The sequence below is a fragment of the Kitasatospora sp. NPDC101155 genome (genome assembly GCF_044768305.1).
Taxonomy (GTDB): Bacteria; Actinomycetota; Actinomycetes; order Streptomycetales; family Streptomycetaceae; genus Kitasatospora.
The window spans coordinates 1-55,253 of record NZ_JBIWPN010000044.1 but is presented as its reverse complement, the minus strand read 5'-3'; the positions used below and the strand labels follow the sequence as shown (position 1 = coordinate 55,253).

Sequence of the window (55,253 nt, the reverse complement as noted above, 5' to 3'; positions counted from 1 at the left end):
CGCGCCTGGGGAGTCGCCCGCCACATCCCGTCCTGGGGGGTACGGCGGACCGCCCCCGCGCCCCGGGGTATGGCCAGCTGCACCTCCGGAACTGAATTGCGGGTCATTGAGCCGCACCCACCCCGACTGATGGGCTTGAGAGTATGAACGCCACGGACTTTGCTGTTGAACTCCGCTCGGTTCGCCGGACCTATCGGCGCGGACCCGAACCGGTCATAGGCCTGGACGAGGTGAGTGTCGGCTTCCCCTTCGGCACCTTCACCGCCGTCATGGGCCCCTCCGGTTCCGGCAAGTCGACCCTGCTGCGCTCGGCCGCCGGCCTGGAGGCGATCGACCAGGGCGAGGTGCGGGTCGACGGCACCGTCCTCGGCGGACTGCGCGACAACGAGCTGACGGTGCTGCGCCGGGAGAAGATCGGCTTCGTCTTCCAGTCCTTCAACCTGCTGCCCGCCCTGACCGCGGCCCAGAACGTGGCGCTCCCGTCCAAGCTGTCGGGCCGTCACCCCTCGCCGTCCGAGGTCACCGCCGCTCTGGCCGCCGTCGGCCTCGCCGACCGGGCCGGACACCGGCCGGGCGAGCTCTCCGGCGGCCAGCAGCAGCGCGTCGCCATCGCCCGGGCGCTGATCAGCCGCCCGGCCGTGCTGCTGGCCGACGAACCGACCGGTGCGCTGGACACCAAGAGCGGCCGCGAGGTCCTCGCTCTGCTGCGCAGCATGGCCGACGACCCCAGCCGGGCCGTGGTCATGGTCACCCACGACCCGGTCGCCGCCTCCTACGCCGACCGCGTCGTCTTCCTCCGGGACGGTCGGCTGGCAGGCTCCCTGGAGCGGCCCACCGCCGAGCAGGTCGCCGCCCGGATGACCGCGCTGGAGGCCGTGGCATGCTGAGCCTCGCCCTCGCCACCATCAGGCTTCGCTGGGCCTCGTTCGTCGGCAGCTTCGTCGCGCTGGCCTGCGGCGTCGCCCTGATGGCGACCTCCATCCTGGTCATCAGCGCCACCTCCGACGTCCCCGACCAGGGCCGCCAGCGCTTCTCCCAGGCCCCGGTCCTGGTGACCGCCAACCGGACCCTCGACTTCAAGGACGCCAACGGCGACACCCAGCCGACCCCGATCGCCACCCAGCAGAGCCTGTCGGCCGAGCTGATCGCCGCCGTGGCCAGGACCGGCCGTACGGTCGAGGACCACACCTTCTACGCCCAGCTCGCGGACGGCCCGCACGACCAGGTCGGACGCGCCTGGTCCAGCGCCGCCCTGGGCGGCTACCGGCTCACCGCCGGCACGGCCCCCGCCGCCGCCGACCAGATCGTCATCGGCGGCGCCAGCCCCGACCAGGTCGGCCGACACGTCCAGTTCGTCACCGCCGACGGCCTGCACAGCGCGACCGTCTCCGGGGTCACCGAGACGGAGCCGTTCGAACACGCCGTCTTCTTCACCGACGCGCAGGCCGCCCGGTACTGCCCCGCCGTCGGCGTGCTGGCCGCCTTCGGCCCCGCCGACGCGGTGCGCCAGGCCGTGGCCGGCGCCGGCGGCGCCAGCGCCGCCCGGGTGCTGACCGGCTCCGAGCGCAGCCAGCTGGACCCGCACCACATCGACGTCGCCGGCCAGCTGGACAACGTGCAGACCCCGCTGGGCCTGTCCGCCGCGGTCTCCGGTGGCACCGCCGTGTTCGTGGTCGCCGGCACCTTCGCGCTGTCGATCGCCCAGCGCCGCCGCGAGCTCGCACTGCTGCGGCTGATCGGCGCCACTCGTAAGCAGCTGCGCACCCTGGTCAACCGGGAGGCCCTGGTGGTCGGCGTGCTGGCCTCCGTCGCCGGGTGCGTGCTCGGTGCGGCCGGGGCGCCACTGGCCGGCCAGTGGCTGATCGACCACGACATGGTCCCGGCCGACTTCACCGTCCCGATCAGCTGCTGGGGGCTACTCGTCGCGGCCCTGATCGGACTGCTGACCGCGATGAGCGGCGTGGTGCTCTCCTCGCTCAAGGCCGGCCTGGTCAGCCCCGGCGAGGCGCTGACGGAGGCCGACGTCGAGCGGTGCTCGCGGGGCGCGCTGGCGTTCCGCTGGGTCAGCGGCCTGCTCGTGCTGGGCGGCGGCGTCGGGGCGCTCGTGGTGGTGGCCCGGAGCTGGCCCGACGCCGCGGCCAACGCGGCGGACTCGCTCGGGCTGTTGCTGGCCGTCGTCGGCGGCTGCGTGCTGCTGGCGGGCGTGCTGGCCGGCCCGGCGATCCGGCTGCTGACGGTGCTGCCCGGCCTCTCGGCCCGGCTGCGCGGCCGTCCCGCCGAGGACGGCGGCGGCATCGTCTGGGCCACGGCCCGGCAGAGCTCGCTGACGGCCTTCCGGCGCACCGCCGCCACCACCACCCCGGTGGTGCTGGTCATCGCCTTCGCCGGCTGCCTGCTCGGCAGCATCGACACCATCAACCGCTCGAAGGTCACCGAGGTCCGCAACCAGCTGGCCGCCGCCGACTTCGTCGTCACCCCGGCCGGCACGCCCGGACTGAGCCAGACCGTGGTGGACCGGGTCCGGGCCGTCCCCGGCGTGCAGAGTCTGGTGATCACCCCGACCTCGGTGATGGCCGACCTGGACGGCGTGTCCCTGGTGTCCTACTCCGCCGCGACGGCGGACGCCACCGCGCTGGCCGAGGTCGACCGGCTCCCGGTCGTCTCGGGCTCGCTCGCCGACCTCGGCCCCGACTCGATCGTGCTCAGCCGCACCTGGCCCGGCTCGCCGCAGGCCGGGCAGCAGGTCTCGGTGTGGCTGGCCGACGGCACCCCCCGGACCCTGCGGGTCGCCGCCGTCCTCGGCACCGGCGCCGAGACCACCCAGGCCTGGGTGACCGCGCACAACGCCGTCACCAGCGGCGTCGGCGGCCCGGCCCTGGTGAGCCAGATCCACCTGCGACTGCTGCCCGGCACCGACCGGCAGCAGGCCGCCACCGCCCTGCAGACGGCCGTGCACGGGCTGGGCGCCCGGCTCGCCACCCCGGAGGAGATCTGGTCGACAACCACCGACAGCAACGAGAAGGCCTCCTGGAACGCGCTGCTGATGATCCTCGGCCTGGCGATCTGCTACGCGGCCATCGCCCTCGCCAACTCGCTGGTCATGACGGTCACCGACCGCAAGCGGGAGCTGTCCCTGCTGCGCCTGGCCGGCGCCACCAAGGCCCAGGTACTGCGCACCGTCGCCATCGAGACCTTGATGTGCGTGGCGGCCGGCACCGTCCTCGGCGTGCTCGGCACGGCCATCAGCATCGGCGGTTCCTGGGCGGCCCTGACCAACCTGGTCGGCCCGACGCCCGCCGTCGTGCCCTGGGGCGTGATGGGCGCACTCGCCGCCTGCTGCGCGGCCATCGCGCTCACGGCGGCCGTGCTGCCGGCCGCGCTCGCCCTGCGCGGCCGGGACGGCCAGAACATCCTGCGCGGGGCCGCCGGTTCGGCCTGACCAGCTGAGCTCTTACGGCCTCAAGTGCCGGGAACTCCACGGGAGTTCCCGGCACTTTCGGTTTCCGGCGGGGCGGCGGGCAGGCCGGCCCGGCGACGTACAGGGCGGTCGTAGCGAGGCTGCGCACACTGGCCGGGAATCCCATCCCCGCGAACTCGGGGAGCGTCATGGCTGAGCAGATCGTCGACGAGCAGACCTACCTGGTGGTGCTCAACGACGAGGTGCAGTACTCGATCTGGTGGGCGGACCGCGCCCTGCCGGACGGCTGGCAGGCCGGGGGCACCAGCGGCACCAAGCAGGAGTGCCTCACCCGCATCGGCGAGGTGTGGACCGACATGCGCCCGCTGAGCCTGCGCGACCGCATGGCCGCGGCCGCCGCCAACCGAACCCACCGCCCTCTCGTCCGGGGCGGCCCCTCGCCGGCTGACGGCGACGGCGGCCGCTCCCACCGCGGTCGCGGTGGTGGTCGGTGACGTCGAGTTGACGTACGGGCAGGCGGCGGGGCGGGCCGCGCGGTTCGCGGGTCTGCTGCGGGCGTGCGGGGTCGGGCCGGAGAGCGCGTCGAGTAGCAGGTCACAGCCGTCGAGGTGTTCGAACAGGTGAGAGGTGAAGACGTATCCCTTCTCCACCCGGAGGCCCCCGGAGATCCGTCGCTCGCGCTCCTGTTCGCGGCGGTGCTTCCAGCGGTGGTCGCACTCACCCCCGTGGGTACGCCATCCTGGTGCTCCCGGTCGGCTTCAGCAGGATATGGCCGTCCTCGTCTGTGGTGAGGTGTCCCCATCGGTAAGAAGAGCGGATCGGTGCTGGCCGCATGGCTGCGCGGTCTCGACGCGGCCGAGTTGGAGCGGGTCCTGGCGGCGCGTCCGGACGCCGCGTCGGCTCCGGAACCGCGGTCGGTCGGTGAACTGGCGGACCGTCTTCAGCGCCCGGCGTCGGTGGCGCTGGCGTTGCCCCGGCTCGCGCTGCCGTGTCTACAGGTGGCGGAGGCCGTCGCCGCACTGGCGGCCGCGTCGCGGGACGATCTGGCTGGCCTTCTGGACGCGACGCACGGTGAGCGCGCCCACCAATTGGCCGCCGTCCTGGAGGCGCTGGCCGATCGCGCTCTGGTGTGGCCGGACGGCGACGGTCTGCTGCACATGGCGGCGCCGCTGCGGAACGCGTGGAGCTCGCCCCTCGGGCTCGACGCACCGCTCCTGCACCTGCTCGCGGGCGCGAACTCCGACGAACTGGGCCGCATTCTGGCGAAACTCGGCGTCAAACCCGCCGCCGGCAGAAAGGAGATGAGGCTGGCGGCGCTGGTCGACCATCACGGCGATCCGGCCCGGGTCGCCGCGTTGGTGGCCAAGGCGCCCGCAGCCACCCGGAAGCTCCTTGAGCGGCGGGCACGTGAGGCTCCGGAGCGACCGGGCTTCATCATGTTCGGGGGTGCGCAGGCCGACTCCACGCCCGGCGAACAATGGGCGGTGGAACGGGGGCTGCTGATCCGGGACCGGCACCGGTACGGTCCGGCCCGCATGCCCGCGGAGGTGGCACTCGCACTGCGCGGCCCCGACTGGCACGTCCCGTTCACCCCCGTCCCACCCGACGTGCGGTCGGTGCCCGCCACCGTCTCGGACATCGAACAGGAAGCCGCGGCCGCCGCGATGGCGTTCGCCGCCCACGCCGTGTCCGTCCTCGGGGTGTGCGCCGCCGCTCCACCGGCCCGGCTCAAGGCCGGCGGGATCGGCGCCCGCGAGCTGTCCCGGATCGGCAAAGCGGCGCAGTGCGACGAGATCGTCGTGCGCCTCACCCTGGAGACGGCGAGCGCCGCCGGGCTGCTGGCCCGGGACGGCGACAGGGTCGCGGCGACCGCCTCCTACGACACCTGGTCCGAGCAGGAACCGGCCGACCAACTCTCCGCGCTGCTCCGGGCCTGGTGGGCGCTCCCACTGACCCCCGGCGGGAGCCGCGACGAGGACGGGAAGGCCCTGCCCGCGCTCGCCGGGGCACCGCCCTGCGCAGGCTGCGTCCAGGCCCGGCACGGGCTCCTCGCAGCCGCGGCGCAGCTCCCGGCCGGCGAAGGCGCGGCGAACCCGGCGGATCTGGGGGCGCTGCTCGTCTGGCTCCGCCCGCTCGTCGACGAACTCCCGCAGGATGCCACGCCGTTCGCCACCCTGATCCGGGAGGCGGAACTGCTCGGCGCACTCGCTCTCGGGGCCGTGTCCCCGATCGGGGCCGCCCTGCTCGCCGACGACGCCGAAGCGCTGACCGACGCCTGCCGACGGTTGCTGCCCGCCGCCAGTGTCACCGCCCGCTTCGGCAGCGACCTCACGGCCGTGGTCTCAGGCACACCGTCCGCGTACCTCCTCGCACTGCTGGACTCCGCCGCGGACCGGGAGAGCGCCGGCGCGGCGTCCGTATGGCGCTTCAGCCCCGGAAGCGTCCGCCGCGCCCTCGACGCGGGCCTCACGCCCGACGCCCTCACGGCCGACCTGGCCGCCGTCGCCGTCGAACCGCTCCCGCAACCGCTCTCCTACCTGATCCACGACACCGCGCGCAGCCACGGCCGGGTGCGCGTCGTCGCCGCGGCCTGTGTGATCCACGGCCAGGAACCCGCCCTCCTCGCCGAACTGGCCGCCCACCGCAAGCTCGCCCCACTCGGCCTCCGGCAGCTGGCACCGACGGTGCTGATCAGCCGGACCCCGCCGGACAGGACACTCGCGGCACTGCGCGCCGCCGGCTACGCACCCATCGCCGAGAAGCCCGACGGGACCGTACGGATCGAACGGGCCCAGCACCACCGCGCGGCAAGCCCGGTCCCGCCACCGCGCCTGCCCGGCGGCAGGTCCCGCGGCCGGCAGACGGCCGCTCGCACCGCGAACGCGGGAACACCCGTCGACCTGCCCGCCCTCGCCGCCCGACTCCGGGGCGCCCCGCAGGACGTCCCGGAGCCCGACCCGTACGACGGCCGCCCCTACGACAGCGACACCGAGGAGATCATCGCCGGGTACGCGCGCAACCTGACCTTCACCGACGTCCGCCAGCTGGCCCACGCCGTCGACGAGAGGCAGGCCATCACGATCGAATACGTCGCCACCTCGGGCAACACCACCGTCCGCACCCTCAGCCGGCTCGAACTGGACGCCCCCTACCTCCACGCCTGGTGCCACCTGCGGGACGACGAGCGCGTGTTCACCCTCTCCCGCATCCACGGGGTGATGCCCGAGTAGCCCGAGGTTCTGGGCGCAGACTCCCGCTTCCTTCGTCCCGCCGTCGAGTGATCACCGTTGAGAAAAGACCTCAGTGGCTGCGCTGATCGAGTACCTGCAATGGCCGCATCATTTCATTGTCCTCATGATCAATGATGTGACAGTGCCAGACGTACCGTCCCGCAATGCCAAAGCGAAGCTTGACGCGGGTGATATGACCTGGCAATGCGATCACGGTGTCCTTGTATCCGCCTTCCCCCGGTTGCGGGGGAGACGATGCGCCGCCCGTGATCGCTTGGCGGTCGAGGACCTGGAATCCGATCTGATGGATGTGGATAGGGTGCGCGTCGGGGGTGAAGTTGTACAGTTCCCAGATTTCGGTGTCGTCCTTCACCGGTGTCTCGGTGACCTGGTCCGACCACAGGAGCGGGGTGGCTGAACCACTTGGCGTAACTGTGCCGAGTGTGTCCATCGTGGGCGCGCCGGTGAAGTATGCGGAGTCCTCCTCGTTGAGCGACAGCTTTCGGACCGTCCGGCTCTCGGGAAGCACCGGGATCGGAGGGAGAACGATCTGTGACGGCGGGACACTGGTGTCGGTGGAGGCAAGGGAAACGACAGTGAATTTCATGACCTGCCCCGTGGTCGTGATATTCGCCGGCGTGAAGTCGGTGACCGGTGCGCCGCCGCCGTACGCCTCGTCCGGGCCTTCATTGATCAAGTAGAGCCCGGTGCCGACCGGAGTGCCGGTGAAGTCGACCACCACGTCGGCGCGCTCCGCGGGGGCCAAGAGGAGTTGATCCGACTGGACCGGGGCCGGCAGGAATCCCTGGTCGTTTCCGATCTGCCAGAAGGGCAATGCGGGGCTGACGGGGCGGGGGGCTGTGGCGTCAGCCACGATCTTCAGGATGAGAGTACGGGCGTTGCTCGCGTTGAGGATGCGCAGGCGGTACCGCCGCGGTTCCACGTCGAGTACCGGCCAGGTGTTCCCGTTGACGACCATCGTGGTGCCGAAGAACTCCGGGTTCCAGATGGGCGGAACATCGGTAGAGGGGATCCATGGGCCGTCCGGCGGGGTGTCCCCGAAGTATCCGCGACTGCTGGGGAAGAACAGCGACCCGTCCGCTTTGAAGGACTTGTCCTGAACCACCAGGGGGATTTCGTACGGGTGGGCGCCGTGGGTACCGTCTCGCCCCGGTGCCGGCCCGGGAAGTACTCCCGAGGGGAGATCGGCAGGTCCGCCTCGCAGCAGGTAGAAACCGGCAAGGCCCGCGTAGACATTCACCCGGGTCATGCCCAGAGTGTGATCGTGGTACCAGAGAGTTGTGGGACGCTGATCATTGCTGTACGCGAACGTTGCCGACCCGGGGCGCCAGCGGACGCCGTAACGGTCACGGAACTGCTCGGCGAACCGATCGTAATAGGTGCCTACGCGAGCAAAGTCACGAGGAATATCACGAGATGCCGGCAGGTACCAGGCTTCGGGGTATCCGTCACTCTCTTCCCGGCTGAACCCACCGTGCAGATGGGTCACGATGGGCACAGGTCCCGTGTACGGCCCGGGGGTGGTCGAGAAGGTCGGCCGAGAATCACGTCCGGCGCTTCCGCCAGGAGGGTTTGCCCAATGCAACGTGGGGTCCACCGCGCATAGATGGGGCAGATAGAAGCCGCGTGGGGTGACGAGGTCGTTGACCCATGTCACGGAGATCGGCCGATCCACACGGGCTTCGATGGTCAGGCCCGGCGTATGAAAGGACTGCTGGTGGCCCACGGCTCCGTAACCCCAGACCGTGGTGGCCGGCATCCCGATCGGCAGAATTTGCTGTCGGAACTGGCGGATCGCGATGTGGTAGGAATCCCGGCCCGCGCTGGGCATTTTATCGAGAAGAAATAGCGGCGTTCTGTACTTGGGTACGGATGACGGATCGAGCGCGTCTCCCGATGGCCGTGAAGGATGCGGGTGGGGCCGACCGTGTCGAAGAGCACCCGCCCCGGGTGGAGACCCGGATGGAGAATCGACTGCGTAGGCATGCCCGTCCGCAAGCACGCCGGCGAAACCTACGGCACCGACTGCCGCAACCGTGGTTCTGAGCAGCCCGCGTCGACTCGGCAGAAAACTCTCGGCGATATCAGCGGCCTGCGAATTCTTCAGAGGATCGGCATCCTTGATCACGCTCGAATGATATGCGCACGACATGGAGCACGGCGTTATTTCCGCCGGCCGACATGCCACGCCCCTTAAAGTTCGATCATTGGACTATTACTGCAACGGCAGATTTTCCTTCCAGTGAGCGGTGCCGATCGCCCTGCTTCATGGAGCGATCGGCACCGCTTGCAGAAGGGTCGGGCTGGATCCAGCGCTGGCATCTTGCCGTCTGCAACGCGTCTACTGGAGTTATTTGTGTTCAGCCTGCCGGACTGTCATGGTGTGCACCATGAAGATCACGATCACGGTGGAGAACCCGACCCCCGAGGCGCTCGAGAAGCTGCTCGCCCTCGCAGCCATGCCGGCCGCGGTCGTGACCTCGGTGCCCGACGACCGCTGGACTCCGGAGCGAGCCCGCTCGTACTACGACCGCCTCCCGCCGCGCGCCCAGCAGATCCTGCTCCAGGTCGTCGAGGGCGAAGGTGAGTGCGCCGCAGACGAGTTGAAGGCAGACGGCCGGAACCTCCGAGGCTCCACCGGCGCCTTCCGGCGTGTGCTCACCGAGGGCAAGCGCACCGGCCTCTGGCCGGAGGCCCTGTCCGTACCGCTGGTGTCCCACATCGTCGGAGGACAACTCAAGAAGCTCGAAATGCCGGGACGTGGCACGGAGCAGTACGCACTTCCGGTCTTCCGGGACGGACTGGGCGGCCTGCGGAGCAGTCGCTGACCTTTGGTCGAGCCGGGTCAGGAGACGTGGACGGCCAGCCCGCACAGACCCGATCCGTTCTCGGCGGCCGTGCGCCACACCCGCAACGGGCCGTCAAGGACGCACTCGCCTTCGGGCGAGTAGTGCAGCCAGTCCTGGGCGTCCGCAGCGGAGCGTTCGTCCTCGGTGAAGGTGAGGGCTCGCTCCACACGCGGCAGGGTCTGGCGGACCTGGGCGGAGCTGAGGTTCCGCAGAGCCTGGTTCCTCCCGCTCATCGGCGCCCGGCTGGATGTCGGACCGCTGAATCGCATCAACAGCCGGCAGCCTGGTCGGCCGTCGAGCTGACCCCGGGCTGACACCGACAAGAAGCTCCGACGGGGCGTCCACCGCTCCGTCCAGGCCCTCGAACGCGACATCCGCGCCTGGGGCGCCGACTGGAACGACACCCCAAGGCCCTACGTCTGGACCAAGACCGCCGACCAGATCCTCGAACCCCTCGCCGGAAACTGCCGACGGATCAAGGACTCAGGACACCTGGCACCGGCCGGATGCCAGCAGTGCCACGGCGGGAAGGTCGATCAAGCCGTCCTCCGCCACTTGCTCGGCCGCCAACCGGTCGTACACGGACTTGATCCGGGTGAACATCGCGGGCGTCTGCCCGGTCACCACCAGGCCGATGTTGGCCACCCCGCCGGCCGGCCCGGACCACCAGACCTCCGGGTCCTCCCGATGCGTCCAGGCAAGCTCACCGCTGGTCACCTCGCCCCACCCTGCCTGCTCCAGGAGCCCACGGAGGACCTCGGCGGTTCGGGCGAAGTTCACCGGAAGGGTCGGGTACACCGGGCGCTCCACACCGGCCTCGTTCAGTGCCAGGTTGAGCAGGGACATCGCCTCATTGCCGGTGTCGTGCCAGATCGTCACCGCGAGCCGGCCACCCGGACGGACCACCCGGCGCAGCTCGATCAGCGCCGCCCACGGGTCCTCCACGTGGTTGACCACGAAGTTGGCCACCACGGCGTCGAACGAGCTGTCCGAGAAGGGGAGCTCGGGAAGCACCGCGTGCCGGACCTCCGCCCCGGGGGCGTTCGCGGCCGCCATCGCCACCATGCTCGGCTCGGCGTCCACGGCCACGACCCCGGCGCCCCGGACCAGTGCCGCCGCCGCGACCGTGCCCGGCCCGGTGCCAATGTCCAGCACTCGCGTCCCGGCGCCGACCTCGGCCGCGTCCAGCAGGGCCTCGGCCGTCGCTCCGCACAGGGCCGCGAAGCTCCCTCGGACCCGACACGACCCCAGTGAGTGGTGCTGAGACGCAACCTCTGGCCCGAAATCACAACAGCGAGTCGCCACCGACCGGCTACGCGCGTCGAACCGAGGGAACCCTTCCGACTCAGTTCACGTCATCGACCTCAGAGAAGATGCAGTAGTTGCACTCGGGGGGAGTGGCCGTTGATGGACTTCAAGGCGCGCATGGGGAAGCTGGGCAACCGGTCGCGGGTGGCCCTCGCCGTAGCGGTCGCCGTCGTGGCGGCGACCGCCTGGGGGGTTCCGACGGTCACCGGGTCGATTCCCGCCCCCCATCAGAACGCCGCACATGGGCGGGACGCGACCGCCGACGGCCACAGCGGCCAGGACGGCGCCCAGGGCAACGGCGGCGGCACGCAGCAGGGGGGCGTACCGGACGGCATAGCTCACGCCTCCGAGGCCGGAGGCAACGCCGTCAACATCACCATCGACGACGGCCCCGACCCCGTCTGGACCCCGAAGGTCCTTGACGTGCTCAAGCGGTACGGCGTGAAGGCGACGTTCTGCATGATCGGACCGCAGGCCAAGGCCCACCCCGACCTGGTCAAGCAGGTCGTCGCGGGTGGCCACCGGCTCTGCGATCACACCGTGGACCACGACACGTCCATGGACAAGAAGCCCGTCGCCTACCAGGAGAAGGAGATCCTGGACGCGAAGAAGATGATCGAGGAGGCCGCGGGCGGCGGCGCCAACGTGCTGTACTACCGGGCTCCCGGTGGCTCGTTCACCCCCGACAGCCGGCGCATCGCCGCCGCGAACGGCATGCGTCCGCTCGGTTGGAACGTCGACTCGAAGGACTTCACCAGGCCCGGCACGGCTGCCATCGTCGACACGGTCAAGAAGGAGATCGGCAACGGACCGACCGTCCTGTTCCACGACGGCGGCGGCGACCGTCAGCAGACCGTCGACGCCCTCGGCCAGGTGCTCGGCTGGCTGAAGGAGCAGGGCCGCCTCACCGGCTTCCCGGTCCAGACCACCCCGTGACACATCGTCCGACGGCGAACGGCCGGCGGGTACCGGGAACAACGCAAGCCGGTCATGTCGAACCATCGCAACGGTCCGGCGAAGGCAAGCCGCCGGGTGGCCCACGCCGAAAGCCACCGACCGGGCCGGTCGTGCCCCTCGGGACACCCGGCGCGCCGCCGCCCAGGCGCTCGCCCTCGACGAGCTGCTCCGCGAACTCGGCACGCCCCTCGACAGCGTGGTGCACCTGCGCCTTTCCGCGCAGGAGGTCGAGCGCCGCGTCCGCCACCGGGCGGCCCGCGCCAGGCCGCGGACGGCTGCGTATCGGCCGCAGTCCCACGACCACACGCGGTGATCCACATCAGCCCCGATCTGCCGCGGACAAGGCATCGGCGATCAAGCGAGTGGCGAAGCTGGGGTCGTCGCTGCCGGACACCCGGTTGACGTGCTCCGCGAGCAGGACGGCCATGGCCTCCAGGGGATTCATCTCCGCGGCAGTCCAATCCCCGTACTGCGCGCGCCACAGGTTCGGGCTCAGACCGGTGCCCGCCGCAATGAGCAGGCCGGCCATGGTGGGGATGACCTCGGGACGGAAGGTCTTGGGCATCATGCGCATCGTGGCCACCAGGGTGGGCACCACATACTCGATGACGTCCTCGTCGTGCTGCTCGAACGCCGTCCGCAGCCAGTTCATGTACATGTAGATGAGCGTGCACGCGCCGTCCACGAGCGCGGTGAGCCCGGCAGCACCCATGGAGGCGGTGAACTGCTCGACCATCCGCTGCTGTTCGGGGCTCGCCCCACTCCTGCTGTCGTGGATGGCCTTGAGTCGGGAGTCGATCATCATGAGCGCTGCGCTCACGTCGCCGGCGGGAGCGAATTGGGGGTCACAGGGCGATGACATGGGACTCCTCCTCAAGTGGCTACAGAAAGTGGCGTGGCACGTTCGCAGGGTAGTCCGCTGATCGGGCGGCGCCAGGCGAATCTGATGGAAAGCCATGCGGTACCTCCTCGCCATGACCATGGAGATCCTCGCGGACGCCTGGCGCGCCATGCCGGTCCCCGCCGGCCGGTGCTGACCGGGGGACACCAGCAGGACGCAGGCAGGAACGTGGACGAACGCCGACGAGCACGGAAGTACCCTCCTCGGCGGTGAGGTGTCTCCTCGTGGGCAGGGGCCGGCGTTCCCGTCAGGCGGGACGGGGAGGACCACTGCGTGTTCGTCGCACGATGCCCCTACCGCGGTTGACCCCCCGTAGGTGCGGGTCCCCGGTTCCCGGCCGCCAAGTGGGCAGCGAGGGCGAGGGAGTCCAGCTCGAACTGATCGTAGAAGGCGGCGGCTATCCATACCGGCCGGGAGGAGATTAGGTGGCGAATGCGATTCCGATGACCCCAATTTCTTGGTGCCTGCCCCAGTTCTGATGCGAATCCGCCGACCGGCCTTCCTGCCTTCGGACGAGCCCGCGTCGCACATTCGGTCCAAACGTGCGTGCCCGAAAGGGGTCAGCGGCGGACCCGACGGACGCTGGGGCGCCAGGTGGGGGGAATCGCCAACTGAGACGGAGAAGCCGTGACCGAGCCGGACTACTACCAGTTCCACTCCTCCCACGGGCACCACGCCCCGCTCCATGTCGTCTGGATGCCGCTCGGACCGGGCGGCCTGAGCTCCTTCGAGTACGCCGACTCGACGAGGTCCCACACGTTCCGGGGTAAGGACGTGAGCGTGGTCGAAAGCCCGCTCGGCCGTGTGGTGAGCGTGACGATCGAGACAACGATCGACCGCGGATCGACGTCGTTCTCCGTGCTGGTTCCGTCGGTCAACCTGAACGGGCACAGTGCGACGGTGAGCACCGTCGGCATCACCACCGTGCACCGGATCGGGATCGGGCCCATGACCGGGCAACTCGACGTGTACTCCGAGACCCCGCTCATCGGCACAGCCGAGAGCCGCATCATCCCCCTCGACGAGCGGGCCGGCGCCGACGCCGCTCTTGCGTGACCGTGCCCACCAGGACACCGCCGCCCCCGCCGCCTTCTGGATGGCGGCGGGGGCGGGTGTAGGAGGGCACCGAGCCGGATCCGGGGGTGCCGCAGGAGGAACCGGTGCTGTCGGGGCGGAGCGCGATGTTCGCGCTGGTCCTGGACGAGTACGGGCGGCCGGTCGAGGGCACGTCGGTGGTCTCCGCGTAGGACGTCCGTCGCCGACGGTCCCGCCAACCGTCGGCGACCCTTCGGACAGAAACGTGACGAGACGAGGCACGGCGAACCGGTCCGGACCGTCCACCCGCACTGACGAGATCGAGTAGCAGGTCGGGCCGGTCTGAGTATCCGTACTCAGGCCGGCCCGACCGTGGCTGCAAGAGCATGGGGCATGCGCCGAGCGGCGACCCCGCGGACCGGCATCACCGCCGTCGTCTCCGCCGTCCACCTCGTCGGCTCACCGCGCAGCAGCTCCAGGACGAGGTCACCGCGCGCATCCGCCGTCAGCCACGGCAGCCCGCTTCGTTAGAGTTTCACGCCGTCACACTCACTTACACGGGGATTCCTTCATGCGTACCACCTTCCTGCTGCGTGCGGCCGTGCCGACGACCGCGGCGCTCGCCCTGATGCTGACCGCCTGCGGGCCGGACCAGAGCGGCGGCGACGCCGCCGGCACCGGGCCGTCATCGGCCCCCGCCAGCGCGGGCGCGTCCTCCAGCCCCGGCGCCGACTTCGGCGGCCGGACGGACGGGACCAGCACGAGTGCGCCGACCATCACGGCTTCCACCTCAGTTCCCACCCAGGCCGGATCGAGTCCGAGCGCCGCCGGCGTCGGCTTCCCGGGCGCACTGGCTGTAGGCGCCAAGGCTCAGGGCACCTACACCGACCACGAGAAGGGCGACATCTCGGTCGACATCGCCATGACAGGTGTGGTCAAGGGCGACAGCGCCGACCTGGCCAAGTTCTTGAAGCCGGAGGACCTGGCCGGGAAGACGCCGTACTACGTGAACGTCACCTACACCCACACCGGTGGCAACGGGATCTTCGAGCCCTACTTCAACCTGCAACTGCGGGCGATGGTCAGCGACACCGACCAGGCACGCAAGGTCGACCTGCTCAGCGCCTTCCCGAAGTGCGAGAGCGACGTCCCGCAGGGCGGCAAGGACTTCGTCAAGGGCCAGAGCGAGCACGAGTGCGCGATCTACCTGGCGCCGGCTGACAAGCCGCTGACGTACCTGCTGTGGATCGACAAGAGCGGCAAGCCGCTCGCCTGGAAGGCCGGCTGACGACACCGCTGGCGTTGCGCGCCCGAGCCGACCCCGTGCCATGTGTCCGCCGCCGGAAGGGAACAGGAGAGGCCCGAGGGACTTTCAGGCGGTAGAAAGCCTGGTGCCCTCCCCACCTGGTCAGTGGGGAGGGCACCGAGGTCGTGTCAGCTGCTGGTCGTCAGCAGACGGTTGGCCAGCGCGTCCGCGAGCCGGTACGCCTCGTCGGCTGAGAGGGTGCGGCAGATGGCGTCTGCCAGCTCCTCCACGTTGTGCCAGTCGACGCTACCGAGCCCCACCTGCGGGGTGGCCGTCGGCTGCTCGTCCGACGGGGCCACGGCCCGCTGCTCCGGCATCGGGAGGTGCTCGGAATTTTCCGCGGAAAATCGGTCGGCACTCGGAGCGGGCTCAGGGCTCGGAAGCGGGCTGCGGGGAGCGGGTTCCGAAACGGTGGCGGCGGGAACCGGTGGCTCCGTCGGTGACGGCACCGCCTCGGCAGCCGGCCGAGCCACGGGCGCAGCGGGCTGCTGCACCGCTGCCGGCTGCGGAGCCGGTGCGGCAACAGGCGCCTTGGCCGCGGCCTTGGCCTCCCCCCTGGCCGCGCGCTTGGCTGCGGCGGCGTCGGCGTCGGCCTGGAGCAGCTGCTCCAGCTCCGACGTCTGCTCGGCCAGGGACATCTCCTCGATGCCCTTCACCGAACCCAGGCGGCGCGCGACGTTGATGGAGACACCGTCCTCGCCGCGTGCCTTGGCCCGCACCTGGCGCTGCAGCTCCGGGTGGAGCTTCAGCAGGTTCTTGCGGTGCGAGATCCAGCTCTGGGACCAACCCTCCGCCTCGGCCGCCTCCTTGGCGGTCGGGTACTGCGCGACGATGAGCAGGACCGCGTTGGCCTCCTCGATCGGGTCGAAGTCCTTGCGAGCCATGTTCTCGTCGAGCGCAGCCCGCAGCAGGGTCGCCTTGGACTCCGCCACCGAGTCGTCGACGACGACCAGCAGCTGCTCGCGCCCGTACAGCTGCGCGGCGGCCCGCCGGCGGTTGCCGTTGACGATGACCACGTCCTGCGCTCCCGCACCCAGCGCCTGCCGGTCCTCCGGCCAGAGCCGGAGATAGGCGGCAGGGGTGACGGCGAGGCAGCTCTGCAGCTGGCGGTCCTTGATGCTCGCCAGGTCCGAGAGGTCGCCCAGTTCGTCACGCGGGTTACGCGGGTTGGGCAGGCAGTTGGCGGTGGGGACCCACCGGGCCGGGGTGTCGTTGGAGCTCTCCACACCCGGGGCGTCGACGACCGGGTCGGCGGCCATCGAGGCGAAGGAGACACGACGGCCCGCCATCAGCGACCCCCGTACCCGAGCTCGAGCGACAGGCGGAAGAAGTCCTCGCGGGCCCGGTAGGCGGTACCGCTCTCCTTGTACTGGGTGACGACCGTTCCCTCGGCCACCGCCCGGGAGTGGATCTTGTACCGGCGCAGGACGGTCTTGGCGCGGGGCCATCCCCTCGCGGCGATGTACGCCTCGGTGTCCTCCAGGTCGGCACGGCCGTCCCGGGGGTCCCAGTTGTTGACGACGACCCGGTAGGGGATGTCCATCGGCTCGATGACCTTCTGGATCGTACGGGCCGTCGGGTCGAAGCACAGCGGCTCGGTGATCATCGGGACCAGGACGTCGTCCGCGATCTCCAGCGCCCGACGCAGGATTTCCTCGTCGGCCAGGGTGCCGGGCGTGTCGATGAAGATGTGTTCGTACTCGTCCTTCGCGCCGAGGACGTCGAAGGTGCACGCGGCGAGGTTGACCGTGGTAGTGGTCTTGCCGACGCCGCCCTTCTGGTTGGCGATGACGTGGATCTTCGCGCCGGTGTTCTTGAGGTGCACCAGCTGCTCGGCCTGGTCGTGCGCCGCCATGAAGTCGAAGGGCAGGTTGTCTCCCACCCGCTCGGCCCAGACGACCGCGGACCCCTGGGGGTCGGTGGACACGACAAGCACAGATGGCTTCATGATGTTCCGTTCTCTCCGTGGGCTTCCCGGGCGGTTCGCCCGGTACTGCGGATGCCCGCCGCTCAAAGCCATGGGCGGCGGACTGGAACAGCATTCCAGATGATCGACTCGGAGCCTGACTCGACCCGCGTGTGATGGAGCACAATGGCGGGCTCGCGGGGGCTGGGTTTTCGAGGAACCCCGACTGTTCGTCTGGCCGCCTGCCCGGCTTTCGGTTTCCCGGGTGTGGTGATGTCGGGGCCGCGGAGGGGGGAACGGAATGTGCGAGGTGATTGCTGGAGATTGCGGCCTGAGCGGCGAAGTTCCTGGGAAGCCGGCTGATTCTTTTGGGGTGGGGAGTTCTCGGCGTGCAGAGCTTGAGGCCTTCGCCGCCCTGAGGCGAGGGGGCGTGGCGCGATGTCCGGTGTGGCTCGACGGCTCATCAGGTCGGCGGCATTGGAGGCGGTGCGGGCCAGGGAGGCCTCGCGGGCGGCGTCGGCCGGGGCGGTGTCGACGGCCATGATGATGCGCCCGCCGGCCAGGACGATGCCCAGCGGGGCCGAACCCGGCGGCCTCCAGCTCGTCAGGCGCGCGGGCAGCACCCCGGTGGGCACCGCCCTCGGCTCGCCGTGGCGCGGCGCGAAGATCGTGTTGGGCGCGAAGATCGTGTTGTAGGCGGGGTGGCTGCCGCGCTCGCCGATGCCGGTCACCTTCAGGGCGTGCTGGACGAAGCGGTGCCGGCCCCCGCCGATCGCGGAAGCCGGTGCAGGCAGCCAGTCGCGCTGCGGTCGTGGCTGTCGTGGGGCGGCGGAGCCACTGTTCGGCCACGGTGGACCGGTGCCGGGTCCGGGCCGAGCGGGTTCGGTGGCGGGAGAGCGTGCTCTGCCGGGCCGACCTCTAAGATTGATTAGTAATCATTATCTAATCTTTGCAAGATTTGATGCCTGTTTTGCTATGATTGGCCTCGTGACTCTCTATGGGGCGGATCTTGAGCGGGTCGAGAAGGAGCTCCGCGCGGCGGAGCGGGAGTGGGGCCTGCTGGGAGTACGGATCGAGGGCCTGAAGGCGCAGCGGGAGGCCTTGCGGAAGCTCGTCGAAGCGTCGGTGGTGCCGGAGGTGGAGGTCCAGGACCTGACGAAGGCGGACGCCATGGTGAAGATCCTGCAGGCGTCGGAGAAGCCGATGACGCTGGGGGAGATCGCGGAGGCGATGACGGCGGCGGGCAAGAAGACGAACAGCAACGGCGCGTCGGTGTACATCGACGGCCTGCTGAAGGCCGGTCGGGTGGTGCGGGTCCAGCGCGGCCGGTACCGCGCGGCCTGACGCCGTCCGTCCACTGTGGGAGAGAGGGGAGAAGCGCAGATGCCCGGTACCTCGCCAGGAGCCTCCGAGGCGGTCGAGGCGCTGCTCGGCGCCGGTCCGCGCCGCGCCGTGCCGCTGCCCGAGCCCGCCGAGCGGGCCTGGCTGCGCACCGAGTACGGCCTGACGAAGGCGGAGACCGCGAAGGCCCTCGGTGTCAGCGCCAGCACGTTCACCGCGTGGGAGACCGGCCAGCGTGACCCACAGGGCGAGCCCCGTGCCGCCTACGCCAAACTTCTCGACGGCATGGCCGCCAGGCTGCTCCAGGCTTCGCCCGCGCCGCAGCCGGCCGTCCCGGCCGCCGTGCCTGATCCGCCGGTGGTGTTCGGCGACGACGCGGTTGTGGAGCTGGACCGTACGGCGGCCGGGGAGCTGGCCGTTGATCAGCCCGCGCCGTGTGTGCGGTGCGGGAGGCCGACGCCGTACCGCTCGCAGGGCCGCCCGGTGCACGTGGGCGGCTGGTGCACGCCCGCCCCGGCCGGGCAGTCGGCGGCCGCCGTCCCGGTCGCGGAGCAGCCCGCCCCGCAGGCCCCGGCCGAGTCGGCTGCTTCGGTCGCTTCGGTCGCTGCGCCCCGTCAGGCCGCCCCCGCCCCCGCGGCCTCGCCGGCTGTGGCCCGGCGCAGTGCGCCTTCCCGCCCTGCCGCCGGCGCGGTGTCGCGGACGCGGAAGGGGGCGGCGAGGAAGCCGGCCGCCGAGGCGGGTCCGGCCGACTGGGAGGCAGTTGCGGCGGCGCGGTTCCCGGCGGGTCCGCTGGCGGTGCTGGACATCGCCAAGGACGGGAAGGCGCTGGTCGCCTACCTCGCCGACGGCACGGTGGCGCCGACCGCCCCGGCCGGCCGCGCCCTGGCGGACGTCGTGGAATGGGCGCTGGAGGTGAAGCTGGGCTCGCCGCGGCTGCACCGGCACGGCAAGGACGGCGACGCCCTGGTCGTCATCTCCGACGCCGCGCTCACGGAGCTCGGTCTGCCGCCGATGGGCCGGGACGAGAAGCGCGACTTCGTCCAGCGCCTCGGCCAGCTGCCCAAGACCCACAAGGCCGTCAAGCAGGTCGAGAGGGCCGGCTGGCTGCTCACCCAGCGCGGCCTCGGCCCGTGGGCGCGGGTCTTCCGCACACCGGAGGACGGCAAGCGCCAGTGTGTTCAGCTGTGCATCCCCGCCTGGGGCGCCCTCGCCTCCGGCGGCTGGCAGATCCCGGAGGGCCTCGGCGCCGCCGACCTCGCCCGCCTGCTCGGCACCTACGCCACCCGCGTCCTCACCCCGCGCGGCTCCACCGCCGTCTCCGGCCTGGAACTCGTCACCGCGCTACGCCCGCCGACCCGCGCGGCGCGTACCGAGAGCGGCTGGACGTCCGGGCCGGTGGAGGGCTCCCGGCCCAAGGACGCGTTCGACCCGGCGCCGCCGGAGGTGCCGGACGTGCACCCGCTCGCCCAGGGCCGCGGCCCTGGGGAGGAGCTGGCGACCGAGGCGTGGGACTGGTTCCGCGAGCTCACCGACCAGGAGGCCGCAGCGCCGTTCGCGGTCGGCCTCGATGTGAACATGGCCTTCCTCGCGGCCGCCGGCCGCCTGACCCTGCCGCTGTCCGAGCCGGTGCACGAGCTGAACCCCGTCTTCGACAAGAAGCTGCCCGGCTCCTGGCTGGCCGACCTCTCCCACGTCGACACGGACTCGCTGCTCCCGTCGCCTTTCACCGCGGACGGCTCCCGGCCGACGGGCCCGGCCTGGTACTCCACGGTGAAACTGGCCTACGCCCTGGAGCTCGGCGCCCAGGTCCAGCCGCTGGAGGGCTGGCTGCGCCACGAGCACGGCCCCTACCTCGACCCGTGGCACAAGCGGCTCCGCCAGGCGTACCTGGACACCATGGCAGCCCTCGGCGTCCCGCTCGACCTGGCCGACACCGACCCGCTCGCCTTCCTCGACGCCATGGCCGCCATCAAGACCACCGGCGACCCGGCCGAGCTCGCGGTGCTCACCGCCATCAAGCAGACCGCCAAGGGCACCATCGGCAAGTTCCGCGAGCGCCCGCGCGGCCACGGCTACCGGCCCGGCGAGCGCTGGCCCGCGCTGGACCGGCCGACCTGGGACCCGCTGATGCGCGCCCTGGTCATCGACACCGCCACCGTCAACATGCACCGCAAGCTCCGCAAGATGGCCGCCGACACCGGCCTGCACGCCATCGCCGTCCTCTCCGACTGCGCCGTCTTCGCCGCCCCCGGCCCCGGCGCCCTGGACATCCTCACCAAACCCGGCGGCACCCTCACCACCTCGCTGCGCCTGGGCGTCAGCCCCGGCCTGGTGAAGTTCGAGGGCAGCAGGCCGATGGCGGAGGTCCTGGAGCTGATCGCGGACGAGGCCAACCCCGCCCGCCACATCAAGACCGGCGGCCTGGTGTCCGCCGACGAGTAGGAGCTCGCCCGCACGGCCCGCCGGCACCCGGCCGGCGGGTCGCCCACCGCACCACTGGACGCCGCCCCTGACCAGGGGCGGCAGGAAGGACCCGATGCCCCATGAGCCGGGAGATCGACGAGGGCCTGGAGCGCGCCGAGCGCACCCGCCCCATCCCGGTCCACCTGAACACCCGGGTGCGCTTCCTGTGGGAGAAGGTCGCCAAGAACGACACCAGGCGCCTCGCCCGGGCCGCCGGCGTCTCGGTGCGCACCGCCCAGCGCTGGGTCCACGCTCTCAAGGCCGTGGCAGCAGGGGAACTGACCGGCGACATCCCCATGACCCGGGCCAACGCCGTCAAGATCGAGCGGGCGGTGCGCGCCGCCTGGCAGCCGCGGGTGAAGCAGCGGGTGCGCCGCGACGCCGAGAAGCGCGGCTTCATGCTGCACATCAGCGGTACGTTCGGCTTCAGCGCCGCCGCGGGTTCGACCGACGACCCCCGCCCCCGCGTCATCACCCAGAAGATGCCCGGCGACGTCGCCCGGGCCCTGTACGCGGCCCGTGATGCCGGGGCCGCCCAGGCCGAGCAGGAACGCATCCTCGCCCAGGCCCTTGGCGAGCACTACTTCAAGGACGGCGGGCGCCGCGCCGGCGGTCTCGACGTCGCACTCAACGACATCGCCTGGATGGATCTGGAGCTGTAGCCCGCCCGACGGACCCGCGCCGCGTCAACCTCCCCGGCCGGCCCCGGACCGGTACAGGCCCGACCCGACGCTTCCCGGCCGCCACACACGCGCCGACACCCGGCACGTCGCCGGTGCTGGTCCTGGACGAACGGGGCGGCGTCCTCGGTCCTGTTCGGGCAGGCCACCGTCCTCGGCCGGTGTGCCTTCAGCGGTCCGCCGGCTCCCGCGCCGGGCAGATCTGCAGGTCCGCCCCGCGTGATCGGCGCCGGGACTATCCGGCAGGGGTGAGCGTGAAGGCCACCTTGTTGTGGAGGTGGCCGTTGACCTGGAGCTGGATGGCATGGGCACCCGGGTAGTAACGGCGTGTGCTGATGGGGCGGAAGGAGTGGCTGCGCACCAGTTCGGTCGTCTCGCCGGGGGGCAGGGTGCGCCTGGTGAGGTTGAAGACCTTCGGGGTCTGCTTGCCGCTGGCCTTCATGTGGTGGACGACGTAGTCGATGGCCAGGGTGACCGGCTTGTCCGAGATGTTCGAGGCGGGGCGGCGCGTGCTACGTCGCCACCCACCACCTGGAGGGCGATTTCCCAGGTGGGGTCGTGGACTTGCACTACCGCTTCACCCTCGGCGACGGCCTCAGCGAGGACCTTCGCATCGAACCCTGACCCACGCGAACTGCCGGCGCGTCAACGTCACCTGCGACCTCTACCCGCGGCGCGGTCGAGGTGCGGGCGGCGGCGGCCCTACGCCGTGCCCAGCGCGGTGCGCAGCACGCCGACGGCCTGGGCGATGGCGGCTTTGGCTGCGTGGGTGTCGTGGAGGGCGTTGAGCATGACGAAGTCGTGGATGATGCCCTGGTAGCGGACGGCGGTGACGGGCACGCCCGCCTGACGGAGTTTGGCGGCGTACGCCTCGCCCTCGTCGCGCAGGACGTCGGCCTCGGCGGTGATGACCAGGGCCGGGGGCAGGCCGGCGAGCTGCTCGGTGGTGGCCCGCAGCGGGGAAGCGGTGATCTCGGCTCGCTGGGCGGGGTCGGTCGTGTACTGGTCCCAGAACCACTGCATGCCGTCGCGGCGCAGGAAGTAACCGGTGGCGAACTGGTGGTAGGAGCCGGTGTCGAAGGCGGCGTCGGTGACCGGGTAGAACAGCACCTGATGCACCAGCGGGACGTCGCCGCGTTCCTTGGCCATCAGCGTCAGCGCGATGCTCATGTTGCCGCCCACGGAGTCGCCGGACACCGCGATCCGACTCCCGTCCAAACCCTTGCCCGCGCTGTCGGTGACGACCCAGCGCGCGACCGCGTAGTTCTGCTCGATCGCGACGGGGTAGCGCGCCTCGGGCGACAGGTCGTACTCCGGGAAGACCACGGCGACGTTCGCGCCGACGGCCAGGTCGCGCACCAGGCGGTCGTGGGTGTGGGCGTTGCCGAACACCCAGCCCGCGCCGTGGATGTAGACGATCACCGGCAGTGGTCCGGTCGCGCCGACCGGTTTGACGATGCGGGCCTTGACCGAGCCGGTCGGGCCGCCCTGGACCGTGATCCACTCCTCGTCCACCGGCGGCTTGGAGATCTCGCTCGACTGGACCTCGTCGACCGCCTTGCGCCCCTCGGCGGGCGCGAGGTCGAACAGGTACGGAGGGTTCGCGGTCGCCGCGGCGAAGTCCGCCGCGGCCTTCTCCAGCACAGGGGTGACGGGCGTGTCGGCGGGCATGTCGTGACTCTCCGGGTCTGCGGTGCGGAAAGGCCCGGGCCAGGGCCACGCGCCTATTCACCCACCACGCCCAGGAGCCCGCTACCTGAGCGCGCCACGCAGGGACCACGGTTTCAGCCGGGCGATTTCGAACCCGCCCGCGACCAGATGGTCCGGGCGGGCCCGCTCGTCGCTCATCCTGTTCGCCGGGGCTCGGTGCCCTTCTTGTGATGGGCGGGCCGGGCGTACGCCTCGCCGGTGACGAGGACTCTGCCCACCTCGTGGCGATGGGCGGGCCGCTGGTTCTTCGAGCTGCGCGGCCGTCTTGGCGAGCGGGACGAGGTGTTCCATGAGGCCGTCGGTGGCGATGGAGAGGAACTCCTCGTTGTCGAGCGGGCCTTGGCCGGCCGCCGGTGCAGGCGGAGCAACTCGTTGAGGGATACCAGGACCTTGACCTACTCATCGGGGTACTCCTTCGATCGCCCGGGGTGTGGTTGACCCACAAGGTGGGCACCGCGCGGGGGCGGACTCCCACCGCCGGAAGGACGCCCCGAGACGGGCTGTCATGGGGGATCTGTAGACCGACTACATGGGTACGTACCAGTCCAACTGCTCCGGCTACGGTCAGACCTGGGCTGCCGACGTCACCGTCTCGTCCGGGTCGGCCGCCGGTACCACGGCTGACTACAACGACTTCTTCGTGTACGGGTCCGATGCGACGGCCCCCTATGCCTGGGCCGGTACCACCTACCCGACCCTGGACGCCTTCCGGTCCGCCGTGGCCCAGGGCGCCCACGACACGAACGACACCAAGCAGGCGACCTCGACCGGCCTGAGGCCGAACGAGTCGTCCAACGTCGACATCCAGCCCCAGGTGGGTTCCGCCGCGATCGGCTCGGCCAACCCGGCGGCGCCCGGGGCGCTGGGCTCGGACTTCTTCGGGACCAGCCCCCACAGCAGCCGGGGGGCCGAGGAGTTCGACTCCAACCCCGGCCTGGCCGTGGCGCTGACCGGCACGGACAACACCGCCTACAGCGTGCACATCGGCATCAACGTCACCAGCGACGTGCAGACGCTCACCTATGACATCGCCTGGGGTGACGGCACCACCACCCACGCCACCGGCCGCCCCGACAGCCCGCCCCAGAGCCCGCACACCTATCCGCAACTCGGCACCTACACGGCGAAGGCCACCGTCACCGACCAGTTCGGCAACGCGGTGGCCAACAGCATCACCGTCACCACGGCCGGTTCGGAGTACGTGGCGTTCGGTCCGACGCGTCTGCTGGACAGTAGGGACGGCAGTGGGACGCCGAAGGTCGGGGGGTACTCGACGACCCGGGTGCAGGTGGCGGGTGCGAACGGCATTCCGGCGGGTGCGACGGCCGCGGTGCTGAACGTCACGGTGACGGACACCACCGGTGCCGGGCACGTGACGGTGTACGGGGACGGCTCGTCCCCGGTGCCGACCACGTCGAACGTCAACTACGTGGCAGGGCAGACGGTTCCGAACATGGTGGTGGCGCCGGTCGGGGTCGGTGGGTACGTGGATCTGGGGAACTACGGCGCTCCGCTGGACCTGGTGGTGGACATCACCGGTTACTTCGTGAGGTCGTCGGCCGCCGGGTACACGCCGCTGTCGCCCTCGCGTCTGGTGGACACCCGCTACGGCACGGGTGCGCCGCAGTCGCCAGTCGGCGCCGGGCAGTCGCTGCCGGTGCAGATCGCCGGTGCGGCGGGCGGTCAGCTGCCCGCCTCGGGCATCACGGCCGTGGCGCTGAACGTCACCGTGACCAACCCGGGTTCCGCCGGTCACCTGACGGTGTACCCGGGTGGCCAGCAGGCGCCGAACGCGTCGAACCTGAACTTCACGGCGGGGCAGACGGTCGCCAACTCGGTGGTGGTTCCGGTCGGTCCGGACGGTACGGTCCAGGTGCTGAACGCGGCCTGGGGCTCGTCGGACGTGATCGTGGACGTGGTGGGCTACTACGGCCAGGGCAGCAGGAGCGCCTATCTGCCGGTTGCGCCGACGCGCCTGCTGGACACCCGTGACACCACCAAGTGGCAGTACGGCCCGGTCAACCCCTGGAACTACGTCTACATGCCGGTTTCCGGACAGCCCGGCATCACCGCGTTCGCGCTGAACGCGACGATGACCGACACCACGTCGGACGGTCACCTGAGCGTCGCCCCCGACCCGAACACCCTGACCCAGTACGCGCAGAACACGGCCGCACCGCTGTCGCCGCCGTCGGTGTCCTCGCTGAACTGGACGGCCGGCGGGACGGTTCCGAACCTGGTCCAGGCGCCGACGGGTGCCAACGGCATCATCGATTTCTGGAACGCGGCCGACGGCACCAGCAACTTGATCGTCGACATGTTCGGCTTCTACCAGAACGACTGACAGCTGACCGGCCGAGGCCCCGCCGACACAGGGCGGGGCCTCGGCCGGTCGCGTGACGCACAGGTCATGAGTCGGGTGGAGCGATCGAGGGCGGCCTCGGTCGCTTCGGAGTATTCACGTGCACGGGGGATTGGCGGCATGATGATCTCGGAGCGCACCGGGGAAACCGCCCCGCTGCGCGTGGAACCAGCCCAGAACACCCGGCGGCTCCGCGCCCGGAACAGCGAGGAGCCCCGTGCCCGACGAACTCACCGGCGCCGCCGCACCGATCATCCGGCTACGGCCGGACTTCCGCCCCACGGCATTCCTTTCCCGAACCGACAAGTCCATGCTCATCGCGGGGGACTGCGAGGACGGACCGGCCGTCGCGAAGCTGCTGACCACCCGAGAACCACTCTGGGCCGAGAAGTTCAGCGCGGAGATCAAGGCCTACCGGACCTTCGCCGAGACACCTCCGCCAGTGCCGGTCCCCGACCTCATCGCCGTGGACGACCGGCACCACGTGCTGGTCATCGAGCACGTCCGAGGTCATTCGCCCGCCCCGGGCCGCGACCGGTTCCCACCACAGGCGCTGGACCCCGCACACGTCACCGCCATGCTGACGGCCATGACCGACCTCGGCCGATGGAGTCCCCCCGCAGGGGCGTTCACCCGCACCCTCGACTACCTCGCACGCCTGGACCGCGACCACCGCCAGGGCCTGACCACCCCGCAGGAACACCAGGCCCTGACCGACCTGTTCCACCGGGCCGGCACCGTCCTCGTACCAGGCCACGGAGACCCCCTGCCGACCAACTTCGTAGTCAGGCCGGACGGACGGGTCACAGTGATCGACTGGGAGCACGCGGGACACTACCTCCCCGGACACGACCTGGCGGTGCTCTGGATCGTCCTGGCAGCCACCCCGGAGGCCCGTCCACAGATTGAGGAACTCGTGGCCGCCGGACCCCCGTCCGTCCGCGCCGCCTTCACTCTGAACCGGGCCATGCTGCTCGTACGAGAACTCCGCAACCACCGCGCGGTGCCCCCGTCCACGTGGAGGGACGAACGGGTGGCGGCAATCGAACGTGACTGGCACGACGTGCGCGCACCGGCGCAGGCCGGGTGACAACGGACTGACCCGGCATCACAGAGGGCCGGTGGACCGTACCACCGGCCCTCTTGGCGGAGCTGCGCACCGCCTGGGCCCGGATCTGAGAAGAGCGCCAGATCTCCGCCGCGTCGCCCGACGGCGTCTTCGTCACCTTGGAGATGGACACCCCGGGCGTGAGCTTGCAGGCCTTCCTGGACGGCGTCCAGTTCGCGGGCACCGAGGTGTACGGCAAGAACCCCGCCGTCCCGGGCCAGAAGGTGGACACCTACACGCGCCAGCTGAACGTGGCACCCCCGACCACGGACGACCCGTACTGGTCGCACTGACGACCGGCCCGGCCAGAACCGAAATCCCGCTCGGTCCTTGCGGACCGAGCCCCGCCCGGTCCTTGCGCGCGAGGGGATCCGCGGCGACGCGCCGCGGGCGGTGCGGCGGGCCGGCCGTGGCGGCCGCCAGCATGGGGGCGTGAAGAGTGTCCTGCCGTGTTTCGTCGCCCTGGTGCTGGCCGTGGCCCCGGCCGGCATGGCGGCTCGGCCCGCCCGGGCCGAGGCTGTCGGAGACTGGGCGGTGCTCGCGCCCGGAGTCGCGTACCGGGAACTGACGGTGCGCACTGCCCACGGTGGTGCGAGGGTTGTTGGCGCTGACGTGTGCGCGATTTCACCACCGATGCCGGAGGCCGCCACCGTCCTGGCCCGCGAACGGCCCGCGAACGCAGGCGAGGTCCGGCACCCTGGTGGGTACCGGACCTCGCCCGACAGTGGAGCGCCAGGCCCGGGTTGCACGGACTCTCCCTACTGAAAGTAGGACGTGCTCTGGTAGCACCGCTGACGCCTGACGAGGAATCATCTCCCTCGCGACGAGAAGAATATTAGCAGGTCAGCGGACCATGACCGAAGTCGGACCAGCCGGCCCGCTGCGCCCGAACCCACCGGCCGAGCGTCTCGCCCTCGAACGCCGTGTCCAGCGGCAGGCCGGGCCGGTCCACCCAGCCGTCCGGCTCCAGCCACCACTGCCGGCCACCGCGTAGGAGCGCTGCCGGGTGATCGGCCGGCTCACGGTGCCCCCTTCTCAGTCGACGCAGGGCACTCCGTTCCCGGTCGGGGCTCCACCCGTACCCTCGCTGGCCAGGATCTCCTTGGCCTTCCCCGGCTCCGCCGTCAGCGCCGCCCCCTTCCACTGCACCGGCAGAGTCGAGGCCGCCGCCTGCCCCCGCGCGAGCGCGGGCACCTGGCGGACGAAGTCCACCGGGCTCCACCCCTTGTCGACCACCAGGTCGTCCTTCAACGCGTCGTACAGTGCTCCCAGCTTCCCGGCGTCCCCCATCACCCCGCCGTCACGCAGCTTCTGCAGCACGCCCGCGAGGAACGCCTGCGCGCGCCGGGTCCGCCCCAGGTCCGATCCGTCGCCCACTCCGTGCCGTTGCCGGACGAAGGCCAGCGCCTGCGCGGGCCCGAGCTCCGACCGCCCGGCAGGCAGCCTCGCTCCGCTCGACACGTCGTCCACCGCGTGGTTCAGACAGACCGGCACCCCACCGACCGCCTGCGCGACCCGGTAGAACCCGGTCATCGAAACCTCCGCGAAGTGGTCGACCGGCACCCCCGTCAGCTCCTGTACCGACCGGAGCAGTGCGGCCCGCCCGGCCTCCCGTCCCCGCCAGCGCAGTTCGGCTCCGGAGACCCCCTGGCCCGGCAGCCGAGTCAGTTCCGCGGCCTCGGCCTGCGTGTAGACCTGGTTGATACTCATCTGCTTGCCACCCGCGTCGACCAGCACGTCCCGGGGAATCGACAGCTGACGCACCGCCCCCCCGCCGGCCGGGATGTGCACCAGAACCATGGTGTCCGCGACGTCCACGTCGGCGGCCCCGGCGTGGAGTTCCCCGCGGCGCAGGTCGGCGGGCGCCGGCCGCCCCTGGGCGTCGGTCGTGGACCGCAGCCCGATCAGGAGGATGGTCACTCCGTGGTCGAGCGGCGCCGGCGCGCCCGCCGAGGAGGCGGCGGCCAGCGCCCCCGAGGTCCGCCCCGGCAGCGCGGACGGGACGGTCAGCGCGCTCGCCCCCGCCGCGACGGCCAGCGTCAGCCCGCCGGCCAGCAGCGCCGTGCGCCGCCGTCCCCGCCTGCGCCGCCGTCCGGTCTCAAGTCCACCGTCCACCAGCCGGGCGGCCCCGTCCGCTTGGAGGTCGGCGCCGGCCCGTCCGAAGACCGCGCTCAACCGCATCTCGAACTCCTCGTCCCCGCCGGTCACTTCACTACTCCACTCACCGAAGATCCGTCCACGACAACCGACCCGTCCCGCTCGCTCACGGCGCCACCAACTCCGCCAGGTCCGCCCCCAGCAGGGACCGCAGCCGGGCCAGCGCCCGGGTGCACCTGGTCCGAACAGCCGACGAACTGTCCTTGAGGATCACCGCGGTCTCCTCCACGCTGCGGTCCTCCCAGTACCGGAGCACCACCACCGCCCTGTCCCGCGGCGGCAGCTGGGCCAGCGCATCGACCAGCGCCAGCCGCAGCGCCGCGTCCCGCTCGTGCGCCGACAACTCCGGCAGCACCTGGCTGGGCCGCTCGGTACTGCTGCGCCTGCGCCGGTGCGTCAGGAACGCCCGGACCAGCACCGTCTGCGCGTACCCCGCCGCGTTGTCGATCCTGCCGGCCCAACTCGGCCGGTACAGCCGGTGCCACTGCGCGTACATCTGGCCCAGGGTCTCCTGCACCAGGTCCTCGGCCAGGTGTGCGTCGCCTCCGGTCAGGAAGTACGCCGACCGGTAGAGCGGCCCGGAGCGGGCCGTCGCGAACGCGACGAACTCCTCCTCCATGGCCGCCCGCCGTCGAGCTTTTCCCACTGCCCTCTCCCGTCCCCTCGTGATATCCGCCCTATGACGTCCCGAGGGCACCAGGATGTTTCAAAGAATTTTCGACGGACCGTGAAGTCCCCCCGACCGGCACCCGGGGCGCGCCGGAACAGCAGCCGGCCCGAAGCCCAGCGGCGAAGCCTCGTCGGTTGGTGTGCTGTGACCGAGGTCGGTGTCGTGGTCGCGGGCGAGTCGCTGCCCCGTGGAGGCGTCAAAGACACCGTGACCGTTGCTGGAGACGACCATCAGGAGGTCGTTTCCGCTGGCGGGGTCGGCCCCGAAGTCGACTCCGGGTAGTCCGCCGATGGGCGTTCGCCGCGCGAAGACGGGCTGCCAAGGGTGTGGTGCTGGGACGACGGGGGGCAGCGAGGATACGATCCCTCAGCTGCTGCTGGTCTTCGGAGAGCGTCGCGTCCTCAGGACGGATGTCCCAGGCTCGGCCGGGGCAGCTTTCTGGTGGTTCAGAATCAGCTTGTCGTGGACCGGGGGCTGCGGTCATTCGTCGATGCGTTGAAGGATGTGCGTGAAGTCGCCGGTCTCGACCAGGCCGACGAGGACCTGGGTCATCTTGCTGATGCCGGCGTCGCGGACGATGAGGCCGTCCGAGCACGAGAAGTAGGCGCCGCCGAGGGCCTCCCCGGTCGCCGCCCACCGCTCCATGACGGTCTCCACCTGAGCGAGGGTGATGACGGTCGCACTCCACCGGGTTCCGTCGTTGAGGTCCACGAAGACGTCGATGTTGTCCACCGATTCCAAGTCCTCGCCGGCGTTCGGCAGGAACGCCGCCTCGAAGTGCTCCGTGCGGACCCTGTACCAGGGCCCGTCCCATCTGCCCGCTTGTTCGTTGTGGCTCACCGGGCGAGTGTGCCGGGCTGATCCTCCGGCCTCAACTGCCGTGTTCTGGCTCGCGCGTGGATGGGCGGGTACTCCCCAGCGGCTTCGGCGCAAACTCAACTGGACGACGTGACCGGGGACCACATGCCGAGCCACTGCTCGGCGCCCCAGGCCTCGAACCGCTCTACCTCGGTGAACCCCAGCTTCGCCGCGAGACGCATCGAGCCAACGTTGGCGGTCTGGGTGGTGAGCACCACCGGCTCGCCGGGGAGCGCGCCGGCGAGCCAGCCGAGTGCCGCCGCGCACGCCTCGGCGGCGTACCCGAATCCCCACGCCCGCGGCAGGAAAAGGTAGCCGAGATCGGCCTTCCCCGCGGCAGCAGGGCGACGGTGCCCGGTTGCTCTCCTGAGCAGGATCTGGCCGATCATCGACCCGTCGAGATCAACGACGAAGCTCCCGGGCCACCGCTCGGGTGCGCCGGACATCTCGTGCTCAAGCTCGTCACGCGGCCGGGGGCCGCCGAGGTAGGTGTGCACCTCCGGCGACGCCAGCAGCTCGATGAACGCCGCACGGTCCCGGGTCTCGGGCTCACGGAGCACGAGCCTCTCGGTCCTGATCGGCTCAGGAGGCCAAGTCACAGGTCCCAGATCTTCCATCCGCGCACGCTAACAGGTGGTCAACCCAATCGAACGGGAAACGTTCAGCTCCACCTGGAACCGAACCCCAAACAGTCCCTGGATCCCGAGGTCACCGCCACGACCACGTGACGGCCCGCACCGACCGTGCGGGCCGTGCTCCGCGATCACGGCCGTCGGAGGCCGGCCGCGCGCGGGGGTTCACCTGATTCTGCCGATGGATGAGGCGTCGAAGACCAGCCCCGCGTTCCGCATCGCGTGTTGCATGTGCGGCAAGCCGAGCCCCAGCGCGGGGATCTCTGTCCCCGCGATGACGACCGACATCCGCCGTGCTGCGGGAACCAGAACCTGGGGGCGGCGCCGGCCGAGGAGATCGGCGCCCACGGGGCGGGCGGCCGGGCCCGTTACGGCCCGGCCGGACCGGATCCGTCACGCTGGTATTGGGCGGGGGGCCTCCCGTGACGTCACAGGCCCCCCGGTCAGAACATTGCCCCGTTGGCGCGCACCGTCTGCCCGGAGACCCAGTCCGCCTCCTCGCTGACCAGCCAGCCCACCACCGGGGCGATGTCGCCGGGCCGGCCGAGCCGGCCGCGCGGGCTGTGGTTCGCTGCGGCGGCCATCGACTCCGGGGTCTCGGCCCCCCGGTAGAACGAGGTGTCCACCGGCCCGGGTGCCACCGCGTTGACCGTGATGCCGCGCGAACCCAGCTCCTTGGCCGCGGCCAGGACCATCCGCTCCACCGCCGCCTTGCTGCCCGAGTAGAGCCCGTACGGGCCGGTCATCACCGAGGTCAGCGTGGTGGAGAAGACCACGCACCGGCCGTTGTCCGCCAGCGAGCGCGCCGCCGCCCGCAGGGTGTAGAACGCGCTGCGCGTGTTCAGATCGATCACCCGGTCGAACTCCTCGTCGGTGACTTCGGCCAGCGGCTTCTTCAGCACCATGCCGGGCAGGTGCACCACGATGTCGAGCCGCCCGTGCCGCTCCAGCACGCCGGCGAAGAGCGTGCCGACGTCCGCCGACACGGTGGCGTCGGAGCGCACCGCCTCGGCCGTCACCTCGTGCTTGCGCAGCGCCGCGACGGTCTGCTCGGCCGCCTGCGCGTCACCGGCATAGCTGATCACCACGGTGGCCCCGCGCGCCGCGAGCACCTCGGCGCAGGCAGCCCCCTGGTTCCGGCTGCCGCCCACCACGATCGCGACTTTGCCGACGAGATCGCGAACTGCTTTCCCTGACATGGACGTTCCCCCAATTAGTTGATCTCGCAGTCGAACTGACGCACGATCATATAGGCGTTCTCCCGCTTTCGCGCGAGTGGTATCGGCGGTCGAGATCACACTGCCCCTTGGGGATCCGGCCGTCCCGCGCGGACGCCGCCCGCACGACCGGCCGAGCAGCGCCCCGCGACACGCTGGAGGACGCCGCCCGGCCCGCCCGCCGACGGCGGCCGCTGGGGAGCTCGTTCGGGACGCTCTGCTGGCTGCCGGCCTTGCCGGTGCCGACAAATCATCCGCCCAGGGCACAGCCTTGATCGCCGGTCTCCGGCCATGCCCGCGCCGCATCGTCACGTCGTGCGTGCGCAGCAGCCAGCAGGACTTCCGCCGCCTCGGTGCGGACGTACAGCACGTACCGGCCGCTGCGGTGGGCGTCGACCAGGCCGGCGGAGCGGAGGGCGGTCAGGTGCTGGGAGACTCCGCCGGCGGTGATCCCGGTGCGGCGGGCCAGGTCGATGGTTGAGGCGGGTGTGTCGAGTTCGGCCAGCAGGCGGGCCCTGGAGCGGCCGACGACCGCTGCCAGGGCCTGTGGGAGGGTGGACCGCCGTTCCCACAGCGTGGCCACCCCGCGCGGCGGATAGCGCAGGGTGGGTTGCCAGTTCGGGCCGATGACGGAGAAGACCCGGGGCCAGACGAACACCGATGGCACGAGCAGGAGGCCACGCCCGCCGAGTTGCCGACTGCCGCGGGCGTAGTGGTGCCCGACGTACAGGGTGTCCTCGTCCCAGGTCACGCCGGACCCCAGATCGCCCAGCAGCTGATCCGCTCCGTGCTCGGCGAACAGCCTGGCCCGGTGCAGCACGTCACCCTCCAGGAGCGAGCGCATCCGGGGCCAGTACGGCGCGAGCGCGATCTCCCAGTACGACTCGATGACGTCGGCGAGTTCGGCGAGACCGCGGCACGGATCGCTGCGCAGCCGATCGATCCGCTCGGAACACGGCGCGCGTGGACCGCTGAGGCCGGAGCGGACCTGCTCGGACGGCGTGGCGCGCAGCACGGCCAGCTCAATTCCCAGATCGGCGACCGAGGTTGTCGGTGGCGGCGCGACGAAGACCGGGATCGACCGGGGCGGTTGCGGGACCAGATCGGCGAGCAGGCGCCAGTCCAGCCCCGAGGCAGCCAGCCGGCGCCCGACCTCGTCGCTCCACGGGCGGTGCAGCGGGTTCTCGGCCGGATGCTTCAACACCCTGACACTGGCCACCACCTCCCACAGCGGCGACAGGGCGAACCGGGTGCGGGCCAGGTCGCGGACGGAGAACGCCAGGTCCAGCACGATGCACCCTTCTACGGCGGAAGACCCCGCGGCCAACGGCTCAGGATTCAGTACAGCCTAAATTCCTCGCCCGCCGGCCGGTGCGGCGGGAACCTCACTCCATGACCAGCACTGATCTCGCCCGCCGGCCGGACACGGCCGATGCCACGCCCGAGCCGCATCCTTCGGCCCTGCGCAACCCGGGCTTTCGCCTTCTCATCGGCGCCACCGCGGTGAGCAAGCTCGGCACCGCGGTGAGTTCCCTGGCGATACCGCTGACCGCCGTCCTGGCCCTGCACAGCTCCGCCGGACAGGTCGGCCTGCTGGCGATGCTGAGCACCCTCGCCTTCCTGCTGATCGGCCTGCCCGCCGGAGCCTGGGTGGACCGGATCCGCAAGCGGCCCGTGATGATCACCGCCGACCTGGTCAGGGCCGCGCTCCTCGGGTCGGTGCCGGCCGCTTGGTCGCTCGACTGCCTGACGATCCAACAGCTCTACCTGGTGGTCCTGCTGACGGGCGCGGCCACGGTCTTCTTCGACGTGGCCGCACTGAGCCAACTGCCCGACCTGGTCGGCCGCGACCAGCTCACCCAGGCCAACACCCACCTGGTGACGGTGGACGCCCTCACCCAGATCGGCGGGCGCAGCGCGGGCGGCTTCCTGGTGGCCCTGCTGTCCGCTCCGACGGCGATCGTGGTCGACGCCGCCAGCTACCTGTGGTCGGCGATCCTCCTGCTGCGCATCCGCCGCTCGGAGCCGCGCCCGCAGGACCGGCGCGAAGCATGCCTCAGCGGCGAGATCCGCGAGGGCCTGCGCTTCGTGCTCGGCCACCCGATCCTGCGGGCGATCGCGCTCGCCGGAGCACTGACGAACCTGTCCATCCAGCTGTGCCAGACCATGCTGCCCGTGCTGTTCGCCCATGAACTCGGCCTCTCCAACGGCGTCATCGGCCTGTACTTCGCAGTCGGTGGCCTCGGCGTGTTCATCGGCTCGCAGTCGGCCCGATGGCTGGCCCACCGGTTCGGCGCCGGGCGAGTGCTGTGGCTGATGGGCCTGGCCGTCGCACCGTTCGGCGTCCTGCTGGCGCTGGCCGATCGCGGACCGGCCCTCTGGTTCGCCGGGGCGGCCTGGCTGATCACCACGTGCAAGGTCGGCATCGACAACGTGATCAAGGTCAGCTTCCGCCAGAGCGTGACACCGGACCACTTGCTCGGCCGGATGAACGCCACCATGCGAGTCCTACTGACCGGCTCACTCGCCATCGGCGCCGCCCTGGCCGGCCTACTGGGCGAACTCGCCTCCATCCGAACCGCCCTGTGGCTCGGTGCCGCCGGGCTCGCCACGGTCTGGGTACCGATCTTCTTCTCACCACTGCGCACCCAACACGAACTGCCCGGCCCCGGCGCTCCGCGGTGAACCGATGACCACGACGAAGCGCCGCCCCCAGGCCGATCCGTACGGCGCTCCGACTGTGGGCCAGTCCGTGACCGAGTTCTCGGACGCGCCCTGACACAGGCGGACGTGGCCGCGGGGCAGTGAGTGGACACGGCGGTGGCATCGGGGACAACTCCGTCGGGTCAGCGGGTGAGGTCGCCACCGGCACCGGCGTGATGCACCGGCTGATCGAAGAGATCCAGGCCCGCTGACGCCTGGAGGCCGCCGTCCGCAGCTGCCGGATCAGGTGGTCGAGGCCTTGCTGACACACGGCAGTAGCGATTCGGCAGTGCTCCTGAACGGAACCCGGGTCTCCCCGACGATGCGCCGCCGGATCGCCGAGCATCCCGACCCGACGCCGCCGGACGCGCCGCTGACCAGCAGCGTCTGCCCGGGCCGCACGCCGACCTCCAGTTGCAGGACCTCGGAACCGACAAGACCTCGGCCGGCGGGCTGGTTCCTCGGCGGGATGGAGCTATCTGAGCCGGTCTCCGGTCGCAGGCCCGTCCCTGTGGCGGCCACACAGCGTTCAACGGAATTGAGGAGCATGCCCGGTCCCGCTCGGCGGGCGAGCGGGGCCGGGTTCCTTTGCGGCCGCCGATGGCCGGGCAGGCATCTCAGGCTTCGATGTTCTCCAGGTCGTCGAGCAGGCTCGGGCGCGTCGGCTCCCAGCCGAGGGCGGTGCGAGTGTGACCGCTGGATGCGGGCTGGTCGGTCACGAAGATGGGGCCGAGGGGACCGAAACTCTGCTGCGGCACCGGCCTGACCGGAAGGTGAAGCCGCCGCCCGATGACCGCGGCGATGTCGCGTACCGCATCACCTTCGTCGGCGACGGCGTGCCACGAGCTTCCGGCCGGCGCCTTCTCCAACGCGAGCCGGAACAGGACGGCGGTGTCGAGCGCGTGGACGGCAGGCCAGCGCTGCGCGCCGTCCCCGGGGTAGCCGGCGACGCCGGAGCGGCGGGCGATGTCGGTGAGCAGCCCGGCGAACCCGCCCTGGCCCTGGTTGTGGACGGTGCGCGGCAGCCGTACCGCCGAGCTGCGCACGCCGTGTGAGGCGAGTGCCAGTGCGCGGTTCACCGACCGGCTGCGTCCGCCGACGGGCCCGTCCATTGGCAACGGGTCTTCCTCGGTCGATGCGCGTCCTGCCACGTGGGGCGTGCCGGACACGGTGACGAGCGGCCGATCCGTGCCGACGAGGGTGTCACCGAGCGTCGCGAGCGCGGCGCCTTCTTCGGCGACGCCACGCGCGAGTGCGTCGGGTGAGCTGAAGTCGTTGCTGAAGGCGAGGTGGATGACGCCGTCTGCCTGCTCCGCGCCGGTTCGCAGCACGTCGAGGTCGGTGAGACCCCCGCGGACCACGTCGGCGCCGGCGGCCCGGGCGCGGGCCACGGAGGCATCGGAGCGAGCGAGAGCGGTGACGGAATGGCCCGCGGTGAGTAGTTCGGCGACGACGGCGGAGCCGATCAGGCCGGTTCCGCCGGTGATGAAGACGCGCATGGCAGCTCCAGGAGAGTGATGCGACATGTGTCCCATCACCGTACACCGTGATGCGACAGCTGTCGCATCATCTAGGATGGTCGTATGCCGAGATGGAAGCCGGATGCGAGGCAGCGCCTGGTCGTGGCGGCGCTCAACCTGTTCGCCGAGCAGGGTTATGACGACACGACGGTCACGCAGATCGCTGAGCGCGCCGGGCTCACCCGGAGCACCTTCTTCCGCCACTTCGCGGACAAGCGGGAGATCCTCACCGCGGGACAGACGACGCTCAGCCGCCTGCTGGCCGAGGGCATCGAGGCCGCCCCCGCGGACGCGACACCGCTGACAGCCGTCGCGGCCGGCCTGGAGCGTGCATCGGGCGAGATGACGTCGTTCAATCGCGAGCTCAGCCCGCTGTTGCACGCGGCGATCGAGGCGAACGAGGAGCTGCAGAGGCGTGATGCGCTGAAGAGCATCGGCATGGCTGCGGCGATGGTCGAGGCGTTGAGGCGACGGGATGTCCCGGAACCCGCGGCGCAGGTGGCCGCCGAACTCGGCGTGCTCGCGTTCAGGCTCGGGTACACCCGGTGGGCCGACCCCAGCCGCGACGAGGACCCCGGCGAGCTGGCGACCCTCACGCGAGCCGCATTCGACGAGCTCCGCGCGGCAGCCGCGGAGCTTCGCTAGTGCTCTGACCGCACAGGTTCGCCGGGTTGACGGTGGTCGCGGTGGGATGTGCGCTGACGTCCGATCCGACTACTGGGGGGTGCTGTGGTGGCCGAGCCTGTACCGAGCGCGCCAAGCTCTGGCACACCGCGTTCCCGCCGTCCGATACAACGCATGGTCTCGGTCGTCTCCCAGGAGAGAAGGATCCTCGACTACGGCTTCCCGGCGGGGTGCTGGCCAGAGCGTCTTCCGGGGTCGCGGCGGCGCCGTCCGGGGTGGTGGCACTCTCACCGTGATCCGTGCCGACGGCAACCGGCAGACGTCCGCCGCGGTGAATCAGCGGAGGTGGAACACGCTCGGCTCCGCCGGTAAGCCGCAATCCCCGTCCACTTGGTGGCGCGCTTGCGCGTCCGTACCGCGTGGCGATGTACGGCTGACGGACCGAGTAGGAAATCGGTGGAGTCGGACCCACAGCGGAGCGGTCGGCAGCCCCGCTGACCGTGCGGCGCGGCGACAGCCCTGAGGAACACCTCGCAGAGGCAAGGGGTCAGTTGACCGGCAGTTCGTTGTTCTCCCGTCGGGAGGCTGTGCCGAGCAATGTACGTGCGACGTCTTCCAGGGATCCGAGCAGCGGGTTGGGGTCGTCAGTGCGCGTGACGAGTACGACCTCGCAGGGATCGATGTCGATGACAGGCACCAGGGCGATGTCCTCGCGCACAGCAGCGCGTCGATCGCCGGCAGGGAAGATCGCGACACAGTGGCCGGTGGCGATGAGTTCCAGCTTGTCCTCGTAGCTGTCGTCGATTGCGGGCGGGGGTGGTGCCGGGCGGTCGCCGACCGGCTTGGGCGTGCTCCAGACAACCGGAGTGCTGGCGCAGGTCGCCAGTTCCTCGTCCGACAGAGCCCGCAGGCTGACGGGTTTCTCGTTCGCCAGATGATGACTCGCCGACGTGACGAGTACCCGCGACTCCTCATGGAGCTTGGTCACCCGGAAGCCGTCCGTGGGCAAGGGCAGGGGTCCGTATGCGACGAGGGCGTCGACCCGCCCCTCGGCGAGGGCGTCCGCGTCCCGCCAGTCGAGGTGCCGGGTGCGGACCTGGCCGTCGGGGTGCCGGCGGCGCAGTTCCTGCACACAGGCGGTGATGACCAGTCCTTCGGCGTAGCCGACGGTGATGGTAGGGGGCTGGACGGCGGCTCTGGCCGTGTGAGCGGCCTGCTCGGCCTCTTGGAGCAGCATCCGGGCCCTGGGAAGGAAGGCCCGACCGGCGCCGGTGAGGCTGCTGCCCTGCGGCGAGCGGTCGAAAAGCCGGACACCGAGCTGAGCTTCCAGTCGCTGGATCTGGCGGCTCAGCGACGGCTGCGCCAGGTGCAGCCTGGTGGCGGCCCGGCCGAAGTTGCCGTACTCGGCCACGACCGTGAAATAGCGCACGAGCCGTAGATCAACGTCCATTCGCCCAGGGTACGTCGCGCGCCGCCATGCGCCTGGGACATGACGGCATGCGGAACAGGTCTTGGACATGGTGTGCGGGTGGGTATTTGGCTGGAGGGCATGACCACTTATGACGGCAAGAAGATCGTGATCACGGGCGGAAGCAGCGGTATCGGCCTGGCTACGGCCCGGTTGTTCGCGGACGGTGGGGCGCACGTACTGATCACCGGCCGCACCGGATCCACCCTGGACGCCGCGTTGGAGCAGCTGGGGAACAAGGCGATCGCCGTCCGTAGCGACGCCGCGTCCCTGCAGGACATCAAGGCGCTGGCCGGCACGGTCCAGGAGCGGTTCGGCGCGGTGGACGCGCTGTTCGTCAACGCCGGCGTCACTGCGTCCGCGCCGTTCGACTCGACGACGGAGGAGATGTACGACGAGCTGTTCGGCATCAACGTCAAGGGCCCGTACTTCACAGTGCAGGCGTTGGCGCCGCTGTTGCGCGAGGGAAGCGGCGTGGTCCTCACCACGTCGGTGGTGAATGTCCTGGGCCTCGACGCGCTCAGTGTCTACTCGGCGAGCAAAGCAGCCCTGCGGTCGATGACGCGCACCCTGGCCCGCGAGCTGCTTCCGCGCAAGGTGCGCGTCAATGCCGTGAGCCCCGGCCCGATCGACTCGGGCATCCTGGACCGCTCCTTGCTGCCTGCCGACGTCGTCGAGGCGGCGAAGGACACCTACCGGAGCACCAACCCGATGCGGCGGCTGGGGACGTCCGAGGAAGTGGCCGCCGCAGTGGCGTACTTGGCGTTCGATGCGACCTTCTCGACGGGAACGGAGTTCCCCGTCGACGGAGGGGCTTCGCAACTCTAGGTGCTCTGACCGCACAGGTTCGCCGGGGCGGAAGGTGCCGGATCGGCGCGGCCGGTCCGCGCTGCACCAGGTCCTCGATCCGGGCGGCGCCGGCCGGGAGGGCCGCCAGCATCTCGGTGACGGCCTGGTTCTCCTCGGCGGCTTCATCCACGAAATACCCGCAGGTCGCATAGGGCGACACAGGTTTTCGGCACGCACAGGCTCCACACCCGGCCACAGGTGTTTGCTGGTTCAGCGCCCGTACGCCTCGCGGCAGATCTCGACCAGGCTCGGCGGCAGGCCGACCTTGCCGCTCTCCGCGCAGACGTCGACCGGCACCGCCGGCTGCAGGTCGGCGGGCGGCGGCTGCTCGGCGGGTCGGGTGGGCCGGAGCGGCGGCCGAGGGGACACGCCGGCCAGGGGCCGTGCAGGCCCCGGCCGGGACGGGACGGCTGGGACTGCCGGCCGTCCGGGCGGGTGAACAAGGGGCTCGTCGGAGGCCGCGCCATCGGGCTCCCGGTCCTGCTCCGGCGGCCGGCCGGACGGCTGGGCTGGGGAGGGCTCCGGGGCCCGGGCGGCGGAAGGACGGACGGGCACGGCGCTCGGTGTCTCGACCAGAAGCTGCAGCACCGGGGCAGCGGCGAGCTCCACCCGCTCGGCGGCGGGCGCGGGCCGGGGCCGGTCCTCGGCCGTCGGCTCCACCGCGCCGCAGGACAGAATCCCTGCGACCGCCACCACCGCGCACCGGCGCGCAGCCCGGCCGGTCAACAGGGCGGCGGTCCGTGATCGCGCGGCAGGTCGGTCGACGGCGGCGTGCCCGGCGAGCGCCCAGCACGCGCGGGCGTTGATGATCGCCGGCCGAACAGCGCCGGCGCCGGTGAAGGCCCACGCCGCAGCCGTCCGTTCGTAGAGGTCGGCGGCACTCCGGTGGTCCCCGGCGCGGTGGGCCAGATAGGCCCGGACCTCCTGAACGGCCGGAGCGCTGAAGTGGTCGGCACCCTCAGTGTCCAGTACCGCCTGATGCAGCTCGGCGGCGAGCCGTCCAGCCTCGGCGAGCTCGCCGCCGACAGCCGCCTCCCTGATCCGGCGCCAGGCCGTGGAGCGCTCGGGCGAGAGCACCCCCGCGTCGGCACCGATCAGACACAACGGCACCGACACGGCCGTAGCGGGTCCTTCCGTACGGGCCATCCGGACCACCTCCCTTCACGGAGCAACGATGGCAGGGCAGAGCGCCGGGAGGCCGCAGCGCCACGGGTGTTCACCGGCTGCGACCCGGTACCTCGCAGGATCTCGGGCGGCTGCCGGCCCGGGCTGTCTCCACGCCGGGCCCGACCAGAAGGGGCGGTGACGTCGCCGGGCCCGGTGGAGGGCTCCCGGCCGGTCAAGGGCTTCGATCCGGCGCCTCCGGAGGTGCCGGACGCGCACCCGCTCGCCCAGGACCGGGAGCGGGTGGGCGAGTTGGTGACCGAGGCGTGACTGGCACCGTCCGCTCACCGGAACCGCTCCTACCGGCCGCAGGCCGACCCGTGTCCCCGCACTGCACCCCGGCCGCGTGGCTCCTTCCTATCTCGGGCACCCTGCGACCGGGCCGTCAGGCCAGGCACCGGCGTCGGCCTTGGGCCGGCCAGCGTCCTGGGGGCGGGGGCGGTGACGCTCTTGCATCTTCGTCGGGTTTCCGACAGGCGGGAAGTCGCCGGCACCTCTTGCATCTTGAAGCTCTGGGCGGTGTCGGGGCTCGGGCCGGTGGCTTCGTTCACGTGCAGCGGCCATGTGTGGACAGCGGATTGGACAGCGCTTGGCGATCTTGAATGCTGCGGATGTCCGCGAGAAGCGAAGCCGCTGGATGGTGATGGCCTTCCGCCCGGAGGACCGTCGAGTCGGAGCCCACAGGGGTCGGCCGACCTTCGTCCGCCCCTTGCTCGCGTCTGGTGTCGCGGTAGGGATAGCCACAGGACAGATACGCCCGCTGGCCGGACTGTGGCACGAGGGTGACCGTACGTAACGTCGGTGGCATGAAACCCACAAACCAGACAGGCAGATTACGGTCCGTGCTTCGTCGGCTGAACGCCGGGGCAGCCCTGGCCGTCCTGGCCGCTGCGACCGTGACGACGGGGGCCGCATCGGCGGACACGGTGCACCCGAGCGATCGTGGACGGTTGGTTTCCGCTCACCAGACGACCACCCTGGCCACGAAGGAGGACGTCGCCGCAGCACTGGTCGCCGCTAGGTACGACGCGAGCACAGTCCAGTTCGGAGTGGACGCCTACCGGCTGGTGTACCGAACCGTGGACCCCAGCGGTCGGCCGATCATCGCCAGCGGGCTGTTGGTGCTGCCCCGCGGCGGCGAACACGACTTGCGGACGGTGTCATTCACCCACGGCACAACCAGTTACCGGTTCGACGCCCCCTCCTCCATGGTCAAGGCGGGGTTCGTGTCCTCGCCCGCCCTCACGTACGCGTCCGCCGGGTTCGCCGCTGTCGCCCCGGACTACATCGGTCTGGGCACCGGCCCGGGACTCCACCCCTGGATGGATGTGCCGTCGGAGACGACCGCCTCCCTGGACATGCTCCGGGCAGCCCGTACCTTCGTTCCGAGTACGGGCCGTGCGCTGGGCCACGACGTGCTGGTCACCGGGTTCTCCCAGGGTGCCTCGGCGGCGATGGGACTCGCGCGGACACTCCAGGCCGGCGACGACCGGTGGTTCCGGCTCCAGGCCGTCGCGCCGGTGAGCGGCGCCTACGACTTCCGGTACGCCGAGCTGCCAGCACTGCTCGACGGTTCTCTCGAACCGAAATCAAGTGTGCTGTACTCGGCATACCTTCTGGTTGCATGGAACCGGCTGCACCATCTGTACGACTCCCCGGGCGAGGTCTTCCAGGCGCCGTACGACAGTACGATCGAGGCACTGTTCGATGGTTCGCACGCCGGCGCGCAACTCTTCGCCGGCACGCCCGACACCATCGACGCACTGCTCACCCCACACGGCTTCGAGATGCTGCGTCACCCGACCGGCCGCCTGGCCAAGGCACTCCGGGTAGCCGACAGCACTTGCGACTGGGCACCACGCGTCCCGGTCCGCCTGTACGTGGCCGACGCGGACGAGCAGGCGGCCAACGCCAACACCGACCGTTGCGAGGCCACGTTGCGGTCGCACGGAGTGAACGCGGCAGTCGTCAACCTCGGTACCCCGGACTTCGCCGGTTCCAGGCACCTTGGCTCCAACGTCGCCGGCACGGCGGCCATCGTGCGCTGGTTCAGCCAACTGCCTTGAGAACCGTCGGCCCGTCCCCGCTCGCGGGACGGGCCGACTACCGACGAGTCAGCCACGATCCAGGGACGCCCCGTCAAAAGCACGTGCGGCAGGGCGGTCAGCAGGCGGCGGCATGAGTACGGCGGAGCCTTGGGGGTCGTGGCCCCAGGTGCGGACGCCGAGGTCCATCTCGTCGCACAGTTCACCGTCCGGGCCGGTGGAGACCTGGCCGGGCTGGATGACGATGCGGGGCGCGGTGGCGGGGTCGTCGGCGACGGTGTACGGCTCCGGGCCGCGTACCACCGCGATGTCGCCGGGCCGCAGGCGCACGGCCGGTTCGGCGTCGGGCACCACCCATGCCCCGCCGCTGACCAGGTACATCAGCGTCAACGGCGCGCGGTCGGCGATCCGCAGCGACCAGGGCGGGCTGAGGATCGAGCGCAGCAGGAAGGCGCCGCGTGCGCGAGGGCCGTCCAGCAGGGTCGCCAGTGGATCCATGCGCTCAGCCTAGGACTGGACGATCGCGTATGGCGATGAGCTTTTCGCCGATGGTCCGGCACCGGGCCGTGCGGCTGTACTGACAGGCATGACACCGGATCCGCGAGCCACCGTCCCCCTTTACCCGCACACGCGCCGTCAGGTAGGAGTCCCGGTTGGGCCGTCCTTGATGATGCTGGTCTGCGCGGACATGTGGAACCCCCTGCGCAGGCGACGGCTGGAGCGCGTCGGGCGGTGCAGGTTTCCGGTACACCGGCCGGAGTCACGTGGCACCGGTACCGGCCCGGCCGCGGAGGCAAGGCGGCCGGCGTCCGCAAAGGCGGACAAATCGCCTGCGGCGACGAGAAGTTCGGCGCCCGGAATCGGGCCGATGCCCGGCATGGACTCGATGATGTGTGCCTGCGGATGGGCGCGGAAGGTCTCCTTGATGTGCCTGTCCAAGTCGTTGATGCGCTCGTCCAGCGCCAGCAGCAGCGCGGACGCGGTGCCGGACAGATCGATGGCCCGGTCCACCACGTCCGCCATTGCCAGCGCCTCGGCGATGGCCTCCAGGATCGAGGCCTCGTCGTTGTTGATCTTCCTCGACCAGAGCTGGAACCCGGACTCGCCCACGGCCGCCGCCCAGTGGTGGCCCTTTCCTGCGTCGGTGCCCACCCAGATCCGAGCCCGTTGCTCCGTCATCCCGCACTCCTCACGCCGAACCAGCACGCTTCGGCCCGGGAGGAACACCCCGCCGTCAGCTCCGTAAACAGCGACTCCCGCCCGCTGACCGACTGCCGGTTGTCTCAGCGTCAGGGGCGGAGTGTCTCGATGTTGGGCTCGAATCCATAAGCCGCCAGTGCTGACCAGCGGATTCATGCGGGCCGTACCACGCCCCCGCGTACCAGCGGTTGCCCAGGCGATGGTGAGCGCTGGTAGGAGGTACAGAAGGGCATGGCCCTGGTCCTGGTCGAGGACCAGGGCTTGCGTGGTCCGGACCCGGCGTGCGTCAGGCAGGGTGGCCCGCCCACACGGCGGGGGTCCGCTGCGCCCAGGGTGCGGCGCGCTCCAGCTGTCCGGCGAGGCGGAAGAGGAGATCCTCACGTCCGTATCCTGCGGCGAACTGGATGCCGATGGGTAGTCCGGTGGCGGGGTCGGTCTCCAGGGGGACGGACATGGCGGGGGTGCCCGCGATGTTGAACGCGGCGGTGAAGGGCGAGCGGTGGAAGAGCTGCTTCAGCCAGCCGAGACCGTCGGCGCCATTCGCGCCCTCGGCGTATGTGCCCAGTGGGACTGGCAGTTCGGGCAGGGTCGGGGTGAGCAGCAGGTCGTGGTCGGTGAAGTACCGGCCGATCGCGCGGCTGACGCTGTTGCGCATCGCGAGCGCGCGGACGAACTGGGCGCCGCTGACCTGCTGTCCGTAGGCGTAGCTGGCGAGGATCTCGGGTTCGACGGTGGTGGAGTCGACGGGCCGCCCGAAGGCCGCAGCGAAGTCGTCGATCCACGTCACCAGGTTGGTGCTCCACAGGCGGGCGTTGGCCAGGACGAACTCGTCCCAGCCGATGCCGAGGTCGAGGTGGACCTCCTCCACCCGGTGACCCAGGGACTCGGCGAGCCGTGCGGAGCGGAGGGTGGCGTCGTCGACGGTGCCGTCGACGGCCCGTCCGCCCCACGGCCGGGTGAGGAGACCGATCCGCAGGGAACCGGGGGCGCGGGTGACCTCCTGCGAGTAGGGTCGCTCGGGCAACTGGGCGACGTACGGGTCACCGGCCTCGGGGCCGTGGACGAGGTCCAGCAGCGCGGCGCTGTCGCGGACCGAGCGGCTGAGGGCGCCGTGGACGGCGAGCCCGTTGAAGACCTCGTCCGCGTCGGGGCCCATCGGTATCCGGCCGCGGGTCGGCTTCAGCCCGAACAGACCGTTGGCGGCGGCGGGGACACGGATGGAGCCCGCCGCGTCGGTGGCGTGCGCGATCGGGACGATGCCTGCGGCGACGGCGGATCCCGAGCCGCCGCTGGAGCCGCCGGGGCTGCGGGTCGGATCCCACGGGTTGCGGGTGGCGCCGTACAGGAGGCCTTCGGTGGTGGTGCTGTAGGCGAACTCCGGAGTCGCCGTGCGGCCGAGGGTCACCAGCCCGGCGCGACGGAAGCGCGCCATTAGCGAGGAGTCGGCGTCGGCGACGTTTCCGGCGGCGAGGCGGCTGCCCAGCTCCGTGCGCCGGCCGGCCATCGCGACGGCGAGGTCCTTGATCAGGAACGGCACCCCCGCCAGTGGCGTGCTGCCCGGAGCCGGCGTGTCCTGTGCGGGCCAGGTCTCGACGACGGCGTTGATCCGCGGATTCACGGCCTCGGACGCCAAACGGGCGGTCGAGGCGAGTTCGGCGGCGGTCACGTGGCCGCGGGCCACCAGGTCGGCCAGGCCGACGCCGTCGTAGGTCACGTACTCGGAGAGCTTCATCGCGTCCGTCCAGGGATTGGTACCGGCTGTATGAGACTGATCGGTATCTTATGAGACCGAACGGTATCGTGCGGGACTGGTCGGTACCGTAACATCGATGTCAGGCGGCGCGAAGCCCCGCCCGACCGACGAGGGGCCGCATGACGAACACGGACAGAGCCGGTAGGCAGAGCAGGGTGGCCACACTGCCGCCCCGGGAGCGGATCCTCGACGCGGCGGAGGAGCTCTTCGCCCGCGAGGGGATCAAGGCCGTGGGCGTGCAGGCGATCGCCGACCGGGCCGGGACCACCAAGATGGCGCTCTACCGCCACTTCGCGACCAAGGACGCACTGGTCGAGGAATGGCTGCGCATCCTGGCTGCCGATTACACCGCCGCCTTCGACCGGCTGGCGGACGAACACCCCGGCGAGCCCCGGGCGCAGATCCTCGGGATCGCCCGCTTCATCGCCGACGATCTTCCCGGGATCTCCCACCGGGGGTGCCCGTTCATCAACTCCGTGGCGGAACTGCCCGACCGCACCCACCCGGCGCGCCGGCTGATCGAAGCCCACAAGGCCGGCCAGCTGCGCCGCCTCACCGACCTGTGCACCCGGGCCGGACTGCCCGACCCGGACGAGGCGGCCGCAGAGCTCACCTTCGTCCTCGAAGGAGCCCAGGTGAGCACCCAGAACGGGAGCGTCGAGCACGCGGGCGAGCGGCTCATGAGGATCGTCGGTGCCCTCCTGGACCGGCACCCGGCCCCCGGGGTCGCCCGGTGAGGGGTCGCGCCGCGGGGCGGAGGGATCGGGTTGTAGGCCACCAGAGGCCGGGCCCGAGATCCGGTAGGAAAGGGCACGCTGCGCCTGACCGGGCCCCGAACCGCCGGCGTCCCCGCAGACGTGGGTGACGGAGGGGCGTGTGACGTCGTTGGGTAGGGCGGTACATTCAAGTCGCGTACTCGGGCGTCATGGCGGATGCCAGGGTGAGGCGTACGGCGGCCTCCTCCGTCCTGCCCTGCCGGGCCAGGGTTCGGCCGAGCAGGAGTCGGTAGCGGGTTGGTGTCGGTGTTCTAGGCGGTTCGGATGGCCTGGTCGCAGCGCGGGCAGGTCCGGCTGCGTAGTTCGGGTGGCCACCAGTGTCGGTCGGGTTCGGTCGGCTGCCACGAGTTCCTGACCATCTCGGCGGTGTCGAGGCCGCAGGCGGTGACCGGGCCGGGGCTGCTCGGCAGGTCCGGGTCGGACGTGGCCGCGTGCACGACCACCAGGTCGGGCGAGCCGGGGTTCTCCAGGACGACGATCACGTTCATCGTTCCAGCCTCGGTGTACCGCAGCCGTGACGCACCCGCTCGTACGGCCAACCGGAGGGATGCGGGAGGTCATGACCTGCTTCTGATTGAGAACGCCAAATGGCCTTGATCACCGATTTGTCTGGACCACTCGCCCCGACTGCCGCGCGGACCGGACGGACGACGGCCACTCCGCCAGATGGTGACTGTGAGTGCACACCACTCGTGAAGACCCCGCCGGATCGCCGGCCACGCCACCGGCCCGGCCAGAACACCGGAAATAGCCGACCGAAGCATGACCCCTGATCGCAGCGGCATGCACAGGCAGGAGCTCGACGGCCGAGCCCGGAGGCCAGACCGCCGGCAGCCGTACGTGAACAGCATGCGAGTCACAGCGGCTGCCGCCAGTTGCGGTAGGCGTGCGGGGGCCTGGCGAAGCCGCTGTCGCTGAACGGGTTCGGCAGCGTGCCGCCGAGGGTGCCGAGGAGGAAGTCGCCGAAGCCCGCATCGAAGCGGACCCAGCGTTCCTCCCCGTGGAGGGGCTGGCGCTTGAAGACGACGACGTCCCAGCTGTCCGGGTCCCGGGCGTCGCAGAGCCAGAAGACCACGTCGCCATTGGCGCTGCTCGCGAAGGGGAGAAGCCTCCCCTTCTCCAGGTCCTCCGGGGCGGTGCCAGTGGGGGCCGTCGGCTCCTCCCTCGGGTCGAAGTCCAGTCCGTCGACGAGGTCGCCGTACGGGGAACCGGCCACCGGCGGCGTGCTGACGCCGAGGTACTCGTCCAGCTCGCCGCCACCGTAGAGCGTGACGAAGTCGCGGTAGTCGGCGGGCAGGCGCAGGCCAGTGCTCCGTGCCAGCTCGTCCCAGTCGACGGTGTCGCCCAGGGCGCTCGGCTCCCCGAGCAGAGCTGAGAGGCGGGTGATGGCCGGGTGGACCATGGCGGTGTCCTTAAGAATTGACGTCAGAGTCGAAGCGGATGACACCACCCGGTACTGCCAGGATGTCCAACATCTCACTGTTCCCACCGAAGCCGGCAGACGACCCCGCCCAGCGCACTTGCACACGGTGGGGACCTACCGGTCGTTCACCGACGAGTCCGACGGCATGTGGCACGTGGTCGTCCCGCTGTCCCGGCTGCTGGTCCGGCACGGGCGGGGCGACGAGGCGATCGAGGTGGTGCGCACCCTCGCGGACCGGCCCGGTGGCGCGGAGGACCGGATCGTCCGCACGCTGTGCGACCTGTACGCCGACCACGGCCGGGCCCACGAGGGCCTGGCCTACCTCGACGCCCTCAAGGAACGCCGTGGCGGCGCCGAGGACTGGGACTTCTTCCGGATGCGGCTTTCGCTCATGGCCGGCTGCGGTCTGGTCGACGAAGCGATCGAGCGGGCACGGGCGCATCCCCAAGGCGACACCTGGCATGAGCGCGCGTACGGACACGGCATAGGCCGCAGTGACGGCGGTGGGCTGCCCCAGGTGCTTGGCCGCAGCACGGCTTGGATCTTGGCGGCCTTGTCGGGGATGTTGCGTCGGCGGGCGTTTGAGGGCCGCGCCGATCTGCGTGGTCGTCAGCTTCGCGGCGGCCGCCGGATCAGGCGCCTTGGCCAGCAGCTCCAGGGTGTCACGGGCGTCCAGGTCGTCGAACGCCTCCAGGGCGGCGGGGAAGTAGTCGAGCAGGGCGTCTTGAGGCTGCCTGACGGTGTGAGTCAGGGACGTTGAAGCTGTTCGAGCAGTGCGCGAGGCAGGCGGGCCAAGGGCGAGGGCCGGCTGGGCCGGCTGACCTCTGCCGATGACGACCTCGCGGCCACTCACTGTGTCCGTCGTCTTCAGCCGACCAGTCGCTTGCGCCAGTGCAGTGGCGTGACGTCGATCGCGCGCCCCGGGTCGCCGTTCCAGTCGACCGACAGCCCGGCTTGCTCCAGTGCCGCGACGACCTGCCGCCCCACGGATGCCGTGGTCTGCTCCGAGTCGTCGAAGCCACCGAAGTACAGCGTCAGCCCGTTCCCGAGCACCGCATCGGCTGTACCGCCAGAGTGGAAGAAGACGAATCCGCGTGAGCCGGGAGACGCCTCGGCCCCGATCTCGGCCAGACCGCAGGAGCGACAGCAGGTGAAGTGCTCCCGCGCCACGATGTCCGCATCCGCCAGGGCGGCGAACGCCCTGGCCAGCTTGTCCGGGTCGGTCTCCGCAGGCCAGACCTCCTGCTCCCGGACGCGCTGGGACCACATCCGGTCCACGAGCGTCGCCAGTTGATCCCGTAGCACCGGCTGGTGCTTCCCGGGTGTCAGGTACTCCTCGGCGATCTCGGCCAGGTCGCCCCGGGTCGTGTAGCCCTCCGCGAGCGCCAGCTCCATCCGCCCCACGAGCTCCTCGCGCTCGTCTCCGGGCAGCTGAAGCTCGGACGGCGGGTCCACCAGGCCGTCGTGATCCATCAGGGCAGCGAGGTCGACAACCCCTCGGTACACGGGGCGGGCCGATATGAGGTGGGGTGTCAGGCCCGCCTCGCGCGCGGCGTCGTAGAGCTGCTGCTCGTGGAAGAGGCGGTACCGTTCCTCGTCGTCCCGCAGCCCGGCCACGGCACGCAGACGGGGATCGGCGTCCCGGGGCAGATCCTGCAGCATCGTGCTGATGGCACGACCGTTCTCGATGCGATGGCGCCGACGCGTGCACGGCGCGCCGCGCAGCAGTCCAGGAGTCCTGACGCCGTCCGGAACTTCGACGATCATCAGGGCCTCCAACAGCGGTCGCACCACGCGTTCGGCGTCCTCAGGCGCAAGCGGGCACAGCCCCGCCAGGCGGGTTGGCCTCGGGGTCCATACCCAAGGCAGCGGCGACGAACTTGGGATCCATCGTGTTCACGAGGTCGACCAGGTGGGTGCCGCGGACCATCCGGGATGGGTATCCACAGTCGTCAAGTACATGGGAAAGATAGGCAGTTGATGCCGAAAGTCGGCACGGATTCCGTAAAGTCCATCGCGCTTCCGTGGCTGGGTGACGCTCCGTCATGTCGACGTGGATGCCTGATGCTGTCGGAGCGCGGTGAGCGCGCGACTGGCTATCTCGTCGGGTGTGCCGACAGCGTGGACCGTGACGAGGCGCCCTTGCCTTCCGTAGTGCTGGATGATGGGTTTCACCATCGCGTCGTAATTGCTGAACCGACCGCGGATGGTCCTCTCTTCGTCATCCTCGCGTTGATAGAGCTCACCGCCGCGGACGTTGCAGGCACCATCGACTCGGCAAAGGCGACGGGCGGACTGGTGGCGGACGCGGCCCTCCATCTCCTGCTCGGGAAGATACAGGCGCAACACGCTGTTCAGGGGCGTGCCGAGTTCGTGGAGCAGCTCGTCCAGAGCAAGCGCCTGGGCGGCGTTGAGAGGGTGCCGGTCGAGAAGGAAACCTGCGAGGGCCACCTGGCACAGGTGGTCGCGGACGATCGCATTGATGATCTCGTCCGGGAGTGGCCTGCCCGAGTTCATGATCTCGGCGGATCGGAACCCCAGATTGGTGCCGGTGGTTGCAAGATGGCGATGCGCATCGAGCTCGTCGCCATCAGTGGCAGATCCAGTAGCTGTCGCGGATCGGGTGCATGTATTGCTCACCGGTCGAGCGAGTCACCACGACACCGCCGTCCTCGTAGGGGATCCGGTCGCCCGCCGCGACGAACACCGGTCCGTTCAATTCGACCTGAAAGTCGGCGTGGAGCAGGAACTCGCTGAGCAACAGCATGCGCGGCACTGGGGTAACCCCATCGGTATTCAAGCGCACGGCCCAAGCATCCCGCAGGGGCCGGTGCCGCCGCGACTGGTTTCGGTCTGTCAGCGACGGCTGATCACCTTCCGGAAGCACCCGGGAGATCGTCAAGGTGAACACACTGACCTGACAAGGAATTGGCGAGGTGGAAGTCGCGGACAGAGACGGCGTCGGGGTCGCCGTTGGCGCGCTGGAGGGTTTCGGCGGCGGTCCAGATGCCGATGCCGGGCACCGTCATCAGGCGCGCATGGGCGTCGGGGCCGCTCACCCAGGGCCCCGCCGGAGCCGCGTCTCGGCGTTGTGCTCTCCAGGTGGTGAACTGGCCGGTGCCTGCCGGGTCCGGTAGCGCGGTCAGGTTCATGGGCACATCTGCTGCCGGGCCCATCGCATGCCACAGATCACTCCAGCGTGTCTGGGTCAGAACTTCAGCAGGACTGGGCAAGGCCTCGGGAGCGAAGGCAGCGTCGTTCGTCGTTCGTCACGCGCGGTTGTCTCCGCCCCTGCTGACATCGCCGGGGGCGAGGAGGGGGTCCCTCGCCTGCCTGACAACCTCTGACGGCGTCTCGGCCGCGATTAACGAGACTCTGCCGGCCAGCTCCGAAGCCGTGATCCGCATCGCCTGCCCACTCGCTTCAACGCCTTCTGGCGAAAAACTGGCGATACGCCCTTCGGAACTGCCACCCACTCGACGCTGCGCTGCTGGTGCAGGCCCTTGCACCTCCGCTGGCGACCTTCGGCGCAATCGTGGTGCGGTTTCGCCCATATGTCTGACCAGCGGAAAAATGCCCGTCTCTCGGGAAAGACAGCGGCTTCTCAGACACGCCTCAGGTAGTTGTTTAGGTATTTCTCATCTTCGTGTCCGACCTTTGGGTGGGGCGTCCTGGTGCCGAAATCGGATGGGGCGACGATGGGGTGGGATTTTGGCTGTGGCCAAGGCAGATATGGGCCCTGAGATGGGGCGGGCGGGGACGGGTGGGGATGTCTCGGTTGCGTGACAGGTGGTTCGGCCGGATGACTCTGCGTGGTCGGCTGGCGTCATTTACGGCTGTGGCTGTGTCACTGGCTGTGGTGCTGTGTGCGGTGACCGGCTGGTTCGTGGCCCGCGGGGAGATGACCGCTCAAGTCGATCAGACTCTGGCGCGCGCATGGGAACCAAGTGTCCATGCGTCGCCCCAGGCCGAGATCAGAGCGATGAACGACTGGTGCCGCGGGGTCGTCACTCAACCGTGGATGACGAGGGACACCATTCCCACGGTGATCTTCGCGGACGGGACGTCCTGTCCGCCGAACGACTCCCGGTCCGTGAAAGTCACGGATGACGATCTGCCGGTGGCGAGCAGCGGGACAAGGGGGACAGGCGCGCACTCCTACTTCCGCGACGGACAGCTCGCCAACGGTGACGCCGTGCGTGTGTATGTGGTCAGCTACGGACCTGTCGTGTCCAACGGCGAGTTCACCACTGCAGCCGTCGCGCTATCCCAGCCCCTGCGCCCGGTCCACGACGCACTGCTCGGACTCGCCCTGATCACAACCATCACAGCCGCACTGATGATCGCGGCCTCGGCTTTCGGCGCACTGTGGCTCGCGCGTACAGCCCTGCAGCCCGTCGACCGACTCACCCAGGCGGCAGAGAACATCGCACGCACCCAGGAGCCGGGCACGACCATCGACGTGGCCGGCAGTGACGAGATTGCCCGCCTCGGCCAGGCCTTCAACGCCATGAGTACCGCCCTCGCCCATTCCCGCGACAGCCAGTCGCAGCTAATCGCCGACGCCGGCCACGAGCTGCGCACCCCGCTGACGTCCCTGCGCACCAACATCGATCTACTGGTCCGCAGCGAGGAGACCGGGCGGGCACTGCCCGAGGGCATGCGCCCAAAGCTCTTCGCCAACCTGAAGGCTCAGATGGTGGAGCTGTCTACCCTCATCGGCGATCTGCTGGTCCTCTCCCGCCCCCTGCCAGCCGCGGGGACCGCTCCTCTCGCCGCGCTGGGGCTGCACGACATCGTCTCCCGTGCGCTGGACCGTGCAAGGCTGCGCGGACCCTCTCTGGTGTTCAACGTCGATCTGCAGCCCTGGTACGTACGGGCGGATACGCACACCATGGAGCGGGCCGTGGTCAACCTCCTCGACAACGCGGTGAAGTTCAGCCCGGTCGACGGCGCCGTCGATGTTTCGCTGACCTCCGGCGTTCTCACGGTTCGCGACCACGGACCGGGCATCGCGCCCGAAGACATGCCGCACGTGTTCGACCGGTTCTGGCGCGCGCCGTCCGCGAGGCAGTTGCCCGGCTCCGGCCTGGGCCTGGCGATCGTCGCACAGGCGATCCGCAACGCCGGCGGCGAGGTGTCACTCACCCCCGCGGTACCCGGGCCAGATGGCACGACGGGCGGTGCGGTGGCCACCGTAACGCTGCCGGGCTCGCCGACACCTCCGCCCTGATCGCCGCGTTCAACCGCAAGGACGACCTCCACCCCGGGCGCCGAAGCCCTCACGCTCGCCCGGGTGCTGATCATCTCCCCGATGATGATGACTGAGCTCGACCACCTCCTCACCCGCCGGGCCGGGGAGGCTGAGGCGGTCAACGCCATCACGAGGTCGGGCGCACTCGCCAGGCAAGGCTTCGTCATGCTTCCGCCGACCGACCGCCGCCTGTACGCCGACGCCGAGCAGCGCGGCTGCTGTCCGCCAACCCCGCCGACGCCCTCACCCTGCTGCGCCTGGCACTGGACACCCCACAGCCGCCGAACGCCTGGGCGGCCTGGCGGCCGGTACCTGGACCCTCGGCCGGTACAGGTGGGAGGGTACCGAGCTGCTGAGCCACTTCCGGACCGGCGAGTGAGCAATTGTCAAGACTTGTGGATGCAGCGACAGTGGACCGGACGACAGCGGCATGGGCTGGGTTCGTCGGTGTCAGGGAGAGCCCTCTCGCATACGATCGACAGATGCATAACACCGTCGTACTGCATGCGGCCGCGATGCCGACCGCTCCCGCCCTCCTGCTTCGTCCCTGGTGCATGGAGGACGTTCCCGCGCTGGTAGAGGTGTTCCAGGATCCGGTGTTGCGCCGCTGGACGAACTCCGTCGTGAAGGACGATGCCGACGCGATGCGGTGGGTTCAGACCGAGCGGCGGGGCTGGGCGACGGGAGGCCGGTTCGGCTTCGCGGTCCTCGAAACGTACCCCGGTTCATCGCACGGGCAGTTGGTGGGCAACGTTGTCCTCAAGGAGGCGTCCCCCGGCAAACCGTCCGCGGAGGTGGGCTATTGGACCGCGGCGCACGCCCGTGGAAAGGGTGTGGCGCCGCGGGCTCTGGAGGCTCTCACCGGCTGGGCCTTCGACACCCTGGGGCCCGATGGGCTGAAGCAACTCGAACTCCTGCATCAGGTGGACAACCCGGCCTCGTGCCGGGTGGCGGAGAAGAGCCGGTACGACTTCGACAGAGTCCTTGCCGCGGCGCCGCCCACCTTCCCTCGCGACGGCCATCTGCACATACGACGCAGGGACACCGTCGAGTAGTCGGCGAGACTTCTGAACGAGGGCCGATCTGCCGCTGCCAGCCGATGGGCTTGAGTCTCCAGTAGGGGGAGACGCAAAGCTGAGGGCATGGACGGCGACACGCTCTATTCGATCGGTGACCTGGCTCGGCGGACCGGGCTGACGGTACTGGCGCAGAGCACTTGTTCCGGAGCCGTCGTATTCCGGTGCCAGATGGTCCCCTGGCCCTTCCATACGGCCCTGGCGGTACGAATTCGCTAGTCGTGGCCTGGGCCGTACGGAATGCTGGAAGCGTGATCGAGCGAGAGGCCGCGGTTCGGGCTGTAGAGGAGCAACTGGAGCGTGTCTACCAGAACCAACGGGCTGCGGGCGTGAACGCACTGCGCATGGCTGTGGTGGACGTTGAGGAGCACGAGCTGGTATGGATCGTTCACTGGACGTCCGAGGAGTTCGTGCGCACTCGGAATCCGGAGTTCATGCTGGGAGGCAACGGGCCGTACCTTGTCGACCGTGTCGACGGAGGCCTACACGGGATCGGCGTCGTCTCCGCGGTGACCGGCGCGTGGGAGGACGACTACCGGGCCCGGATACGGGGGCTACCGGTGCGTACCGCCGTGGATGATCTACACGATGCGACACGCGACATCGCCGCTACACATGGGCGCCTGCACGGTGTGCGGGCCATTCGTCAGAGCCTGCCGGTCCTGTCTCCTGCCGAGGCCATCGAGTACGTGCGCGCTTTGCTGAACGGTGATGCCCCGGCGCACCTCGTGGCCGTCGCTACCAAGGAACTCGTAGAGCCCCTCAATCCGGTACTCGCTGTCGGAACCATTCGGATGGGTTCGCTCGGCCAAGCCGACTGACTGCGACAGCCGGCCGAAGCTGGTCTTCAGCCCGTCCTGGGTTCTTCCGGACCGGATGACGGGAGAGCACCAGCATCATCGCTGCGAGGTCAAGCGCTGGGAGATCGGTCGGGCTGCTGAGGGAGATCCTCACCTTCGGCGTCTACCGCCCCGGCACCGCCTGCTCGCGAGCCTTCGGGGCTTGCTTGAGCCGTGTGCGGTGAAAGCTGCTTGCACGGTTCTGAGGGGGCGGGGACGCAGCAATGCGTCCCCGCTACCCGACTCATTACTGACCTCGGCGCTTCAAGGTGATGGCGGTGGGAGGTCGAGGGAGAGTCCGGCCCCGGTGAGGAAGCCGTCGAGGACGTCGGAGCGGTATTGCAATCGCTTGAGGCGGTTGCGGACAACAGCCTCCAGCTGGTCAAGGGCGACATTGGCGAGGTTCGCCAGACTGCGTTTGACGTGGGCC

At 70.5% G+C, this 55,253-nt stretch carries 53 protein-coding genes and 3 pseudogenes (1 of these 56 running past the window's edge); 27 read left to right on the top strand and 29 right to left on the bottom strand.

Annotated features, from left to right (window positions below; translation table 11 throughout):
• The 5 genes from ACIRYZ_RS37405 to ACIRYZ_RS37385 form a co-directional block, all read left to right on the top strand.
• Window positions 1-147 carry the 3' portion of a hypothetical protein gene (locus ACIRYZ_RS37405; protein WP_402952882.1) on the top strand. 315 nt of this gene lie to the left of the window's left edge, so 147 of the gene's 462 nt are visible here — the last part of the coding sequence; the start codon falls outside the window, past its left edge; the stop codon is at window positions 145-147.
• Window positions 144-887: an ABC transporter ATP-binding protein gene (locus ACIRYZ_RS37400; RefSeq protein ID WP_402952880.1), complete on the top strand. Its 744-nt coding sequence runs from the start codon at window positions 144-146 to the stop codon at window positions 885-887. The genes ACIRYZ_RS37405 and ACIRYZ_RS37400 overlap by 4 nt, the downstream gene beginning before the upstream one ends.
• On the top strand, window positions 881-3,439 hold the full coding sequence (locus ACIRYZ_RS37395; RefSeq protein WP_402952878.1) for an FtsX-like permease family protein: 2,559 nt from the start codon (window positions 881-883) through the stop codon (window positions 3,437-3,439). The genes ACIRYZ_RS37400 and ACIRYZ_RS37395 overlap by 7 nt, the downstream gene beginning before the upstream one ends.
• Window positions 3,440-3,606: 167 nt before the next feature.
• Window positions 3,607-3,912, top strand: a complete 306-nt coding sequence (locus ACIRYZ_RS37390; RefSeq protein WP_402952877.1) for an MbtH family protein — start codon at window positions 3,607-3,609, stop codon at window positions 3,910-3,912.
• A gap of 327 nt (window positions 3,913-4,239) precedes the next feature.
• Complete coding sequence (locus ACIRYZ_RS37385; protein WP_402952876.1) at window positions 4,240-6,648, top strand: helicase-associated domain-containing protein; 2,409 nt, start codon at window positions 4,240-4,242, stop codon at window positions 6,646-6,648.
• Window positions 6,649-6,718: 70 nt separating this feature from the next.
• Here ACIRYZ_RS37385 and ACIRYZ_RS37380 read toward each other — a convergent pair whose 3' ends face one another.
• A complete protein-coding gene (locus ACIRYZ_RS37380) occupies window positions 6,719-8,797 on the bottom strand; it encodes a multicopper oxidase family protein (protein WP_402952874.1) in 2,079 nt (692 codons plus the stop codon).
• Window positions 8,798-9,059: 262 nt separating this feature from the next.
• Between ACIRYZ_RS37380 and ACIRYZ_RS37375 the strand changes: the two genes are divergently transcribed.
• Window positions 9,060-9,497 carry a hypothetical protein gene (locus ACIRYZ_RS37375; protein ID WP_402952872.1) on the top strand — a complete coding sequence of 146 codons (438 nt, stop codon included), beginning with the start codon at window positions 9,060-9,062 and terminating at the stop codon, window positions 9,495-9,497.
• A gap of 17 nt (window positions 9,498-9,514) precedes the next feature.
• Here ACIRYZ_RS37375 and ACIRYZ_RS37370 read toward each other — a convergent pair whose 3' ends face one another.
• Window positions 9,515-9,751, bottom strand: coding sequence for a hypothetical protein (locus tag ACIRYZ_RS37370; RefSeq protein ID WP_402952870.1), 237 nt, complete (start codon window positions 9,749-9,751; stop codon window positions 9,515-9,517).
• 82 nt (window positions 9,752-9,833) lie between these two features.
• Between ACIRYZ_RS37370 and ACIRYZ_RS37365 the strand changes: the two are divergent.
• Window positions 9,834-10,010, top strand: a pseudogene (locus ACIRYZ_RS37365) (IS630 family transposase); the annotation flags it as partial.
• Here the strand turns inward: ACIRYZ_RS37365 and ACIRYZ_RS37360 are convergent.
• Window positions 10,002-10,823: a class I SAM-dependent methyltransferase gene (locus ACIRYZ_RS37360; RefSeq protein ID WP_402952869.1), complete on the bottom strand. Its 822-nt coding sequence runs from the start codon at window positions 10,821-10,823 to the stop codon at window positions 10,002-10,004. The pseudogene ACIRYZ_RS37365 and the gene ACIRYZ_RS37360 overlap by 9 nt on opposite strands.
• Before the next feature lie 102 nt (window positions 10,824-10,925).
• On the opposite strand from ACIRYZ_RS37360, the gene ACIRYZ_RS37355 reads away from it, so the two are divergent.
• Window positions 10,926-11,762 (top strand): polysaccharide deacetylase family protein, encoded by an 837-nt coding sequence (locus ACIRYZ_RS37355; protein WP_402952867.1) that lies wholly within the window; start codon window positions 10,926-10,928, stop codon window positions 11,760-11,762.
• 340 nt (window positions 11,763-12,102) lie between these two features.
• Here the strand turns inward: ACIRYZ_RS37355 and ACIRYZ_RS37350 are convergent, their stop codons facing one another.
• Complete coding sequence (locus ACIRYZ_RS37350) at window positions 12,103-12,645, bottom strand: hypothetical protein (RefSeq protein WP_402952866.1); 543 nt, start codon at window positions 12,643-12,645, stop codon at window positions 12,103-12,105.
• 666 nt (window positions 12,646-13,311) lie between these two features.
• Between ACIRYZ_RS37350 and ACIRYZ_RS37345 the strand changes: the two genes are divergently transcribed.
• Together ACIRYZ_RS37345 and ACIRYZ_RS37340 are read left to right on the top strand one after the other, a co-directional pair.
• Complete coding sequence (locus ACIRYZ_RS37345) at window positions 13,312-13,740, top strand: hypothetical protein (RefSeq protein WP_402952865.1); 429 nt, start codon at window positions 13,312-13,314, stop codon at window positions 13,738-13,740.
• 550 nt (window positions 13,741-14,290) lie between these two features.
• Window positions 14,291-15,007: a hypothetical protein gene (locus tag ACIRYZ_RS37340; RefSeq protein ID WP_402952864.1), complete on the top strand. Its 717-nt coding sequence runs from the start codon at window positions 14,291-14,293 to the stop codon at window positions 15,005-15,007.
• A 146-nt stretch (window positions 15,008-15,153) separates the two neighbouring features.
• Here the strand turns inward: ACIRYZ_RS37340 and ACIRYZ_RS37335 are convergent, their stop codons facing one another.
• From ACIRYZ_RS37335 to ACIRYZ_RS37325, 3 genes are all read right to left on the bottom strand, one after another.
• A complete protein-coding gene (locus tag ACIRYZ_RS37335) occupies window positions 15,154-16,314 on the bottom strand; it encodes a ParB/RepB/Spo0J family partition protein (protein WP_402952862.1) in 1,161 nt (386 codons plus the stop codon).
• A complete protein-coding gene (locus ACIRYZ_RS37330; protein ID WP_402952860.1) occupies window positions 16,314-16,952 on the bottom strand; it encodes a ParA family protein in 639 nt (212 codons plus the stop codon). Before ACIRYZ_RS37330 ends, ACIRYZ_RS37335 begins: the two co-directional genes overlap by 1 nt.
• A gap of 83 nt (window positions 16,953-17,035) precedes the next feature.
• Window positions 17,036-17,662: a hypothetical protein gene (locus ACIRYZ_RS37325; protein ID WP_402952859.1), complete on the bottom strand. Its 627-nt coding sequence runs from the start codon at window positions 17,660-17,662 to the stop codon at window positions 17,036-17,038.
• Window positions 17,663-17,918: 256 nt separating this feature from the next.
• Between ACIRYZ_RS37325 and ACIRYZ_RS37320 the strand changes: the two genes are divergently transcribed.
• The 3 genes from ACIRYZ_RS37320 (at window position 17,919) to tpg (ending at window position 21,397) form a co-directional block, all read left to right on the top strand.
• Window positions 17,919-18,275, top strand: a complete 357-nt coding sequence (locus ACIRYZ_RS37320; protein ID WP_402952858.1) for a hypothetical protein — start codon at window positions 17,919-17,921, stop codon at window positions 18,273-18,275.
• A gap of 39 nt (window positions 18,276-18,314) precedes the next feature.
• Window positions 18,315-20,714 carry a telomere-associated protein Tap gene (gene tap, locus ACIRYZ_RS37315; RefSeq protein ID WP_402952857.1) on the top strand — a complete coding sequence of 800 codons (2,400 nt, stop codon included), beginning with the start codon at window positions 18,315-18,317 and terminating at the stop codon, window positions 20,712-20,714.
• A gap of 101 nt (window positions 20,715-20,815) precedes the next feature.
• Window positions 20,816-21,397, top strand: coding sequence for a telomere-protecting terminal protein Tpg (gene tpg, locus ACIRYZ_RS37310; protein ID WP_402952856.1), 582 nt, complete (start codon window positions 20,816-20,818; stop codon window positions 21,395-21,397).
• 253 nt (window positions 21,398-21,650) lie between these two features.
• Here the strand turns inward: tpg and ACIRYZ_RS37305 are convergent, their stop codons facing one another.
• Entirely contained in the window at window positions 21,651-21,857 is a 207-nt protein-coding gene (locus ACIRYZ_RS37305) for a hypothetical protein (RefSeq protein WP_402952854.1), read from the bottom strand.
• Window positions 21,858-22,117: 260 nt separating this feature from the next.
• A complete protein-coding gene (locus tag ACIRYZ_RS37300; protein WP_402952853.1) occupies window positions 22,118-23,086 on the bottom strand; it encodes an alpha/beta hydrolase in 969 nt (322 codons plus the stop codon).
• A 568-nt stretch (window positions 23,087-23,654) separates the two neighbouring features.
• On the opposite strand from ACIRYZ_RS37300, the gene ACIRYZ_RS37295 reads away from it, so the two are divergent.
• From ACIRYZ_RS37295 to ACIRYZ_RS37280, 4 genes are all read left to right on the top strand, one after another.
• Window positions 23,655-25,469: a hypothetical protein gene (locus ACIRYZ_RS37295; RefSeq protein ID WP_402952851.1), complete on the top strand. Its 1,815-nt coding sequence runs from the start codon at window positions 23,655-23,657 to the stop codon at window positions 25,467-25,469.
• A 235-nt stretch (window positions 25,470-25,704) separates the two neighbouring features.
• Window positions 25,705-26,577, top strand: coding sequence for a phosphotransferase (locus tag ACIRYZ_RS37290; RefSeq protein ID WP_402952850.1), 873 nt, complete (start codon window positions 25,705-25,707; stop codon window positions 26,575-26,577).
• Window positions 26,578-26,735: 158 nt separating this feature from the next.
• Window positions 26,736-26,888, top strand: a complete 153-nt coding sequence (locus tag ACIRYZ_RS37285; RefSeq protein ID WP_402952848.1) for a hypothetical protein — start codon at window positions 26,736-26,738, stop codon at window positions 26,886-26,888.
• A 560-nt stretch (window positions 26,889-27,448) separates the two neighbouring features.
• A complete protein-coding gene (locus ACIRYZ_RS37280; RefSeq protein WP_402952846.1) occupies window positions 27,449-27,589 on the top strand; it encodes a hypothetical protein in 141 nt (46 codons plus the stop codon).
• 41 nt (window positions 27,590-27,630) lie between these two features.
• Here the strand turns inward: ACIRYZ_RS37280 and ACIRYZ_RS37275 are convergent, their stop codons facing one another.
• From ACIRYZ_RS37275 to ACIRYZ_RS37250, 6 genes are all read right to left on the bottom strand, one after another.
• Window positions 27,631-28,803 (bottom strand): LCP family protein, encoded by a 1,173-nt coding sequence (locus ACIRYZ_RS37275; RefSeq protein WP_402952844.1) that lies wholly within the window; start codon window positions 28,801-28,803, stop codon window positions 27,631-27,633.
• Between the two features lie 55 nt (window positions 28,804-28,858).
• Complete coding sequence (locus ACIRYZ_RS37270; RefSeq protein WP_402952892.1) at window positions 28,859-29,371, bottom strand: SigE family RNA polymerase sigma factor; 513 nt, start codon at window positions 29,369-29,371, stop codon at window positions 28,859-28,861.
• A 531-nt stretch (window positions 29,372-29,902) separates the two neighbouring features.
• Window positions 29,903-30,262 (bottom strand): hypothetical protein, encoded by a 360-nt coding sequence (locus ACIRYZ_RS37265; protein ID WP_402952842.1) that lies wholly within the window; start codon window positions 30,260-30,262, stop codon window positions 29,903-29,905.
• 95 nt (window positions 30,263-30,357) lie between these two features.
• Window positions 30,358-30,897, bottom strand: coding sequence for a GNAT family N-acetyltransferase (locus ACIRYZ_RS37260; protein ID WP_402952840.1), 540 nt, complete (start codon window positions 30,895-30,897; stop codon window positions 30,358-30,360).
• A 458-nt stretch (window positions 30,898-31,355) separates the two neighbouring features.
• Complete coding sequence (locus ACIRYZ_RS37255; RefSeq protein ID WP_402952839.1) at window positions 31,356-32,111, bottom strand: SDR family oxidoreductase; 756 nt, start codon at window positions 32,109-32,111, stop codon at window positions 31,356-31,358.
• Between the two features lie 268 nt (window positions 32,112-32,379).
• Window positions 32,380-33,420 carry a DUF5937 family protein gene (locus ACIRYZ_RS37250; protein WP_402952838.1) on the bottom strand — a complete coding sequence of 347 codons (1,041 nt, stop codon included), beginning with the start codon at window positions 33,418-33,420 and terminating at the stop codon, window positions 32,380-32,382.
• A 101-nt stretch (window positions 33,421-33,521) separates the two neighbouring features.
• Here ACIRYZ_RS37250 and ACIRYZ_RS37245 point away from each other — a divergent pair, with 101 nt between their 5' ends.
• Window positions 33,522-34,814, top strand: a complete 1,293-nt coding sequence (locus tag ACIRYZ_RS37245) for an MFS transporter (RefSeq protein ID WP_402952836.1) — start codon at window positions 33,522-33,524, stop codon at window positions 34,812-34,814.
• 261 nt (window positions 34,815-35,075) lie between these two features.
• Here ACIRYZ_RS37245 and ACIRYZ_RS37240 read toward each other — a convergent pair whose 3' ends face one another.
• The gene (locus ACIRYZ_RS37240) at window positions 35,076-35,381 is read right to left on the bottom strand and encodes a hypothetical protein (protein ID WP_402952894.1); all 306 of its coding nucleotides are present in this window, start codon (window positions 35,379-35,381) and stop codon (window positions 35,076-35,078) included.
• A gap of 68 nt (window positions 35,382-35,449) precedes the next feature.
• On the bottom strand, window positions 35,450-36,331 hold the full coding sequence (locus ACIRYZ_RS37235; protein ID WP_402952834.1) for an SDR family oxidoreductase: 882 nt from the start codon (window positions 36,329-36,331) through the stop codon (window positions 35,450-35,452).
• A gap of 84 nt (window positions 36,332-36,415) precedes the next feature.
• Between ACIRYZ_RS37235 and ACIRYZ_RS37230 the strand changes: the two genes are divergently transcribed.
• The gene (locus tag ACIRYZ_RS37230) at window positions 36,416-36,997 is read left to right on the top strand and encodes a TetR/AcrR family transcriptional regulator (RefSeq protein ID WP_402952832.1); all 582 of its coding nucleotides are present in this window, start codon (window positions 36,416-36,418) and stop codon (window positions 36,995-36,997) included.
• 526 nt (window positions 36,998-37,523) lie between these two features.
• Here the strand turns inward: ACIRYZ_RS37230 and ACIRYZ_RS37225 are convergent.
• Window positions 37,524-38,426 (bottom strand): LysR family transcriptional regulator, encoded by a 903-nt coding sequence (locus ACIRYZ_RS37225; RefSeq protein WP_402952890.1) that lies wholly within the window; start codon window positions 38,424-38,426, stop codon window positions 37,524-37,526.
• 99 nt (window positions 38,427-38,525) lie between these two features.
• Between ACIRYZ_RS37225 and ACIRYZ_RS37220 the strand changes: the two genes are divergently transcribed.
• Entirely contained in the window at window positions 38,526-39,272 is a 747-nt protein-coding gene (locus ACIRYZ_RS37220) for an SDR family oxidoreductase (protein WP_402952831.1), read from the top strand.
• 231 nt (window positions 39,273-39,503) lie between these two features.
• Here ACIRYZ_RS37220 and ACIRYZ_RS37215 read toward each other — a convergent pair whose 3' ends face one another.
• Window positions 39,504-40,439, bottom strand: a complete 936-nt coding sequence (locus ACIRYZ_RS37215) for a hypothetical protein (RefSeq protein WP_402952829.1) — start codon at window positions 40,437-40,439, stop codon at window positions 39,504-39,506.
• 156 nt (window positions 40,440-40,595) lie between these two features.
• On the opposite strand from ACIRYZ_RS37215, the gene ACIRYZ_RS37210 reads away from it, so the two are divergent.
• Window positions 40,596-40,727, top strand: a complete 132-nt coding sequence (locus ACIRYZ_RS37210; protein WP_402952827.1) for a hypothetical protein — start codon at window positions 40,596-40,598, stop codon at window positions 40,725-40,727.
• Window positions 40,728-41,263: 536 nt separating this feature from the next.
• On the top strand, window positions 41,264-42,523 hold the full coding sequence (locus ACIRYZ_RS37205; protein ID WP_402952825.1) for an alpha/beta hydrolase family protein: 1,260 nt from the start codon (window positions 41,264-41,266) through the stop codon (window positions 42,521-42,523).
• Between the two features lie 48 nt (window positions 42,524-42,571).
• Here the strand turns inward: ACIRYZ_RS37205 and ACIRYZ_RS37200 are convergent, their stop codons facing one another.
• The 3 genes and pseudogenes from ACIRYZ_RS37200 to ACIRYZ_RS37190 all read right to left on the bottom strand — a co-directional run bounded on the left by ACIRYZ_RS37200 (window position 42,572) and on the right by ACIRYZ_RS37190 (window position 45,434).
• A complete protein-coding gene (locus ACIRYZ_RS37200; RefSeq protein ID WP_402952823.1) occupies window positions 42,572-43,000 on the bottom strand; it encodes a cupin domain-containing protein in 429 nt (142 codons plus the stop codon).
• Between the two features lie 156 nt (window positions 43,001-43,156).
• A pseudogene (locus ACIRYZ_RS37195) lies at window positions 43,157-43,681 on the bottom strand (transposase); the annotation flags it as partial.
• A gap of 307 nt (window positions 43,682-43,988) precedes the next feature.
• Window positions 43,989-45,434 carry an amidase gene (locus ACIRYZ_RS37190; RefSeq protein ID WP_402952822.1) on the bottom strand — a complete coding sequence of 482 codons (1,446 nt, stop codon included), beginning with the start codon at window positions 45,432-45,434 and terminating at the stop codon, window positions 43,989-43,991.
• A gap of 140 nt (window positions 45,435-45,574) precedes the next feature.
• On the opposite strand from ACIRYZ_RS37190, the gene ACIRYZ_RS37185 reads away from it, so the two are divergent.
• On the top strand, window positions 45,575-46,192 hold the full coding sequence (locus tag ACIRYZ_RS37185; RefSeq protein ID WP_402952821.1) for a TetR/AcrR family transcriptional regulator: 618 nt from the start codon (window positions 45,575-45,577) through the stop codon (window positions 46,190-46,192).
• A 290-nt stretch (window positions 46,193-46,482) separates the two neighbouring features.
• On the opposite strand, the gene ACIRYZ_RS37180 is transcribed toward ACIRYZ_RS37185, so the two are convergent.
• Both ACIRYZ_RS37180 and ACIRYZ_RS37175 read right to left on the bottom strand, forming a co-directional pair.
• A complete protein-coding gene (locus tag ACIRYZ_RS37180) occupies window positions 46,483-46,719 on the bottom strand; it encodes a hypothetical protein (RefSeq protein ID WP_402952820.1) in 237 nt (78 codons plus the stop codon).
• 368 nt (window positions 46,720-47,087) lie between these two features.
• Window positions 47,088-47,633 carry an SMI1/KNR4 family protein gene (locus ACIRYZ_RS37175; protein ID WP_402952819.1) on the bottom strand — a complete coding sequence of 182 codons (546 nt, stop codon included), beginning with the start codon at window positions 47,631-47,633 and terminating at the stop codon, window positions 47,088-47,090.
• Window positions 47,634-47,799: 166 nt separating this feature from the next.
• Here ACIRYZ_RS37175 and ACIRYZ_RS37170 point away from each other — a divergent pair, with 166 nt between their 5' ends.
• Entirely contained in the window at window positions 47,800-48,414 is a 615-nt protein-coding gene (locus tag ACIRYZ_RS37170; RefSeq protein ID WP_402952817.1) for a hypothetical protein, read from the top strand.
• Window positions 48,415-48,521: 107 nt separating this feature from the next.
• Here ACIRYZ_RS37170 and ACIRYZ_RS37165 read toward each other — a convergent pair whose 3' ends face one another.
• From ACIRYZ_RS37165 to ACIRYZ_RS37150, 4 genes are all read right to left on the bottom strand, one after another.
• A complete protein-coding gene (locus tag ACIRYZ_RS37165; protein WP_402952815.1) occupies window positions 48,522-49,448 on the bottom strand; it encodes a DUF6891 domain-containing protein in 927 nt (308 codons plus the stop codon).
• Window positions 49,449-49,697: 249 nt separating this feature from the next.
• The gene (locus ACIRYZ_RS37160) at window positions 49,698-50,294 is read right to left on the bottom strand and encodes an adenylate kinase family protein (protein ID WP_402952813.1); all 597 of its coding nucleotides are present in this window, start codon (window positions 50,292-50,294) and stop codon (window positions 49,698-49,700) included.
• Window positions 50,245-50,421 carry a hypothetical protein gene (locus tag ACIRYZ_RS37155; protein ID WP_402952811.1) on the bottom strand — a complete coding sequence of 59 codons (177 nt, stop codon included), beginning with the start codon at window positions 50,419-50,421 and terminating at the stop codon, window positions 50,245-50,247. Before ACIRYZ_RS37155 ends, ACIRYZ_RS37160 begins: the two co-directional genes overlap by 50 nt.
• Before the next feature lie 103 nt (window positions 50,422-50,524).
• Window positions 50,525-50,806 (bottom strand): hypothetical protein, encoded by a 282-nt coding sequence (locus ACIRYZ_RS37150; RefSeq protein WP_402952810.1) that lies wholly within the window; start codon window positions 50,804-50,806, stop codon window positions 50,525-50,527.
• A gap of 692 nt (window positions 50,807-51,498) precedes the next feature.
• On the opposite strand from ACIRYZ_RS37150, the gene ACIRYZ_RS37145 reads away from it, so the two are divergent.
• The 3 genes from ACIRYZ_RS37145 (at window position 51,499) to ACIRYZ_RS37135 (ending at window position 54,805) form a co-directional block, all read left to right on the top strand.
• Entirely contained in the window at window positions 51,499-52,887 is a 1,389-nt protein-coding gene (locus ACIRYZ_RS37145; RefSeq protein WP_402952808.1) for a sensor histidine kinase, read from the top strand.
• A 503-nt stretch (window positions 52,888-53,390) separates the two neighbouring features.
• Window positions 53,391-53,963, top strand: a complete 573-nt coding sequence (locus tag ACIRYZ_RS37140) for a GNAT family N-acetyltransferase (protein WP_402952806.1) — start codon at window positions 53,391-53,393, stop codon at window positions 53,961-53,963.
• 272 nt (window positions 53,964-54,235) lie between these two features.
• A complete protein-coding gene (locus ACIRYZ_RS37135; protein ID WP_402952805.1) occupies window positions 54,236-54,805 on the top strand; it encodes a YrhB domain-containing protein in 570 nt (189 codons plus the stop codon).
• A 282-nt stretch (window positions 54,806-55,087) separates the two neighbouring features.
• Here the strand turns inward: ACIRYZ_RS37135 and ACIRYZ_RS37130 are convergent.
• Window positions 55,088-55,253 (bottom strand): annotated as a pseudogene (locus ACIRYZ_RS37130) (IS630 family transposase); the annotation flags it as partial.

Bases quoted from the DNA above. Each gene is read 5' to 3' on its own strand.
- ACIRYZ_RS37215 (WP_402952829.1), bottom strand. From the start codon at position 40,439: ATGGCCCGTACGGAAGGACCCGCTACGGCCGTGTCGGTGCCGTTGTGT.
- ACIRYZ_RS37390 (WP_402952877.1), top strand. From the start codon at position 3,607: ATGGCTGAGCAGATCGTCGACGAGCAGACCTACCTGGTGGTGCTCAAC.
- ACIRYZ_RS37185 (WP_402952821.1), top strand. From the start codon at position 45,575: ATGACGAACACGGACAGAGCCGGTAGGCAGAGCAGGGTGGCCACACTG.
- ACIRYZ_RS37370 (WP_402952870.1), bottom strand. From the start codon at position 9,751: ATGAGCGGGAGGAACCAGGCTCTGCGGAACCTCAGCTCCGCCCAGGTC.
- ACIRYZ_RS37140 (WP_402952806.1), top strand. From the start codon at position 53,391: ATGCATAACACCGTCGTACTGCATGCGGCCGCGATGCCGACCGCTCCC.
- ACIRYZ_RS37180 (WP_402952820.1), bottom strand. From the start codon at position 46,719: ATGAACGTGATCGTCGTCCTGGAGAACCCCGGCTCGCCCGACCTGGTG.
- ACIRYZ_RS37350 (WP_402952866.1), bottom strand. From the start codon at position 12,645: ATGTCATCGCCCTGTGACCCCCAATTCGCTCCCGCCGGCGACGTGAGC.
- ACIRYZ_RS37245 (WP_402952836.1), top strand. From the start codon at position 33,522: ATGACCAGCACTGATCTCGCCCGCCGGCCGGACACGGCCGATGCCACG.
- ACIRYZ_RS37190 (WP_402952822.1), bottom strand. From the start codon at position 45,434: ATGAAGCTCTCCGAGTACGTGACCTACGACGGCGTCGGCCTGGCCGAC.
- ACIRYZ_RS37340 (WP_402952864.1), top strand. From the start codon at position 14,291: ATGCGTACCACCTTCCTGCTGCGTGCGGCCGTGCCGACGACCGCGGCG.
- ACIRYZ_RS37280 (WP_402952846.1), top strand. From the start codon at position 27,449: ATGACCGAAGTCGGACCAGCCGGCCCGCTGCGCCCGAACCCACCGGCC.
- ACIRYZ_RS37205 (WP_402952825.1), top strand. From the start codon at position 41,264: ATGAAACCCACAAACCAGACAGGCAGATTACGGTCCGTGCTTCGTCGG.
- ACIRYZ_RS37305 (WP_402952854.1), bottom strand. From the start codon at position 21,857: ATGAAGGCCAGCGGCAAGCAGACCCCGAAGGTCTTCAACCTCACCAGG.
- ACIRYZ_RS37355 (WP_402952867.1), top strand. From the start codon at position 10,926: ATGGACTTCAAGGCGCGCATGGGGAAGCTGGGCAACCGGTCGCGGGTG.
- ACIRYZ_RS37400 (WP_402952880.1), top strand. From the start codon at position 144: ATGAACGCCACGGACTTTGCTGTTGAACTCCGCTCGGTTCGCCGGACC.
- ACIRYZ_RS37270 (WP_402952892.1), bottom strand. From the start codon at position 29,371: ATGGAGGAGGAGTTCGTCGCGTTCGCGACGGCCCGCTCCGGGCCGCTC.
- ACIRYZ_RS37375 (WP_402952872.1), top strand. From the start codon at position 9,060: ATGAAGATCACGATCACGGTGGAGAACCCGACCCCCGAGGCGCTCGAG.
- ACIRYZ_RS37335 (WP_402952862.1), bottom strand. From the start codon at position 16,314: ATGGCGGGCCGTCGTGTCTCCTTCGCCTCGATGGCCGCCGACCCGGTC.
- tpg (WP_402952856.1), top strand. From the start codon at position 20,816: ATGAGCCGGGAGATCGACGAGGGCCTGGAGCGCGCCGAGCGCACCCGC.
- ACIRYZ_RS37230 (WP_402952832.1), top strand. From the start codon at position 36,416: ATGCCGAGATGGAAGCCGGATGCGAGGCAGCGCCTGGTCGTGGCGGCG.
- tap (WP_402952857.1), top strand. From the start codon at position 18,315: ATGCCCGGTACCTCGCCAGGAGCCTCCGAGGCGGTCGAGGCGCTGCTC.
- ACIRYZ_RS37155 (WP_402952811.1), bottom strand. From the start codon at position 50,421: ATGCTGTTGCTCAGCGAGTTCCTGCTCCACGCCGACTTTCAGGTCGAA.
- ACIRYZ_RS37240 (WP_402952894.1), bottom strand. From the start codon at position 35,381: ATGCTCCTCAATTCCGTTGAACGCTGTGTGGCCGCCACAGGGACGGGC.
- ACIRYZ_RS37295 (WP_402952851.1), top strand. From the start codon at position 23,655: ATGGGTACGTACCAGTCCAACTGCTCCGGCTACGGTCAGACCTGGGCT.
- ACIRYZ_RS37220 (WP_402952831.1), top strand. From the start codon at position 38,526: ATGACCACTTATGACGGCAAGAAGATCGTGATCACGGGCGGAAGCAGC.
- ACIRYZ_RS37175 (WP_402952819.1), bottom strand. From the start codon at position 47,633: ATGGTCCACCCGGCCATCACCCGCCTCTCAGCTCTGCTCGGGGAGCCG.
- ACIRYZ_RS37395 (WP_402952878.1), top strand. From the start codon at position 881: ATGCTGAGCCTCGCCCTCGCCACCATCAGGCTTCGCTGGGCCTCGTTC.
- ACIRYZ_RS37225 (WP_402952890.1), bottom strand. From the start codon at position 38,426: ATGGACGTTGATCTACGGCTCGTGCGCTATTTCACGGTCGTGGCCGAG.
- ACIRYZ_RS37300 (WP_402952853.1), bottom strand. From the start codon at position 23,086: ATGCCCGCCGACACGCCCGTCACCCCTGTGCTGGAGAAGGCCGCGGCG.
- ACIRYZ_RS37170 (WP_402952817.1), top strand. From the start codon at position 47,800: ATGTGGCACGTGGTCGTCCCGCTGTCCCGGCTGCTGGTCCGGCACGGG.
- ACIRYZ_RS37260 (WP_402952840.1), bottom strand. From the start codon at position 30,897: ATGGAAGATCTGGGACCTGTGACTTGGCCTCCTGAGCCGATCAGGACC.
- ACIRYZ_RS37235 (WP_402952834.1), bottom strand. From the start codon at position 36,331: ATGCGCGTCTTCATCACCGGCGGAACCGGCCTGATCGGCTCCGCCGTC.
- ACIRYZ_RS37255 (WP_402952839.1), bottom strand. From the start codon at position 32,111: ATGTCAGGGAAAGCAGTTCGCGATCTCGTCGGCAAAGTCGCGATCGTG.
- ACIRYZ_RS37200 (WP_402952823.1), bottom strand. From the start codon at position 43,000: ATGGATCCACTGGCGACCCTGCTGGACGGCCCTCGCGCACGCGGCGCC.
- ACIRYZ_RS37150 (WP_402952810.1), bottom strand. From the start codon at position 50,806: ATGAACCTGACCGCGCTACCGGACCCGGCAGGCACCGGCCAGTTCACC.